Source organism: Salinicola endophyticus (assembly GCF_040536835.1).
GTDB lineage: Bacteria > Pseudomonadota > Gammaproteobacteria > Pseudomonadales > Halomonadaceae > Salinicola > Salinicola endophyticus_A.
Genome location: NZ_CP159578.1, coordinates 4032643 through 4090313, shown reverse-complemented (window position 1 = coordinate 4090313; position 57671 = coordinate 4032643). Strand labels below are relative to the sequence as shown.

Below are 57671 nucleotides of genomic sequence, written 5' to 3'. Positions count from 1 at the left end.
TACGCGATCCTCAGGCTGCTCGGCAAGGAGCGTGAGGATTGGGCCATGGCGATCACCGGCTATATCGTCTCGATCCCGATCTTCTGCGACTCCGCCTACGTGATTCTCAACCCGCTGGTGCGGGCGCTGGCGCGCAATAGCGGGCGTTCGGTCCTCACGCTGGGGATCGCGCTCGCCTCGGGGCTGGCGGTGACCCACAGCGCGGTGCCGCCGACCCCGGGCCCGCTGGGCGTCGCCGGCATCTTTGGTGTGGATATCGGGCTGATGATCGCCTGGGGCATCGTGTTCACGGCCCCGGCGTTGATCGTGATGGTGCTCTATGCGCGCATCATGGGCCCGCGGATCGAAGCGATGATCGAGCGCGACGTGCCCGGTTCGCTCAAGCGTGACGATACCGACCCGGTCGCCACGCCGCTGGCGGAATCCGAGCTGCCGACCCTGAGTAAGGCGGTACTGCCGATCGTGCTGCCGATCGGGCTGATCTTCCTGAACACCCTGGTGACCGCGCTGACCGGCGGTGGCGATGCACCGGGTGTCTTCGTCCAGGTGGTGCAGTTCGTCGGCCATCCGGTCATCGCGGTGGGTATCGGCGTGCTGGCGGCGGTCTATGGCCTGGTGCCGAAGATGCCCAAGGATCAGGTGCTGGCGCATCTGGAAAAGGGCGTCGAGAGTGCCGGTATCATCCTGCTGGTGACCGGTGCCGGGGGCGCGCTGGGGGCGGTGCTGCGGGCCAGCGGCGCGGGTGACTACATCGGTCAGAGCATTGCCGGGCTGGCACTGCCGGCGGTGCTGATTCCGTTTCTGATCGCCACCCTGGTGCGCTTCGTGCAGGGCAGCGGCACGGTCTCGATGATCACCGGGGCGTCGATTTCGGCGCCGATCCTCTCTGCCATGCCCGACGTCAATATGGTGCTGGCGGCGCAGGCGGCGTGTCTGGGCGGGCTCTTCTTCAGCTACTTCAACGATAGCTACTTCTGGGTGGTCAACCGTCTGCTAGGGGTCAAGACCGCCAAGCACCAGTTACTGGTGCTGTCGGTACCCACCACCCTGGGTTGGGCCACCGGCCTGGTGGCGCTGTTGATCGCCAACGCCTTCATGGGGTAGTGCCCCTCGTGGTATCTGTACGTCCGGCGCCCGGGGCTCTCACCAGCCCCGGGTGCTGTCTTCTCGCCTTGGATCAGAGCATGCGCTTGAGCAGATTGTCCCTACGCACGAACTGATGCCAGCACACCGCGGCCAGGTGCAGCCCGATGACGTAGTAGAAGATCGTGCCCAGGGTCGTGTGCACTTCCTCCACGCTCTGCCCCAGCGCTGGGCTGAGAGGGAAGGGCGACGCCAGCGCCAGCGACGTGCCCGGCACGGGGATGGCGCCGTCGCTCAGCCACACGGTGAAGATGCCCAGCAGCGGCTGCGCGAACAGAAAGGCGTAGAGCGCCCAGTGGGTGACCCGCGAGAGCCGTTCGAGGTGCGGGTGCAGCGCCGGCGCGACCGGCGGCGGCGTGCGCCGCAGACGCTCCAGCAGGCGCGGTGTCGCCAGCAGCAGCACGCCGATACCGGCCCAGAAGTGGCTCTGCAGCAGCACGTCGGGAATACCGCTGCTGCGCGGAAAGAGATCCGTCGAGAGAATCAGCGCATAGGCCAGCACGACGAAGGAGGCCACGCTCCAGTGAAAGTGGCGGGCCTTGGCGGAGTAGCGCTGGGGGAGTGTCGAGTTCACGGCGGGCGATCCTTGTCATGAGCGAGTCGGCGTCGAGGTGAGCCCCCGGGGCGAGCGGCAGGTCGTGACACCGGAACAGGCTCGGGAGCCCAGACTAGCGGCAGCAGGCTTAGGTTTGGCTTAAGGTAAAAACGTCAGACTCATCGCGATGGGAGAGACATGGCCATACAGGAACCTGCGATGAACATTCCCAAGGAGCGCCACTATTCCGACCGTGTGGGCTGGCTGCGTGCAGCGGTGCTGGGGGCCAACGACGGTATTGTCTCCACCGCCAGTCTGGTGATCGGCATGGCGGCCGCCGGCAGCGGCCTGGGCGGCGTCTTGACCGCCGGTGTGGCCGGGGCGGTGGCCGGGGCGATGTCGATGGCGGCCGGTGAGTACGTCTCGGTGAGTTCGCAGAAGGATACCGAGCGTGCCGATCTGGCCCGGGAGCGGCGCGAGCTCAAGGCCAACTACGAACTCGAGGTGCGCGAGCTGGCGGAGATCTACGAAACTCGCGGGCTGTCACCGCCGCTGGCGCATGAAGTCGCCGAGACGCTGATGCAGCACGATGCGCTGGCCGCCCACGCCCGCGACGAGCTGGGCTTCAGCAGCGTCAACTCGGCGCGGCCACTGCAGGCGGCCTGGACCTCGGCGCTCTCCTTCTTCTCCGGTGCGGCGCTGCCGCTGGCCTTCACCCTGCTCGGGGCACTATCCAGTACGCGCTTGGCGATACCGCTGGTGGTGGCGCTGGGCTCGCTGCTGGCGCTGGCGCTGCTGGGGCTGGTCTCGGCGCGGATCGGCGGCTCCCGGGCGCGGGTGGCGGTGGTGCGGGTCACCTTCTGGGGGGTATTGGCGATGCTCGCCACGGCGGCAGTGGGCTGGGCCTTCGGCATCGCCGGGGGCTGAAGGGTCGGCACTTGCCAGGACGGGTGCGCTGAACTAGGTGTGAAGGAACCACTCGGCGCCAATCCGAGTGGATCTTTTTTCGTCATTTTCAGCTTGCTGATTCGATTCATCTCAGCGTGAAACTGCGCTTTTCGTCAGCCGCTCACTTACAGGGAGTTACCTCATGGTCAAGAAGACCCAGATCCACGCCCAGCAGCAGACACTGCCCGGCAAGGAGAGCCTGATGCAGCCGCCGGCGGTCTTCATCCGCGACGGCTATCGCGGCAGCGGCAAGCTCGAGGGCAAGGTGGCGCTGATCACCGGTGCCGACAGCGGGATCGGTCGTTCGGTGGCGATCCACTTCGCCCGTGAAGGCGCCGACGTGGCGGTGATGTACCTGAGCGAAGACGACGACGCCCGCGAGACCCAGCGGCTGGTCGAGGCCGAGGGCCGGCGCTGCCTGCTGATCGCCGGCGACATGCGCGATGCCGCCTTCTGCCGCGCGTCGCTGGCGCAGGTGATCGAGCACTTTGGCGGGCTCAATATCCTGGTCAACAATGCCGGTACCCAGCAGGTGAGCAACGACCTCGCCGAGCTCAGCGACACCCAGTGGGAGGAGACCTTCGCCACCAACATGCATGGCATGTTCTATCTCACCAAGGCGGCGCTGCCGCATCTGGGCGAGGACGACGCGATCATCAACACCGCGTCGGTCAACGCCTATATCGGCCCCGATTTCCTGGTCGACTACAGCGCCACCAAGGGGGCGATCATCAGCTTCACCCGCGCGCTCTCCAATCAGGTGGTCGGGCGTGGGCTGCGCGTCAACGCGGTGGCGCCGGGGCCGGTGTGGACCCCGCTGCAGCCGGCGACGCTGGGCGCGCACGACCCACAGATGCTCGAGGATTTCGGTAGCGAGACGCCGATGGGGCGTGCCGCCCAGCCCTGGGAGCTGGGGCCGTGCTATGTCTTCCTGGCCTCGCTGGATGCCTCCTTCATCAGCGGCCAGACCCTGCACCCCAATGGCGGGGTCGTGGTCAACGGCTGACAGTCGCACTCGGGCGGTGTCCCTGCGGGCCCTCGTCGACGCCGAGCGGTCACTGTCGTTATTCTCGGCGTCGAGCCAGCGCACTGACTTATCCACACCGGGTTATCGGCGCTGAGTTATCGACACTGGGTTATCGACGTAGACGGGTCCGGGCTCGACACTGGGCAGCGATACGTGAACTCGACACTCGGGCAGAGGAGGCCCGTTGCACATGCCAGAGACGCAATTTCCCGGCACTCATACCCTTGGGGCACATCCCGATCTGCCGCCGCGGCGTGGTAGCTGGCTGAATCGTCTCTCGCACTGGGCCTGGCTCGAAGCGGAAGGCCGGCGTCTACTGGCGTTCTACCGCGCCTCGCGCCATCCCCAGTGCGGTTTCGCCGCCCTGGACGACGATGGCCGCCTGCCCGAAGACGCCCATCCGGACACCATGATCACCGCGCGCATGACCCACTGCTTCGCGCTGGCGGCGATGCGTGGCGAGCCCGGGGCGGCGCCGCTGGTGGCCCACGGCGTGGCGGCCCTGCGCGGCCCGCTCAGGGATGCCGAGCACGGCGGCTGGTACGCGGCCCTACCGCGGGAAGGCGAGGAACAGACCAAGCAGGCGTACATCCACGCCTTCGTCGCCCTGGCCGCTGCCAGCGCCTGGCAGGCCGGCGATCCGGCGGCGGGCCCCCTGCTCGACGAGATCGTCGAGGTCATCGAGACGCGCTTCTGGGCCGAGGACGAGGGTCGCCTGCGCGAGGGATTCTCGCGCGACTGGCGCGACAGCGAAGCCTACCGCGGTGGCAACAGCAACATGCACGCCACCGAGGCTTTCCTGCAGCTCGCCGACGTCCTCGACGCGCCCAAATGGCGCCAGCGCGCGCTCTCCATCGTCGACAAGATCATTCATGCCCATGCCCGCCCCAACGCCTACCGCGTGGTCGAGCACTTCGACAGCGACTGGCAGGAGTGGCGCGACTACAACCAGGACACCCCCAAGGATCCGTTCCGCCCCTACGGCGCCACCCCGGGCCACGCCTTCGAGTGGGCGCGGCTGATGCTGCACCTGGAGAGCGGCCTGCTGCGTCAGGGCGAGAGCGCCCCCGGCTGGCTGCTGGAAGACGCTCGCGGGCTGTTTCGGCGGGCCACCGAGCTGGCCTGGCATGTGGATGGCGAGCCGGGGCTGATCTACACCCACGACTGGCACGACCGGCCGGTGGTTCACGAGCGCATGCACTGGACCCTGGCGGAGGCCGCCTCGACCGCGGCGGCGCTGCTCAAGCGCACTGGCGATACCGAGTACGAAACCTGGTACCGGCGCTTCTGGGATTACATCGACAGCTACCTGGTCGATCGTGAGCGTGGCAGCTGGTGGCAGGAGCTCGACCGCCACAACCGCCCCTCTAACGAGGTGTGGTCAGGCAAGCCCGATCTCTACCACGCTTATCAGGCGACGCTGCTGCCGCGCCTGCCGCTGTCGCCGACATTGGCGCGGGCGATCGCCGATGGCGCGCTGTAGCCGGGTGCAGCCGTGGCGGCGCCGATGGTCAGGGTAGAGCAGACTATGGCGACGTCTTGTCGGCCTCGATGCCAAGGGCTTGAGGCGGCATCTCGCGCGGCTGGCTCTCCTGAGCGCTCATTCGAGTTTGATTATCAAGCGCATTGATAAATAATAATCGTTTGCATATGATCCCGTGCGATCGCCGTGCCCGCGCTGCCTCGCGGAGGCCGGCGCCGACACGACAACGAGCGTCGCCGAGACGCCACGCAAGGGATCTATCATGCCAACCCCCGTTCGCCACCGGGCGTCGCCGTCGCGGCGTGCCCTGCGCATGCCGCTCGGCACGCTGCTGGGTGCCACCGCGCTGCTGCCGCTCGCTTCCGCCATGGCCCAGGACGACGAGACGACAGCGCTGCAGACATTGACCGTCTCCGCCGCGAGCCTCTATGACAATGTCGGCTACACCCGCTCCACCACCACCGCGGGCACGCGTTTCGAGACCACGCTGCGCGAGGTGCCGCAGACGGTGAGCATCATCACCCAGCAGCGAATGCAGGATCAGGGGCTATGGGATGTCGAGGATGTCCTGAGCAACGCCACGGGTATCTCGGTGAACCGCATCGACAGCAGCCGCGTCGATTTCTACGCCCGCGGTTTCCGTATCAACAGCTACCAGTACGATGGCATCCCCACGCTCAACACCGATAGCCGCTGGTACTTCGGCGAGGGTGCGCTGAACACCGCCATCTATGAGCGCATCGAGGTGGTACGCGGCGCCAACGGGCTGCTCACCGGCGCCGGCAACCCCGGGGCCTCGATCGACTTCGTGCGCAAGCATGCCGACAGCCGCGAGCCCACCGGCTCGATCAGCGCCAGCTACGGCAGTTGGGACCGCTCACGCAGCGTGGTCGATGTGACCACGCCGCTGACCCGCTCGGGCGACGTACGGGCGCGATTCGTCGGTGGCTACGAGGACGGCGACAGCTATCTAGACCGCTTCGGCGAGCGCAAGCGCTACGGCTACCTGGTCATCGATGCCGATGTCAGCGACGACACCACGCTCTCGCTGGGCTACGACACCCAGCGCGGGCGTACCTCGTCACCGACCTGGGGTGGGCTGCCGCTGTGGTACAGCGACGGCAGCGAGACGGACTACACCCGCGGCTTCAGTGTGGCGCCGGACTGGTCCTACAACGCCTGGGAGTCGAAGAAGAGCTTCGCCCAGCTCGAGCACCGCTTCGGCGGGGGCTGGACGCTGCACGCGGCGGCGACCCATGAAGAGAGCACGCTGGACTCTCGGCTCGCCTACCCCTACGGCTTTCCAGATCGGGAGACGGGGCAGGGGGTCTACTACTACACCGGCTGGAACAGCGGCGAGCGCCGGGTCGACGGCGTGGATGGCTATGTGGAGGGGCCGTTCTCGCTGTTCGGTCGCACGCACCAGCTGGTACTGGGGAGCAGCTATCACGACCAGTCCAATGACTACGAGAACACCTTCACCAACGGTTTCGCGGTCGATGACTTCGACGCCTGGAACGGCACCACGCCGGCGCAGGCGTGGCCCGACTTTGCGCCCTCCGAGCGTGCCAGCAGCCGCCAGAAGGCGCTCTACGGCGTGGCACGCTTCTCCCTGGCCGAGCCGCTGACGCTGATTCTCGGTGCGCGCTACACCGACTGGCACGGGCGCACCTGGTCGAGCACGCTGGGCAACCATGCGCAGGACGAGCGTGAGATCACCCCCTACGGCGGGCTGATCTACACCCTCGACGACACCTGGTCGGCCTATGCCAGCTATACCGAGATCTTCCAACCGCAGAGTTACCGGCTGGCGGGCGGCAACGGCTATCTCGACCCGCTGGTGGGCAAGAACTACGAGACCGGGCTGAAGGCGGCCTGGTTCGACGGCCTGCTCAACGCCTCCTTGGCGGTGTTCCGGCTCGAACAGGACAACGTGGCGGACATCGTGCTAACGCCCGGCTCGCTGGTCACCACGGCGACCCCGGTCAGCGATGTGGTCAGTGAAGGCTTCGAGATGGAGGTCAACGGCGCGGTCACCGACGATCTGGAGCTGACCGCCGGCTTCACCCACTACACCGCGACCTCGGCAGAGGGCACGTTCAATGGCGACCGGCCACGCACCCAGGCCAATCTCTTCGCCAGCTACCGGGTGCCGCAGTGGCGCCAGCTCACCCTGGGTGGCGGCTGGCGCTGGCAGAGCCGCACCTTCGCCCGCCAGGCCGGCCCCAATGGCGAGACCCGCGATTTCGAGCAGCCCAGCTACACCATCGCCGATCTCTTCGGGCGCTACCAGTTCACACCGAGCCTGGCGCTGCAGGTGAATGTGCACAACCTGTTCGACCGCAAGTACTACAGCTATTTCGATACCTACGGTGTCTATGGCGAACCGCTCAATGTGACCTCGACGTTGAGCTATACGTTCTGAACGCTGAGGGTAGATCAGCGCTCCAGACGCGCGAGCACTCGCTGGCCGCGCCGCGTGCGGCGCGCCCGGCGCATGCCGCTGGAAGCCATCTTCCAGCCCAGGATACGTGCCAGACCTACCGCGGCACCGGACGCCGCACCCCACAGCAGCGCCTCGCGCCAGCGCACATCGGGGTCGTCTGGGTTGACCGGCGGCTCGAACGCGCTGCGCCGTGCGGTATGCTTCAGCGCCTCCCGGGCGGCCACGCCCGAGGCGATCGCCATCGTGGTGCCCACCAGGGTCCATAGCGTTTGCGGTTTCATACTGGCCTCCTTGCCGGGGTTGAATCCCCAGCATGGTCGATCCCGGTGGGCCCCGCCAGCAGGGGGCGGCGTCCATCGTCAGAGGGTTTGGAAGTGAGTTCTTAGAGGATGTTTACAAATTCGGCGAGCGAAGGCGAGACAAGGCAAAATCGGTCGAAAAAGCGGAGTTTACATAGGGTAAATGAGCATTTTGAGGCCGATTTTAACGCCGTATTGCCGAGCGCAGGCATTTTGTAAACACCCTCTTAGGCCAGCGGTATCTCACCGGGATTAGCACGGCGGCGTGACCACTGCCACAGCGTCCAGTGGGCCAGCAGCGGCCAGCGCGCCTGGAACAGCTGCAGAAAACGTTGGCGCCAGAGGTTGGTCAGCGGCTTGCTCAGGCCAAAGATCTGCTCCAGCTCGGTGTCGTGGTAGCCGAGCACGAGATGGCGCACGTACTCGGGCCAGAGCTCGATGTGCTGAAGGTGGGAGAGCGGCGTCTCGGTGAGATTGTTGTAGCGCCGCTGGCAGCCGTGGCACTGGTACTCGGTGGCGCGGCGGCTGGTGATCACCTGAACCGAGGCCGAGCCGCAGTAGGGGCAGCGACGGTCACTGGTGTCGCGCAGCCCATCCAGCATCGCTTGGCACTCGGCCAGGGCCCGTGCCGCCTCTTCGGTCAGCTCGGATATCTCGGGGGACTGATGCGCCTGCCACCAGGCGTGCAGCGCGCTGTCGTAATCGGCCATGGCCTTGATAAAGGCCCGGCTCCAGGTCATCGACGCCTTGTTGCTGATCCCCAGGAAGTTGGCGATCAGCTCCTGGGAGAAACCCTGAAAGCGGTAGCTCATCCAGGGTTTCCATTTCTCCTCCGAGCGCAGCAGATGCAGCGGCGTACCGGTCAAGACGGTGAAGCGCTTGCGGCAGGTGCGGCAGGCATAGCTGTCGCGGCGCATGCCGCCACTGCCGGCGGGCGCGGCCAGATAGATCGCACGGCTTTCGCAGGCGGGGCAGGCGTGGGGGGCGCTGCCGGGGAGCGTCGCCAGATAGGCGAGAAAACTCCGCGCCGCCGGGCGTAGTGACTCCGGCAGCAGCGCCAGGGCGGGGCGCGACAGCATGAAGTCGATGGTTTCGGCGTGGCGGCGTGTCGGCGGAATCTCGAAGGTCGAAAACGGCGACGAATCGGTGGTCGACATGGGCAGTACGCGCTCCCGATGAGAATGGCGTTATCGTTATTCTTCCATACTCCTTCTTTTGTCCGAAGAGTGGGTTATTCCGCCGATTTTTCGGCCGATATCTCACGCCAGCCGTAGCATATCTCCTACAAACATTTCGCCAGTGATGCGTTATCCTGATCCTCTGAACATTGTCTCTGACCCTCGTCGACCGGCGCCGCCACCGCGATCAGGAAAACCGCATGCTCAACGATCTCCTCGACACCTTCGATATCGATCTGTCGCAGTCGCAGCGGCTGCTGACCCTCGATATCGCCGGCACCGCCCTCGTGCCCCATCGGCTGGTGGGCGAAGAGCGCGTCAGCGCCCCCTTTACCTACACCCTCGACTGCATCTCCCAGCAGGGCGATATCGAGCTCAAGACGCTGATGGCGCAGCCGGCGCGGCTCTCGATCCTGCAGGCCGACGGCAGCTACCGCCCGTTGCACGGGCTGGTCTCCGAGGCCGCGCTGCTGGGCGAAGATGGCGGTGTCACCTACTACCAGCTCACCCTGGTACCGTGGCTCGCCATGCTCGGCCTGGGCCGCGACAGCCGCATCTTCCAGGATCGTAGCGTCGTCGATGTGCTCACCGCCGTGTTCGACGACTACGAGCTGGCCCAGGGGCGCTACCGCTTCGACCTGCGCCGCGACTACCCGGCCAGAAGCTACTGCGTGCAGTATCGCGAGAGCGATCTGAACTTCGTCAGTCGTCTCTTGGAGGAGGAAGGGTTATGGTACTACTTCGAATATTCGGGGCAGGAACAGGACGCGGATAACGCCTCCTCTGAAGCCTCCGGGTCGGGCTTCGACGGGCATCGGCTGGTGATCACCGACGATGTCGATACCACCCAACCGGTCAGCCCCCAGGCGATCCGCTTCCACCGCCAGGCGGCCACCGAGCGCGAGGACGCCCTGACCCAGTGGGGCGGCGTGCGTACCCAGCAGCCCACCCGGGTCAGCGTGGGCACCTTCGACTACAAGCAGCCCTCGCTGACCAAGCGCACCGGGCTCGACACCCTCAGCGACCAGGGCAACCTGCCGCCAACCGAACTCTACGACTACGCCGGCGAGTACTACTACCACGGCCATGAGCGCGGTGAACGGCTGACCGAGAACCGCCTGGAAGCCCATGAGTCCCGCGCCAAGCGCTTCCGCGGCAGCGGCGGTGCGCGTCAGCTCCAGGCCGGGCGCTGGTTCGAACTCACCCAGCACCCGCTGCACGACAGCGGCGGCGAGCCAGAGCGCCAGTTCCTGCTGCTGGGCGTCACCGTCCACGCCGAGAACGCGCTGCCGGTCTCGGCCCAGCTCCAGGCGCTGCCGGGCAGCCTGCAGCCCCAGCTCGACGCCGCCAAGAAGGCGCACGGGCTGGAAGACGAAGGCGATAGCGACCGTCTCTCCGACTACATGAGTGGCGGCACCGGCCACTTTCTGGTCGACCTCGAAGCCCAGCGCCTCAGCCAACCCTACCGCCATCCGCTGACCCACCGCCGCCCGGTGATCGGCGGGCCGCAGACCGCCACCGTGGTCGGCCCGGCCAATGAAGAGATCCACACCGACCATCTCAACCGCGTGCGCGTCCAGTTCCACTGGGACCGCCAGGGGCAGAACGATGAAAGCAGCAGCGTCTGGCTGCGGGTCTCCCAGCCCAACGCCGGCGCCGGCTGGGGCGGGGTGTTCGTGCCGCGTATCGGCCAGGAAGTGCTGGTCGACTTCCTCGAAGGCGACGCCGACCGCCCGCTGATCACCGGCCGGGTCTACAACGGCGAGCAGACGCCGGACTGGCACAGCCACGGCCTGCTCTCGGGCTTCAAGAGCAAGACCTACCGCGGCAGCAAGTACAACGAGCTGGTGTTCGACGATGCCACCGACCAGGAGCGGGTGCGCCTCAACTCCGAAGCGGAGAAGAGCCAGCTCAACCTCGGCTACCTGATCCACCAGACCGGCAACACCCGTGGCGCCTTCCGCGGCACCGGGTTCGAGCTGCGTACCGATGCCTATGGCGCCATCCGCGCCAATCAGGGGCTCTACCTCACCAGCTGGGGCCAGCTCGGCGCCAGCGGTGACCAGCTCGATTTGACGCCGGCCAAACAGCAGCTCGACAGCGCCTACCAGCTCAGCGACAGCCTCAGCCAGAGTGCCCAGGATCACAACGCCGACGCCCTCGACGCCCGCGAGCAGCTCAAGCAGGCGGGCGAGGACGCCGACGACACCTACGGCAACAGCGAACAGCTCGCGGATGCCAAGCAGGACAACGCCCGTGGCGCCACTGACAGTGGCGGCCGCGGCGAAGCGGCACGCATGAAAGCGCCCTGGCTGCATATGGCCTCGCCCGCCGGCATCACCCTGAGCACGCCGGAATCGACCCACCTGGCCCAGGGCCGCTCGCTGAGCGTCTCCAGCGGCGAGGACGTCAACGTGGCCACCGGCAAGAGCCTGGTCGCCTCGATCTCCGAGAAGCTCTCGCTGTTCGTCTACCGCGCCGGTATGAAGCTGTTCGCCGCCCGCGGCAAGGTCGAGGTGCAGGCGCAGAGCGACGAGATGGCGCTGACCGCCGAGAAGGACGTCAAGATCACCTCCACCGAAGGGCGGGTCGAGATCAACGCCGCCAACGGCATCCTGCTGAACAGTGGTGGCGGCTATATCCGCATCGAAGGCGGCAATATCGATGTTCATGGCCCCGGCAAGATCGATATCAAGGGGGCCCAGCACGTCTTCGGTGGGCCCGCGAGCCTGGACGCGGCCATGCCCGAGTTGCCGGAGGGATCAGACTGCGCGACGAAGCACCAGGGTGCCGCGAACCGTGGTTCATCGCTGGTGGATGGCTGAGGTGCTGTGATGACGGCTTGGTTGCTGCACGATCACTTGAACGGGCCACTGGCGCTCGGTGACGACTGCGAGCCTATCGGTGCCTTGTTGCCACGGCGCAGGCCGGACCTGCATGGGCTGACGCCGCATCTTTATCGTATCGACAAGGCCTCGTTGGAGACGCTCAGAGCGCAGGCGCAAAACGTCTCGCGGCGTGGCATGCCGCCGACAGTCTGCGCGCTGCTGTGGGCCGACGTCGAAGCAGACGTGCTCAGAGACCAGTTGAGCCGGTACTGCCTTGCGGCTACGCCCGCATCGCGCTGGATGTATTGCCGCTACTTCGACCCGCGCGTCATGACGCATCTCCGCTGGATTCTTGCTCAGGATCAGCTGCACTCCCTGTTGGGCAGAATCTCACGTTGGGCGTTTCTGGATGCGTCGTCGCAGTGGGTCGAGATCGACAATGAGCCGCGCGCGCCTCACTGGCTGCGGCTGACACTCGACGACACCCAGACGCGCCGCTTGAACGAGCTGCCCACCCTGCGCGCCTGCCTGCAACAGTGGCGCGCTCACGACCCCCAGGCACCACGCGACGACCGCGACGCCGGTAAACGGGTTGCCGCCTGTCTGGACCATGGGCAAGCGCTAGGGCTGCGTGATCTGCAAGATCGCGTCGCGCTGGCGCTGCATGAGTTGTTGATCCACCCCGACATCATCCGGCACCCCGATATCGCAAACGCCATTGCCTTGGCGAGTGGTGGTGCAGCCTATCGACACGTGACCGGCAATTGGCCTCAGGCCCGCTGGGAAACCATTCAGGAACAACTGACCAACCGGGAAACGACGTAGCATGAGTGCGATTCCAGACATCAACGAAGCGGTTGCGACGGCGGTCGCCAATACGTCCGGTGGAAACACCGATACCTCTGCCGAGACCGGCGGTTGCAGCGACTGCCAGATGTGCCAGAAGTCCCCAGGTCTGGTGATTCTGCCGGTGCGTTATTCGGCGATCGCAGAGAGCCATGCCCATAGCATCAGCGGCCTCGCACCCATCACCAGTGGCGGCAATTTCGGCGAGGGCGTTCTGGATAAAGCCATGCAGCGTGCGACCTATATTCTACGCAGCATGCGCGCTGGCTATTTCTACATGCACTTCCCCAGTGGCGATGCCGATGGCGTGATATGGCGCAAATATCGCGTCACCAGCGATAGCAACTTCATGCCGATACCGCTCGACGGCCATCTGACGCCCAATATGGAAGCAAATAAGGCGTGCCGACGTTCCAGCGACTGGCAGATGGCGCGCTGCGTGACCATCAGCCAGCCAGAAAAGGTCACCCAGGCCTGGTTGGCATTTTCGGATACCGACTGGGACGCAACCGTGCGCGATCGCATCGCCCGTGACCCCGCGACCCGCATGCAGCCGCTCAACCCGTCTCTGTGTATCTCCCCCGCCGCTGGCCAGCCACACACCGCGCCGCTGTCGGCGGTGAGTGACTGGGTGAGCGAATATCGGCACAACGCTTGGCAGAGCTTTCATAGCACCGTGGCCGATGAGGATGATCCGCAAAACACCGCTGAGTTTGAATCCGTCTATCCGTTCCACTGGCGCGCCATCGAAGCCGACGACCTGGTCGAGACAGCCGAGCGTAAATCGCAGGGCCGCGCCATTATCTTCGCGACGCACGACCCGCGGGGTATCACCGTCGAGCTCAATGCCGAACAGATTCAGGCGGTGTCAGCGTCGCTGCAGCGTTTCAGTTGGCGGCTATCATCCTGGGCGGGGATACAAACTATACGCGAGTCGGTGGGGAACCAGGCCGAAAAGCGCCAACGGCAATCCGTGCTGCTGCGTGATCCAGAAATGCTGGAATACAATGAGCTACAGCTGCAGCAAATCAACGCGCGGATCGAAATGGTAGGCCCGAGTGAGCATCAGCTGCGATTCAGAGATGAATTACAAGAAGAAAACGACATTATTGCAGCCAGGATAGCGCACAAGGAGGCCACCTCGGAGCGACTGACCGATGAGAGTATCAAGGAGGTCCGGCAGGCTGCCTGGAAGGAAACCCGGGAAGGGCAGAAGTTCCTGGCGCGGACTGACAAGCAAATCGAAGACGACTATCAAAGTGTCAAGGAAACTCTCAAAGCCGATTCCGAGTCGATAGACATACCGCTCTCTCAAGATCACGCGACCTGGCTGGACTCTCCCGATCTGAAAAGGATCTTCTCCTCGGATTATCGGACGGACGAACTCGATTCCGGGGTGAACTATGTCAACCACTTCGTCGACTGCATCGACGATGCCGCTGATCGGGAGGAGTGTGCCGAAATACTGAGGACATGGGCGAGTGCGGGTAACCCCACCGACCCTGAAAACCCGTTGCTACGGAGCCTCGGGCATAACCAGGATGACCACCTGGCGGAGATCGATAGCGCGCCGCCCCTGACCGTACAAAGCGCTGTAACGATTCTCGACAAATTCAACGCCGCATGGCAGAAAAGCGCCAAAGCGATGCTGAACCCGGAAACGAGCGAAACCGCGGGGCGCAACGCCTTCACCAGGCTGATCTATCATTCCGGGGCGCCGGTTGCCAAGTTACTCTCCCAGGGTGTCGACGGCACTGCGAAGAACCTCTATCTGATGGCATCGATGTTCTCCACCGATCAATGGATTGTGGAGCGCCCCTTGAGGGGCACGCCTACGCAGTTCGTCAATCTTCTGGCCGAGGAAATGCGCCTGGCCATCCCGGCGAACAAGCGGCCCAGCCGACTTCAGATGCAGCGTGCGCTACGAGAGATGCTAAAAAGAACAGGCCAGTACGACCAGATCGGCTCTCAGCACTTCGTCTTCGTGGATCGCGCACGCCTGGCGACAATCAGTGACGGCCAGGGGGCCGGGCGCGCGACAGCGGAGAGAATCTTGCGCTCTCGTGAACCTATCGTTCTGACCCCGCGTAACATTCGCGAAGGCATCATGCCGGGCTTCCAGCAAGCCATTAATGGCGAAGTCAGAATGAATGCGGTCTCCTTGTTCTTCTCGGGCATCTCCTGGTACTACGCGGGCAAGGCGCTGGATAATGCAAATTCATTCAGCCGACGCGAGCTGTCAGTCAAGTTCTGGACCTCGCTGGCCGGTGTCGTCGGTGGCCTGTGCGAGACAGTAGAAGCAGGTGTGAATGGGCTTGTAGCAGCAGGGCGGCAATTTTCAGGTAGAGTGATGAGTTTTTCTAGCAGCTTGGGTGTTTTGGGTAAGTTTTTAGGTGCTGGGGCGGCTTTTGTATTCGCTGCCTATGATTTTGTAAATGCTTATGATTCCTTAAGAAAAGGAAATATATGCCTTTTTGCGTTGTATGGGCTTTCAGCAGCAGGTAATGTTTTTGCGGGCTTTGCGGTGATATTTGCTGGAATGTTTTCTTTGCTCGGTGTTCTCGTGATAGTGATCATGCTTGCTATCAATGTCTTGATATCGATATGGGTGGATTCAAAGGCTCAACAGTGGCTAAGCCACTGTTTTTATGGTGTGGATGAGAGATTTTTGACTATAAAAGAGTCCCAAAAGGATCTCAAAAACGTATTTGAAGGGTAAGTTATGAAAAAGCGAAATCGGCTGTTGACGGCTCTTGGAATGATTCCGAAGTATCAGTTCGAGCTTCCAAGCGCCGGCAATGAAATTCGTCATTCCGTAACTTCGAGCGCCGCCGATGAAGCATGGCCTTCAAGAGTGACGCTAATTTACAATCAAAAACTGTTGGGAGTTGCCGATTCCGAATTCCGGAGACGCGGGCTATATACAAGCTGGTCTTTTATAGGTTGTATGATTTTTATTACTGCGTTTTTATTTTTTGGCAGTATGCCTTTTTTGTTTCCGCTTGCGCCTTATTGGATTATACCCTTTGTCGGATTAGTGGCGCTGCCATCAGCGGCTGCATTTTTATGGCTTGCTAAGCAAGAGTTAAAAGGTTATGCAGTCTATCCTGTGGTTTTTAATAGAAGCACAGGGAAGGTTTATTTTTTTAGCATTGTTAACGGCAAGCCAGTAAGTTATCCGTGGGAGAAATGTGTTTATTGTGTTGTTCCAAAGCGTAGTGGTGGGCCCGAAGGAAGCTATTACGAGCTGCGTGGATATGTGCTTAATGACTATGATGGTGTTTTAGATAGTTTCTCTATCGGTGAGGAGGCTATCAATCCTGCCCGTAGATCGAAGGAGTTCGTGGAGCGTTGGTTTGCCTGTCATTACGAGTATATTCGTATGTTTATGACAAGCGAAGATATTGGTTTTCTAGAGCCGCCAAATAGGGGGGATTATGTATCTCTCAAGCCCAGCTTCAAGCAGTCCATGAACTTGGTGCAACCCAAAGCTGAGCCAAAGTCTCTTGTGGTTAAGTTTCTTTTTGCTTTTATTGATATTGTAATATTCGTGCCTAAGGTGGTTGGTGGTGCGGGACATTATTTTTGTTGCAAGTGTTGCAAGGTGCCGCAGTGGTCTCAAGAGATTATCGATGAGTGTGGTCCGGAGATAGTTCTCTCTAATCGCTAGAGATCTCGTTTTGTAGGGCGAGCTAGCATGAGTAATATAGGATGCCGGTTCGCCTCGCTTGCTTGTTAAAAACCCTGGTGCATGCCCCACATTCAAGTGTGGGCATTTCCCACGTGCTTGGATGCCCGAGTAGTCAGTCGACGCTATGGTGAGGCATATGAAAAGGCGAATTCAGGTTTTGAAAAGCCTGGGGATGATACCTAAGTATCAACTCGAGCTCCCTGCTGACGGCAAGGAGCGTCGCTTTTCCTTGGATGAACCGGCTGCTGACGATGCTCGGCCTACGCGCCTCACGCTATTATATAGTAATGAAGTACTTGCAGTCGCCGATTCTGAGTTTGAGCGAAGAGGTATTTATCTGAGCTGGTGCGGCTTCGGTGGGTTGGTTATCTTGTTGTTTTTCTTTGCCTTGGGAGGTCTTCCCTTTTATGCACATGCGCCATATTGGTTGACGTTTGCTTTTGCTCTTGTGACATTACCTTTGGCTGCTGCATTCTGGTGGCTGGCTTGGGAAGAGATTACAGGCTATGCGATGTCTCCTGTTGTGTTTAATCGTCGCACGGGGAATGTTCACTTTTTTAGTATTCATGATGGCCAACCTGTCACCTATTCTTGGCGTCGCTGTACCTATTGTATCGTGCCAAAACGGGCAGGCGGGCCCGAGGGACGCGACTATGAGGTGCGCGGTTATGTACTGAATGAGTACGATGGTGTGATGGATAGCTTTTCTATTGGCGAAGAAATGATTAATTTAGGTCATGTTGCTGGGAGCATGACGGAGCGTTGGTTGAGCTACCAATTCGAGTATGTTCGTCAGTTTATGACCTTGCAGGATATTAGTGGCTTGGATGCACCCAAAGAAGACGACTATGTTTCCCTCAAGCCTAGTTTCAGGCAGGCAATGGAAGTTGTTGACCCTAAGGTGAAGTCAAAATCGCTAGTCATTAAGCTGTTGGCTGTGTTGATGAGTGTGGTCACCTTTATTCCCAAGGTGGTTGGTGGTGCGGGACATTACTTTTGTTGCAAGTACTGCAAAGTGCCCCAGTGGTCTCAAGAGATTATCGATGAGTGTGGTCCGGAGATAGTTCTCTCTAATCGCTAGAGGTCTCGTTTTGTAGGGCGAGCTAGCATGAGTAATATTGGATGCCGGTTCGCCTCGCTTGCTTGTTAAAAACCCTGGTGCATGCCCCACATTCAAGTGTGGGCATTTCCCACGTGCTTGGATGCCCGAGAAGTCAGTCGACGCTATGGTGAGGCATATGAAAAGGCGAATTCAGGTTTTGAAAAGCCTGGGTATGATACCTAAGTATCAATTCGAGCTCCCTGCTGACGGCAAGGAGCGTCGCTTTTCCTTGGATGAACCGGCTGCTGACGATGCTCGGCCTACGCGCCTCACGCTATTATATAGTAATAAAGTGCTTGCAGTCGCCGACTCTGAGTTTGAGCGGAGGGGGATTTATCTTGGCTGGTGTGGAGGTGGAGGGGTGGTTGTTTTGTGCCTTTTCTTTTTTTTTGCTAGCTTTCCATTTTACACCCCCATGCCTTTGTGGGTGATGCCTGTTTTTGCACTGATGGGATTGCCTTTAGCTTTTGGCTTTTTTTGGCTGGCTTGGAAAGAAGTTAAAGGCTATGCTATATCTCCTGTTACATTTAATCGTCGCACGGGAAATGTTCACTTTTTTAGCATTCATGACGGCCAACCTGTCACCTATTCTTGGCGTCGCTGTACCTATTGTATCGTGCCAAAACGGGCAGGAGGGCCCGAGGGACGCGACTATGAGGTGCGCGGTTATGTATTGAATGAGTACGATGGTGTGCTGGATAGCTTTTCTATTGGCGAAGAAATGATTAATTTAGGTCATGTTGCTGGGAGCATGACGGAGCGTTGGTTGAGCTACCAATTCGAGTATGTTCGTCAGTTTATGACCTTGCAGGATATTAGTAGCTTGGATGAGCCCAAAGAAGACGACTATGTTTCACTCAAGCCTAGTTTCAGGCAGGCAATGGAAGTTGTTGACCCTAAGGTGAAGTCAAAATCGCTAGTCATTAAGCTGTTGTCTGTTTTAATGAGTGTGGTCACCTTTATTCCCAAGGTGGTTGGTGGTGCGGGACATTACTTTTGTTGCAAATACTGCGAAGTGCCCCAGTGGTCTCAAGAAATTATCGATGAGTGTGGTCCGGAGATAGTGCTTTCTAATCGTTGAAGATCGTTTTTTCTAGTGTGGCCCGAAAAATTGGACGCTTTTGAATGGTGGTGTTTGCTATAGGGCTGTGTTCGGGTCGGGAGGTTTGGAAAGACTGTTTAAATAGGCATGGTTTTGCGTTTCAAATATTGCTGAGTTGCTTCCTGAAAAGCATCAAGGCGTTTCTTTTATGTGGTTTTTTGGTTTTTTGTCGGGCTGCGAAGGGATCAGTCTGAGACAGTGGAAGCCGTCGTAAGTGCTCTCGAGTGCGAAACTGGCAGCATCTTCTACAAGTCGGATGATGCAAAGGCTGTTCTCTGCGCGCCTTGTGTCTTAAATAAACTTTTGGTTGCGGGTCAGTGCAGGGCTGATAATATTTGCCGCTCGCCAGGGTGTGTCAGTCTTTTATTTGATGGAGAGCGCTATGAAAACGGTCTTTCTGGGGTTGGGGATTACCTTTCTTTGGTGGTTGGGTTTGATCAATGGCCTCTATATGGAGCCCGGTGAGTCCGTGCCGGATGTCTTGATCTACCTGACCGGGGCCTCTTGGCTAGTGGCTCTGTTGGGTGCGCTGATGCTGTGGAGCGGCAAGCACAAGCCAGGGTTCGTCCTCGTGATCATTGGCTCTATTTGCTTCGTCCCGCTGGGGCTGATTACCGTCTACGGGGCTCGTCGCGCCAGCAGCCGGAGTGACGATGCCTCGCTCGACAAGCGCCGCGCACTGGCTGAAGAAAACTCACGCTGAAACGCATTCGGATATCGAGGGAAGTAACGTGTCGACGATTTCACAAGGGCAGGAATTTTATGCCAAAACACAAGCGCGCCTGATGCTGGGTGTCGGTGGTGTTGCCCTGGCGCTTGGCTTGTTTATGCTGCTGAGCGTTCCCTCCGCACCCGTAGGGATCATCGGGATGGGCGGGCTTATGGTGGGCATGGGGTGCTGGTTTCATTTCTCTCCCGTTGCTCGTATCGGAGCCGACTATCTTGTATTCCAGCCGGCCCCTTTGGCGAGGGCGCGCACGATTCTCGACAGCGAAGTGGAGCGTGTCGAACGTAAGAAGAAGGTGCTCTTGGTGCATTATCGGCGGCACGACGATAAATCAGAAAAGTCTTCTCGCAAGATGGCGTTCGCCATGAACATGCTGACAGCCGAGGATCGGGAGATGTTGCTCGAGATCTTGGCGACACGTTTTGAGATCACTCAAATCTGATAAAGCAGGGCAGCTCCGCGAATCGCCCTACTATTCGCGGTACCCCCAAACGTCGGTTCACGCCCTACGACAGCGCCATCGGGGTTTACGAGGCGCTGTTCGGGCCATTCTGAGCCGATATCCCCCTCCTCGTTTTACACGCCAACCCGGCTCCCCGCGTTACGCCTTTGCCTGCTCCGCCAGCAAGGCATCGATCTCGCTACTCGCCGGGGCGGTGGCCGGGCCATGCCGGCTGACAGCGATTGCCGCGGCCGCATTGGCGCGGCGTGCGGCCTGTTCGGGCGTCTGGCCGCGGCTCAGTGCCGCCAGCAGTACGCCGGTATGGGCGTCGCCGGCACCGTTGGTGTCGACGGCGCGGGTGTCGAAGCCGGCCACATGATGCTGCTGGCCATCCGCCAGCAGATGACAGCCGCGCGGCCCATCGCGGACCACGACCAGTGGTGCCTGAGTCCGTGCGGGCAGCGCGCTCAGTGCGGCCGCTAGCGAGTCGGTGGCGGTCAGCGCCTGGGCCTCCTCGGCGTTGCAGCTGAGCAGGGTGGTGCGCCGCAGGATCTCGTCCAGCCGCTGCGGGCAGAGGTCTCCGATCATCGGGCCGGGGTCGAATGCCACCGGGAGCGATGCCGGTTGCCGGCGCAGCCAGTCGATCAGCGTGGCGGCCGCGCGCTCATGCAGCAGCGTATAGCCGCTCACCAGAACGTGATCCTGGGGCGTCGGGGCGAGCCGGTGCAGCACGTCGCGGCCGCCGATCTCCGCGCCGAGATGGGTGATGAAGGTGCGCTCCGCGGCCTGGTCCACCAGCGCCACGCAGAAGCCGGTATCGCGGGTCTCATCCACCGGGGCGAGCCAGGCGATGCGCTCACCACGCATCGCCTCACGCGCCATGTCACCGAACCGCCCTTGGCCATGGCCGCCGGCGTAGACGACGGTCATGCCGTCCCGGCTCGCGGCGGCCATGACGTTGAAACCGCCGCCGACCTCGAAGGTGGCATCCATGGCCAGGGTGTCGCCGCCGGGTGGCGGTAGCCGCTCGATCGGCATCACCAGGTCGACGATCACCTGGCCGGTATGGATCAGGCGGGCGGCGCTCACCGTGCCACCGCCAGCGACGTATGGCGGGCGCCGCCCATCAGCAGATAGCTGCCGGCGGCGACCACGAAGGTGGCGATCCAGCCCAGCCCGTTGTGCCCCAGCCAGCTGTCGGCGAGCACGCCGGTGAACCAGACATGCCCGCTGATGCCGATGCTGGTGAAGCAGAAGCCGATCACGATCGCCAGCGCCCAGCTGGTGAAGGCGCGCCACTCGACACCGCCGTGATACCAGTAGGCGCTGGTCGGGCTGACATCGAGCAGGTCCGGCCCCGAGAAGTGGTGGCGATGGATGAGATCGACCAGGAAGACGCCGACCCAGGCGGTGATGGGTACGGCCAGCAGGCTGATGAAGGAGATGAACGGACCGTAGAAGTCGCCGGCGATCAGCATGAAGTAGATGGAGCCGGCGAAGATCGCCACGATATCCACCACCACGGCGTAGACCCGCTTCACGCGCAGCCCCAGGGTGAGGGTGGTGAGCCCGGCAGAGTAGACCGAGAGATTGTTGGAGAGCAGCAGCCCGCCGAAGGCCGCTAGCAGATAGGGCACCGCCATCCAGTCGGGCAGCATGGCGCGGATCGCCGCGATGGGGTCGTTGGCCGAGGCCAGGTGACCGTCGCCGGCGGAGATCAGCCCACCCAGGGTGATCAGCAGGACCAGCGGGATACCCGCACCGGCGGCCGCGGAGAGCACCAGCGACCAGCCCTTCACTCGGCCATGCTGATAGCGCGACATATCGGCGCCAGCGTTGGCCCAGCCGATGCCGGTGCCGGCGGCGATGGTGCCGATGCCGATCAGCACGGCACTGAGCGGGGCTGCCGGGGTCGCGGCAACGGCCTGCCAGTCGATGGTCGCCATCAGAAACAGTGCGACCACGATGTTCAGCGCGCCGAAGCCCCAGGTCGCCCACTTCTGGATGACCAACAGTGTGGCGTGGCCCAGCCCCGACACCAGCAGGGTGCAGATCACGAACAGAGCGATGAACACCAGCGTCAGCAGGGGGACCGCGCCCGCGGTGGGCGCCGTGCCGAAGACGAGCGCCGAGAGTGACAGCAGCGCATAGGCCGCGGTGGTGGTGTTGACCGTCTCCCAGCCCAGGCGCGACATCAGCGAGACCAGCGTGGGGCCGACATTGCCCCGGACCCCGAAGATCGCGCGGGAGAGCGTTAGGCTGGGCGCGCGGCCACGGCGGCCGGCGATCGAGATCAGCCCGACCACGGCAAACGAACCCCCGGCACCGATCACCGCGACGATGAACGCCTGCCAGATCGCCAGCTGTTGATAGACGACCAGGGTTGCGCCCAGCGGCAGGCCGAGAATGCTGATATTGGCGGCGAACCAGACCCAGAACAGTTGCAGCGGATGGCCGTGACACTCCGCTTCCGGCGCCGGTTCGATCCCGCGTGTTTCCAGTTGTCCCGCTTTTGCGGCCGACGCATCGAGAGAGGCCATGGCGTTTATCCTGTTGGTCCAGGGGGTATCGGTCCAGGGGATGAGCACCCCTGGCTATCGATGCTCCTGGGTATGGGTGGTCCTGGAGATCAGTGGTGCTGGGTATGGCGCCGGCGCAGTGCCAGCAGCTGATCGACGAGCGGTTCCGGAGCGAAGTGACTGACGCGCGCGACCTGCGCCACCAGCGCGCCGGGCAGGCTCTCGGGGCCGTGGCAGGCGCCGAGGATGGCGCCCAGCATGGCGGCGATGGTGTCGGTGTCGCCGCCGATGCCGGCGGCCAGGGTGAGCGCTGTCAGCGGCTCGTCGCCGGCGAGTTCGGCAAGGGCGAAGGTGGCGACCACCGACTCCTGAGAGGCGACCGAGGTGCCGATCAGGTCATGGATCAGCGCGACGCCCGTCTCGTGGTCGCAGCCCCGGACCAACTGGCGTGCCCAGGCGATGCGCGCCGAGATCAGTCCGCCGGCGCTCCAGTGCCCCCGCTGTTCGCCCAGCGCGGCCAGCTCGTGACCGACACTCAGCGCCTGGTCCAGCGGCGCGCCCTCCAGGCCTGCCGAGATGGCCCCAGCGACGGCCGCCGCGCTGGCCAGGCCCAACGAGGTGTTGTGGGTCACCTGGCTGGCCTCGATCACTGCCTCGAGCAGCGTCTCGCGGGGGGCCGACGGCGTGGCGATGGCCACCGGTGTGATACGCATGGCGGCGCCGTTGGTGGTGCCGAAGCGCCCGCTCTGATCGGGACCGACGCCCTCGGCGATCATCGCCAGGGCGCGGTTGGTGGAAGGCCCCAGCAGATCCTGCGAACCCCGCGCCTTCATGTCGGCCTCCCACGCGGAGAGTGCGCGGGCGAAGGCCAGCGGCTCGATATGGCCGTGACCGCTGATCAGCAGTTCGGCCACGAGCACGGCCTGCTCGGTATCGTCGGTGATCGAGCCGGCGGGCATGTGGGGGGCGATAGGTTGATCCGCCGGCCCGTCGTGCAGGGTGTCGAGGGTGCCGAAGCGCTGGCGAATCTCGGCGCGGCTGAAGGATTGGGTCGGCATGCCCAGTGCATCGCCCAGGGCCAGGCCGTAGAAAGCGCCCAGCGCGCGACGGCGCAGGTCGGGCGCGGCAGAAGAGTCGGTCATGAATCGAAAGCCAGATGGAAGTGGAAGTGAGCCGGATCGAGCAGGCTGGTCACGTGCTCGACGAAACGATCGTGGGTATCCAGGGTCAGCCGGGTCGACTGCATGAACAGAGTGCCGGCCGGCCGCTCCAGCCGCTCGGCCTGCTGTTCGTCGAGGGCAGCCAGGCTCAGCCACTGCTCGCCGCGTGCCGCCACCAGCTCGTGGGCGGCCAGGGTGTCGGTGATGGAGTCGTTGATCAGCCCGCGCTCGGGGAGCTGGGCCAGCTGGCCGCGGGCCGGTATCAGCGAGCGCTCCAGCGAGACGATCTCGCCCTCGGCCAGACGCCGGCGGCGCACGATCTCGACGAAGCGGGTGCCGTCGACGCGCTCGGCCAGGGCCGCGTCCTCCACGCACTGTAGGCTCAACAGCTCGGTGACGATACGCACCCCGGAGCGCGCCAGCGCGCGCGCCCAGCCCTGCTGCTGGTCGAGGGCGATGCCGTCGAAGGTGACGAAGGAGCCCACGCCGCTCTGGGTGGCGATGTACTGCTGGCGCTGAAGCTCCAGCAGGGCCTGGCGCAACGTGCCGCGGCTGACGTTGAACTCGTTCGCCAACTGGTGCTCGCCGGGCAGCTGGTGGCCGGAGGACCATTCACCGCTGCGGATGCGGCGTCCCAGCTCATCGACGACGCGCTGCTTTTTATCGAATCGGACAGGTTTGCTCATGTACAGACTTGTACAGTCTGCGCGCACGCTTGGCACTTAGACCTTCGTCGGGCGGCCGCTATTGGGGCGGGCCGGCACCAGCGGCTATCTCTGCTTGCTCATCGCAAGCATGACCCTTCACTTCTCCGCGGCTCACTCGTCGATCAGCCCGCCCGCCTCGTGGAACGGGTAGGGCCCGGCGTAGTCGCCGATCACGGCGTGGTGAGTAGTCAGCACCCCGTCGCGCCACAGGTGCAGGTGATAGCCCGGCGGCTCCAGTACGAAGGCGGAGCGGCCGTCATCGCGCAGGTCCAGCGCCACCTGGTGCGCGGTGCTGGGGCAGCAACTGGCGAGAGTGCCGGCGAAGCGCTGGAAGAGGGTGCGGTGGACGTGGCCGCAGACGATGCGTTCCACGTTGGGATAGGTGCGCACCAGCGCGGCCAGCGCCTCGCGGCCGCTGAGGCCGATGGCATCCATGTGGCCGATGCCGGTATCGAATGGCGGGTGGTGCATGAAGATCAGCGTGGGGCGTTCGGGCTGCTCGGCGAGCCGATCGGCGAGCCAGTCGAGCCGCTCGGTGCAGAGCTCGCCGCGGCTCTCGCCGGGAACCAGGGTATCGAGCCCGATCAGGCGCAGCGGGAAGCCCTCGACGACGTACTGGATGAACGCCTGATTCGGGCCACCCAGGTAGTCATGGGTCGGGAAGGCCGCGCGCAGGGCCTGGCGATCGTCGTGGTTGCCGGGGATCAGATACCAGGGTATCGCCAGCGGCGCCAGCTGCTCGGCCAGGGTGGCGTACTCCTCGGGGCGGCCGAAGTCGGTGAGATCGCCGCTGATCAGGACCACGTCCGGCCGCGGCTTGAGGGCATTGAGCGCAGCCACCGCCGGGGCGAGATAGCGGTCGGTCTCGACCACCCGGTACGCCTTCTGGCCGGGGCGGCGTAGATGCAGGTCGGTGATCTGGGCGATCAGCATGGCAATGGCTCCTGGGCCGATGAAGAAGAGACGAGACTGATACCGACGCGCTCACCCGGCTGCCAGCCGGCGCTGGCCGCTGCCAGGGCGGTGAAGCGCTGGCCGTCGTCGAGGGTCAATTCGAAGCGCACGTGGCTGCCGAGGAAGAAGCGCGCCTCGATCCGCGCCTCGAGCCCGCTGCCGGGGGCGTGGAGACGAATCTCGTGGGGGCGGAAGGTGAGCGTGTCGACGCCGTGGTGGCGGTGCACTGCCTCGCCCTGCAGCCGGCAAAGGGTGCCCAGGAAGTCGGCGACGAACGGCGAGGCCGGCTGGCGGTAGAGCGTCTCCGGGGTGCCGAGCTGTTCCAGCCGGCCGGCGGACATCACCGCCACGCGGTCACCCAGCATCATCGCCTCCTCCTGATCGTGGGTGACGATCACGCAGGTGATACCCAGCCGACGCAGCAGCGCCGCGAGATCGACCCGCAGCTGCTGGCGCAGGCGCGCATCCAGCGCGGTGAGCGGCTCGTCGAGCAGCAGCACCCGGGGTTGGATGGCGATCGCCCGGGCCAGCGCCACGCGCTGGCGCTGGCCGCCGGAGAGCTGGTCGATCCGGCGTTCCGCCAGCGCTTCCAGCTCGACCAGCGCCAGCATCTCGCTGACCCGGCGTTTGCGGGTGGCGGCATCCACGCCACGGATCTTCAGGCCGTAACCGACGTTGCCCGCCACGCTCATGTTGGGGAAGAGCGCATAGCCCTGGAAGACCACGCCGACTCCGCGCGCCTCCGGCGCCACCCGGGTGACGTCCATATCGCCGAAGTCGATCCGGCCACCGTCGTCGGCCTGTTCCAGCCCGCAGATCAGGCGCAGCAGGGTGGTCTTGCCGCAGCCGGAGGGGCCGAGCAGCGCCAGGGTCTCCCCGGCCTGCACTTCCAGGTCGAGCGGTTCGAGCGCGCGGGTGCCGTCCGGCCAGGTCTTGGCGCAGCGGGTCAGGCGAATCGCCAGCGCCGTGGCGGACGGCGTCTTGGCGGCGCTGGGGTGGGGCGGTGTACCGGTCGTCACCGAGCGGGCAGATATTGCGATGTTCATGTCGAGGCTCCGAGGGCCAGGCCGCCGCTGCGGGTCGAGCGCGCGGCGAACCACTGCAGGCCGATCATCAGCGGCAGCAGCATCAGCAGGAAAACGAGGGTGTAGGCGGAGGCGACTTCGAGCCGCATCGAGGCGTAGCTGTCGGCCAGCCCCACCGGCAGGGTCTTGGTCAGCGGCGTGTGCAGCAGCCAGGTCAGGTTGAATTCGCCAATGGAGAGCGTCACCACGGTCAATGCCCCGGTGACGATGCCGCTCCTGGCGGCCGGTACCACGATATCGAAGAAGCGCTGGCGGCGGCTGGCACCGAGGGTGGCCGCGGCCTCGTCCAGGGTGCGCAGATCGGCGCCCTGCATGCCGGCCCGCGCCGCCCGCACCATGAACGGCAGGGTGAACAGCACATGGCCGATGACGATGAAGGCCACGCTGCTGCGCAGCCAGCCGACGCTGCCCCAGGAGACGATCAGCGCCAGCGCCGTGGCCAGCCCCGGCACCGCCACCGGCAGGGTCAACAGCTCCTCCAGCAGGCGCGCCAGGCGGCCGGGGTAGAGGGTCAGCACCCAGGCCGCGGGCACGCCGAGCGCCAGGGTTACGCCGAGGGTGATCAGCGCCACGGCGTAGGAGCGCCAGATCGTGTCGGCGTAGAGATCCCAGACCTGGGCGACCCACTTGAGGGTCAGGCCGCTGTCGAGTCCGACGAAGTAGTTGCGGGTCAGCCCCGCGCTGACCGAGAGCAGTACCGGGCCGATCAGAAAGGCGGTGACGGCGAGCGTCACGGCCAGGCCCAGCCGGGTATCGAAACGCGAATGCCTCATGGGTGAACTCCTGCGGCCATCTCAGCCTCCCCGCGCCGCGCGGCCGGCAACCGCATTGGCGGCGTAGAGCACCGCCCAGGTCGCCAGCCCCAGCACTACGGAGAGCGCCGCGGCGACCGGGATATTGGCGTAGTTGGTGAACTCGTCGTAGATGGTGATCGGCAGTACGTCGATCCGGGTGCCGAGGGTGAAAACCGTGCCGAAGGCGCCCATGGCGGTGGCGAAGCACATCGCCCCTGCGGCGGTGAGTGCACTGGCGAGTGCCGGTAGCTCGATGTCGACGAACCGCCGCCACGGCCGTGCCCCCAGCGTCTGCGCCGCTTCCAGCCACTGCTTGTCGATGCCCTCCACCGCCGCCATCAGCACGCCGATGGTGCGCGGCAGCAGAAAATAGAGATAACCGATGAACAGCCCTGCCATGCCGTAGGCGAGCACCGTCGGCTCGCCGGTGAGCGCCCGCGAGAGCGTGTTGAGTACGCCCTGGCGGCCCGTGGTCAGGATCACCAGAAAGCCCACCACCACGCCGGGGAAGGCGAGCGGAAACAGCAGCAGCGCCATCAGTGCCCGCCGCCCGGGGAAGTGCGGATGCCGGGCCAGAAAGCGGCTGACCGGCAGCGCGATGGCCAGGGTGGCGAGGGTCGCCCCCAGTGACAGCACCACCGTATTGGCCAGGCTCTGCCAGTAGCGCGGCTGGGTCACCACCAGCCAGTAGGCCGAGCTCTCCATGCCCTGGGGCGTTGCCGCCCCCAGCCCGGCCAGCTTGGCCATCGGCAGCAGCCAGAAGGCGATGAACAGCGTGGTGGCGGGTAGGGCGATAGGCAGCCAGGCGTGGCGCCCCACCAGCGTTGCCCGGCGACCGCCCCGCGTGGCGAGCGGGGCGGCCCGGTGCGGGGCCGCTGTCATCACTTCACCTCGTTGGCGTAGCGCTGGGAGAAGGCGCGCTGCGCCGCCGCCATTCGGGCGTAGTCGACGGTACCGGCGCGGGCGTAGTCGCTGGCCGGGAGGAACTTGCTCTGGGCTTGCTGCGAGATCGCCTCCGGGCGCACCGGGCGCAGGTAAGCGTTGGCCCAGATCGCCTGACCCTTGTCGGAGAGCACGTAGTCGAGCACCTTCCTGGCCGCCGCGGGGTTCGGGTCATTGGCCACCAGGCTCATCACGTAGGGCACGCTGACGGTGCCCTCCTGCGGGATCACGAAGCGCACGTTGGCGTGGTCCTGGTAGCGCGCACGATAGGCGTTGAAGTCGTAGTCGAGCAGGATCGGGATCTCGCCGGAGAGCACCCGGGCGTAGGCGGTCTGCTTGGGCACGATGGGGCTGTTGGCCTGCAGCTTCTGGAACCACTCGATGGCCGGGGTGAAGTCGTCGAGGGTACCGCCCAGGGCGCGGTTGACGGCGACCGCGCCGACATAGCCGACGAATGCCGAGCCGGGGTCGAGATAGCCGACCATGGTGCGGTACTCGGGCTTGAGCAGGTCGCTCCACGACTGCGGCACCGGCAAGCCGTTCAGCGCGTCGACGTTGACCATGAAGCCCAGGGTGCCGGAGTGGATCGCGAACCACTTGCCGTCCGGATCCTTGAGATCGGCGGGGATCGCGTCCCAGTGGGCCGGCTTGTAGGGCTGCACCAGACCCTGCTCGGCGGCCTGGATGCCGAAGGTGACGCCGTAGTAGACCACGTCCGCTACCGGGTTGTTCTTCTCGGCGACCAGCGAGGCCAGCGACTGGCCGGAGTTCTTGTTGTCCTGGGGGACGTGAACGCCGGTGTCGGCCGCGATGGCCTGCAACTGGGTGCCCCAGTCGGCCCACTCCGGCGGGCAGTTGTAGCAGATCGCGGTATCGTCGGCGGCGTACACCGGTAGCGAAGCCAGCGTCACGGTGGTCATGCCCAGCGCCAGACAGGCAGCGCGCAGCGTCTTGTTCAGCATCTCATCGTCCTCGAATGCCGCCGGGGCGGCGTGGTTGGAATCTCATGGCGAAAGTGAAATCTCACGGCGGGCCTGGCGCGGTGACGGTGCCGCCGTCGAGCAGCCGGTGGGGCAGGCGCTGCGAATGGCTGGGCCGCCCGGCGAGCGCCGCCAGCAGCTCGCGACAGGCGTGGCTGCCGATCTCTCTACTGGGCTGATGCACGCTGGCCAGTGACGGCACCATCAGCGCACCGAAATCCATGCCGTCGAAGCCGCACACCGAAAGGTCGTCGGGTACGCGCCGGCCGAGGGTGGCCAGCTCGGCGATCACTGCGGCGGCGAGCAGGTCGTTGGAGCAGAACAGCGCACTCGGTGGCTGCGGCGCGGCGAGCAGCTCCTTGAGTCGGCAGCGGTCGGCGGCGGTATGGCGTGACATCGACACATGGATCGGCGCGGGCAGACCCAGCGTCTCGGCGCGCGCCATCGCCCCGGTCAGGCGGTGTGCCGCGCGGTCGGAGGCGGCCAGCGGGCCGCTGATCAGGGCCAGCTGGCGGTGCCCCTGCGCGGCCAGATGAGAGACCATGTCGCCAGCGGCAGCGTGGTTGTCGACGCTGACGCAGGGGTGGTCGTCGGACTCGTTGTAAGCCAGCACGAAGGGCACCCCGCTGCTGCCGAGCTCGTCCAGCGTGGCGCTGTCCGCGGGGTCGGCCACTGTCAGGATCAACCCCTCGACACGGTGATCGAGCAGGCTGCGCGCCGCCAGGCGCTCGCGCTCGCTGTCGTAGCCGGTGGTCGCCAGCATCACGCTGTAGCCGGCATCCAGGGCGGCCGCCTCCGCGCCCTCGAAGCAGGCGGCGAACACCGGATTGGCCAGGGTCGGCAGCAGCAGGCCCAGCGTGCGCGTACTCCCCGAGCGCAGGCTGCGCCCGACCTTGTTGGGGCGGAAGCCGAGCCGCTTGGCGGTGCTCAGAATGCGCTCGCGGGTCGCAGCATTGAGCAGCTCCGGGCGGTTGAACGCTCGCGACACCGTGGCCGGCGAGACGCCGACCTGCTCGGCGACCTGGATCAGCGAAGGGCGCGAGGCCATGCGCCACCCCCCGACGAAGCTGTCTGCACGATATTCCTGAGAGGGGGCGCGGCGATCCGGCCCAAACCACAGCGTGACGACATCGACCCACCTGCCCACAGCAATGAAAACGATTGCAGCATGGGGCGACTGCATGACGCTGAGGTGACGCGGGTATGTCAGTTAGGTGAAGCGTGTCGTCGGATGACGCGGCGTCACGCCTCCAGATGGCTGCCTGGCAGACGCTCGGCGAGAAAGTCCATGAAGGCGCGGGCGCGTCGGGTCAGCGCGGCCTGCTGATAGTAGACCGCACTGATCCGCTGGGTCTGGCGTTCGGTCGCCGTTTCCAGCACCGCCACCAGCTCGCCGCGCTGACGCGGTTGCAGAGTCATGTAGTCGGCCAGGCAGACGATGCCCTCGCCGGCCAGCGCCAGGCTGAGCAGCGTACTGCCGCTGGAGGCGCTGAGCGTGGGGGTGATGAGCAGCGGCTCGCCGTGGGCATCGCGCAGCGGCCAGCGGTTGAGATGGTCGAGCTGGTTGAAGCCGAGCAGGTCGTGGTCCGCCAGGGACGCCACCTGCTGCGGGGTGCCGCGGCGTGCGAGATAGGCCGGGCTGGCGAGCAGCCGCAGCGGGCTGTGCCCCAGGGTACGCGCGTGCAGCGAGGAGTCCTCCAGATCACCGATACGAATCGCCAGGTCGACCCGCTGCTCGAGCAGATCGACGAAACGGTCGTGGGTATCCAGCGCCAGCGTGATACCCGGGTAGCGGCGGCGGAACTCGCCGATCAGCGGCACGATCACCAGCTGCATGAAGCTCGGGGCGGCGTTGACCCGCAGCCGCCCCTGGGGCTGGTCGTGGTGGCCGAGAACCGACTCCTCGGCGGCCTCCACCGCATTGAGGATACGCCGGCAGTGGTCGAGAAAGGTCTCGCCCTCCTGGGTCAGCTCCAGGCGCCGCGTGGTGCGCCGCATCAGGGTGGTATCGAGCTTGCGTTCGAGGCGGTTGAGCGCACGGCTGACCCCCGAGACGGTGATGCCGAGCCGTTCGGCGGCAGCGGTGATCGAGCCGCAGTCGACCACGGCGATGAAGGCCTGCTGTTCTTCGAAGGTACTTTTCATGATCCGTAAGCCGTCGGTAGCGGGAGGCGTGTCGGCGCGGGTTGTTGATTCTAAAGCAAGAATGAGTTGCCGGGGCACGGGTTTTTCCCGCGTGCGGTTACCCCACAATAGGCCGCATCGAAGGGTGACAGCGAACGGCGCGCAGCGCCCCAGGCGAGGTCACCACCAGCTATCGGGAGAGACATCCGGCATGAAGATACTACTGATCAACGGCGGCAAGGCCTTCGCGCATTCCCGCGGTGAACTCAACAATACCCTGCATGCGGCCGCCGTGGAGACGCTGGGCGCGCTCGGCCACGAGATCCGCGAGACGGTGATCGAGCAGGGCTACGATAGCGCGGCGGAGGTCGACAAGATTGTGTGGGCCAACGCCATCGTCTATCAGATGCCTGGCTGGTGGATGGGCGCACCCTGGAGCGTGAAGCGCTATATCGACGAGGTGTTCACCGCCGGCCACGGCTCGCTCTATGCCAGCGATGGTCGCTCGCGTCAGGACCCCAGCCGCCAGTACGGCAGCGGTGGGCTGCTCCAGGGGCGGCGCTATCTGCTCTCGCTGACCTGGAACGCCCCCCGCGAAGCCTTCGATTCGCCCGACGACTTCTTCGAGGGGCGCGGCGTCGACGGGGTCTACTTCCCGTTCCACAAGTCGCAGCAGTTCGTGGGGCTGGCGGCGCTGCCCACCTTCATCGCCAACGACGTGATCAAGGCGCCCGACGTCGAGCGCGACGTCGCCGCCTACCGTGCCCACCTGCACGAGGTGTTCGGCACGGCGCCTGTCCAGGCCGCGCCGGAGCGTGTTACCGCGCAGACGCCGGCCTAGTCCGCGTCGGCGCTGCGGGTTTCGCCCACCCCGAACCAATAGACCAGCGGCGCCAGCGCGCCGAAGGCGGCGAGGAACACGAAGCCGCCGACGTAGCCGCTGGCATCCACCACATAGCCGGCGACCAGGTTGGAGGCCGCCGCGCCGAGCGCGAACAGCGTGCCGAGTACCCCGACGATGGCGTTGTAACGCCCGCTGCCGCGGGTCAGGTCGGCGGCTACGATCAGCCACAGCACCCCGAAGATCCCCGCCCCGATGCCATCCAGCGCCTGCACCAGCAGCAGCCACACCGGGTCGTTGCTGACCCCGTAGAGCAGCCCGCGCAGCGGGAGTGCGAGCAGGCCGAGCATGAACACCGGCCGCCGCCCCCAGCGCTGAGCCCGGCGCCCCGCCCACCAGGCCACCGGAATCATCACCAGCTGCGCGATCACGATGCAGGCCGACATGTAGAGCGAGGCGGCGTCCTGATCGCCGATCGTCAGGTACTGGCCGACCAGCGGCAGCATCGCGGCATTGGCGAAGTGAAACAGCGTCAGCGCCGCGCCCAGCATCAGCAGGCGGCGGTCGCGCAGCACCTGCAGCACGCCACTGGTCTGCGGCGCTGAGTCCTTCGCCTCCTGCGCCACCGCGCCGCGGGCGGCGACATGGTCGATATCCGTCTCGCGGATCATCAGCGCGCTGAACAGGCTGCCGCAGGCGAACAGCAGCAGCGAGTAGAACAGCCACTCGACGCTCAGAAAGTGCGCCAGCAGCCCCGCCAGCAGGGCCGAGACCACGTTGCCGGCGTGGTTGAACACCTCGTTGCGGCCCTGGCGTTCGGGGAAGCGCCGGCGCCCCACCATACCCAGGGTGATCGCCGCCACCGCCGGCAGCAGCAGCGCCGCGCTGACCCCCATCAGCGCCTGCAGCAGCAGGATCGCGGGCAGATTGACGAAGGCCGGCAGCGTCATCAGCACGCTGCAGACCGCCACCACCAGGGTGGCCAACGCGGTGAGCAGGCGCTTGCGGCGGGTGATGTCCAACAGCACCCCGGCGGGGCTCTGGGCGAGCATGGTGGCGAAAGTCATCGCCGACATCGCCAGCCCGATCTGCCCCGCGCTCCAGTCGAAGCGGGTCAGTAGGTAGATCCCCAGGAAGGGCCCCACGCCATCGCGCACGTCAGCGAGGAAGAAGTTCAAACCATCCAGGCCGCGCCTGCTGCGCCGCGAGGGCGTATGGGCAGGCGCGTGTGATTCGAGAGGCGGGCTCCCGGCGGACTGTGGCGCTGGCGGCATGGGGGCTCTCGGTATCCACCGCGGGCTGCGGCGAGAGCCAGTGTAGCCGGGTTGCCGCGACACGGCCCCGCTTTGGCGGGGCCGCTGGGGTGGGACCGTCGGGGCGGAGCCGTGATCGAGGGGGCTCAGCCGCGCGCGTTGGCGGGGGTATTGCCCAGGGTGCGGTGGGCGCGTTCGAGATCCTCCGGCGCCAGCTCCCACGCCTGTGGGTCCAGATCCAGTTCCGGGTGGTCCTTGGCGTTGAAGATCGGGCGCTCGATGCCCTGGCGGCGCTGGGCGTCGAAGTCCTTGAGGATGCGCAGCCCCGACTTGAACAGCAGGATCAGCGCGACCAGGTTGGCGACCGCCAGCAGGCCCATGGTGACGTCGGCGAAGCCGAAGACCGTGCCCAGATCGGTGGTCGCGCCCCAGCACACCAGCAGCACGATGGCCACGCGGAAGGCGTTGAACAGCGTCTGGTTGCCGCGGCTGAAGTAGTTGAGGCTGTTCTCGCCCAGGTAGTAGTTGTAGAGAATGGTGCTGAAGGCGAACAGCAGCAGCGCCAGGCTGACGAAGGTGCGCCCCCACTCGCCGACATGGTCGGCCATCGACGCCTGGGTCAGCGCAATGCCCGCCACGTCGCTGGTCGAGGCCGGATCGTAGACGCCGCTGAGCAGGATCATGAACGCCGTGGCCGAGCAGATGACCACGGTGTCGATGAATACCGAGAACGCCTGCACGATGCCCTGGTTGGCCGGGTGCGGCACATAGGCCACAGCGGCCACGTTGGGGGCGCTGCCCAGGCCAGCCTCGTTGGAGAACAGGCCGCGCTTGACGCCCATCATGATCGCCGCGCCGATGCCGCCGCCGATCGCCGGTTCGAGGCCGAAGGCGCTCTTCACGATCAGCACGATCACATCGGGAATCTTCTCGATGTTGAGGCACAGCACCAGCAGCGCGATCAGCAGATAGCCGCCGGCCATGAACGGCACCAGCACCTCGGAGATACGCGCGATGCGCTTGATGCCGCCGAATATGATCAGGCCCACGACCATCGCCAGGCCCAGGCCGCTGTAGAGCACCGGCACGCCGAAGGCATCGCCGAACGACGTCGCCACGGCGTAGGACTGCAGTGCGGTGAAGGCGAAGCCGAAGGTCACCAGCAGCAGCACCGAGTAGACCAGCGCCAGCCAGCGCCAGCGCCGCCCCAGCCCGCGCGAGATGTAGTAGGCCGGGCCGCCGCGGTAGGTGCCGTCGGCCTCGGCTTCCTTGTAGGTCTGGGCCAGGGTGCACTCCAGAAAGCTGGTGGCCATGCCCATCAGGCCGACCACCCACATCCAGAATATCGCCCCCGGCCCGCCGAGGGTGATCGCCACCGCGACGCCGGCGATGTTGCCGCCGCCGACCCGCCCGGCCACCGACAGCACCAGCGCCTGGAACGAACTCAGATGGCCGTGCTTGTCGCGGCGGAAGGCCTGACTGGCGCCGAGGATGCGAAACATCTGGCCGAAATAGCGAAACTGCACGAAGCGCGAGGCGAGGGTGAAGCCGACGCCCACGACGATCAGCAGCACCAGCAGGACCTTGCCCCACAGCAGGTCGTTGAGGAAATCCAGCATGCGTTGTCTCCGCTCTTATGTTGTTGTGGATCCGGTTGTTGTGAATCCGGTTGTTGTGAATCCGGTTTTGGTGAATCCAGCCGTTGTGAATCCGGTTGTTATGCAACGAGTTGTCTTGGAACGCGTGGTCGCGGACGAGCCGTCGTCGAGCGTCTCCTCCTGAACCGCGTCGTAGATTGCGTTGTGGACGGCGTCGTGGCGCCGCCACGCATTTAATCACTCGCCGAGCGGCGGGGAATTTGACGCCCTGTTGCAGCCTGGCGCACTCTTTTGCGCACCCGGTGCACCAGAGTGCACCACCTGCGGCCGGACGAGCCTTCGCCATGCATGATGATTTCGCTGCCAACCTGCGGCTGCTGTGCAGCTACTACCGCTCGATTGCCGAGGTGTGTCGGCGGCTCGAGATCAATCGCGCCCAGTTCAATCGCTATCTCAACGGGCGCTATCGGCCCGCCGGCCACACCATGCGCCGGGTGTGCGATTTCTTCGGGGTCGAGCTCCACGAGATCGTGCTGCCCCACGCCGAGTTCCAGGCGTTGGTGCACCTGCGGCCCGGCAGGCCGGGGGAGACCGACACCGCGCTTAGCGCCCCCGCGCTGCCGGCGGCGCTGCTGGAGACGGGCCGCCAGGGCATGTCGCGCTATCTGGGCTACTACCACGAGTACTATCTGGCGATGTCGCGGCCGGGGTACGTGCTGTGCACCCTGGTGTGCCTCGAGCGCCGCGGCGACGACGTGGTCTACCAGCGCACCGAGCGCATGCCGGCCGTCGGCGGTGGGCGGCTGTGTCACAACCGCTATCGCGGCGTGGCGATGCTGCTGAGCGACCGTCTGTTTCTGGTCGACCACGAGTCGCTCAACGGCCACGAGATCACCCAGACGATCCTGTTCCCCAGCTTCAAGAGTCAGGTCTTCCGGCTCTCCGGTCTCAAGCTCGGGGTGGCGGACAGCAGCGAGCGCATGCCCTGCAGCGTGCGGGTGGTCTACGAGCGTCTCTCGGGAGCACTGACCGTGCGCCAGGCGCTGGCGGGGTGCGGCCTGTATGCGCTGGACGACCCGCGCCTCGACCCGGCGCTGGTGGCGGCGATCCGTAACGAGGTGGGGCCGGGGGAGTGGCAGTTTCGGGCGCGCTACGTTTAATAGGGTGTTTCCAAACCCCTCTGACGATGGGCGCCGGGGGCAGGGCTGCCACGCCGGCGCCGTAGCTAGGGCTTGCACGAAAAGGCGGCGAGCTCAGGCGCGATTTTCGGGGGTCAGCACCTGCGTATGCAGGGCGGTGCCGTCGCTATCCTTCAGTGTCACCGTGAGCGTTTCGCTCTCGCCGTCGAGGTCGACCTGGCCGAAGAATTGATAGCCCGCCGAGGGCGGCAGGTTCTTCTGCCCCGCCGGCGGTGCCTTCTGGAAGACCACCTTGGGGCCGAAGGTGGCGTCTAAGTCATTGGGGCCGAAGGTGCCGGCGTGGAGCGGGCCGCTGACGAACTCCCAGAACGGCTTGAACTGCTTGAAGGCCGCGCGCTCCGGCGCGTAGTGGTGGGCGGCGGTGTAGTGCACGTCGGCGGTGAACCACACCACGTTGGCGATATCGTCGTCGCGGATCGCCTTGAGCAGGCGGGCGAGCTCCAGCTCGCGCCCCAGCGGCTGGCCGGGGTCGGCGTTGGCGATCGCTTCGAAGTCGTCGCCATCCGGCACCACCAGGCCGATCGGCATGTCGGCGGCGATGATCTTCCAGGTCGCGGTGGAGCGCTTGAGCGCCTGGTGCAGCCAGCGGAACTGGTCCTCGCCGATGAAGGCGGTGGCCGGCGAGGCTTCGGCCTGGCGGTTGGCGCTGTTGGGGCCGCGATAGCTGCGCATGTCGAGCATGAACACTTCCATACCCGGGCCATAGGCGAAGCGGCGGTAGATGCGCTGCGGCGCCGCTGAAGACAGCCGCAACGGCATGTAGTCGAGAAATGCCTGACGCGAGCGGGCCGCGAGCAGGGCTACGCGCTTCTCGGTATAGCGGTCGTCGTCGAGAATCTCCTGCGGATACCAGTTGTTGATTGTCTCGTGGTCGTCCCACTGGGCCAGCATCGGCACCTCGGCGGCAAAACGGCGGAAGTTGGCGTCGAGATGGTTGTAGGCGTGCTGGCCGCGATACTCCTCGAGGGTCTCGGCCACCTTCTGCTTGGCTGGCGTGACGACGTTGCGCCAGGTGCTGCCATCGGGCAGTGCTACCTGCGATTCGAGCGGGCCGTCGGCGTAGACGCTGTCGCCGGAATGGATGAAGAAGTCCGGGCGCACCTGGCGCATCGCCTCCCAGGTGCGCATGCCGCCGCGCGATTCGTCGATCCCCCAGCCCTGACCGACCACGTCGCCGGACCACACGAAGCGCAGATCCCGCGGTGCGTTCGGCGGCAGGCGCAGGCGGCCGACCACCGGCTCGCTAACCGCCCGGGCGTCACCCAGAGCCGCGAAACGCACCCGATAGTGGACTTCCGGCATGCCGCCGAGCCCGGTGGCGTCGAGCTTGCCGATCAGCCCGCTGTCGGGCAGTACGTCGACCCAGGGAAGCTGGCGGGCGGCGCGGAAATCGGGGTTGTCGGCGACCTCGATCAGCATCCGCGCCGGGCGGTCGGCGCGGGCCCACAGCATGGCGCGGTCGGCCAGCACATCGCCGCTCATGACCCCGCCCTCTACCCTGGGGCGGCGCCCTTCGGCGAGCACGATGGCCGGCGCGCCGAGCAGGCCGGCAGTGGCAAGGCCGAGCTGGCCGCCGCGGGCCAGCAGTTCGCGACGGGTGATGGGGGGCTTGGGGGTGGTCACGGGGCATCTCCTCGGGCGGTCACGGGCGTTACGCGAGAAGCCTAGAGCGGGGAGATGACGGCGACGTGAAGCGTCGCCGCACGCGGTCGGTGAACGCAGGAGTTTTTCGCCCAAGAGCTCATATAGGGCCTACGCCAGGCCGCTCGGCTGCCGATAATCAGCAGAATGGTCGATCGATCTATGTATGGATCAACGGTTGGTCTATTCCCCCTAGGGTCACTCGAGGAGAGTCGGCATGAGTCAGGCATTACCCCAACGCGTGGCGGATATCATGATCCGCGACGTGCTTACCTTGCGTCTCGATCAGTCGCTGCACGATGGCAACGAAGCGATGCGCGAGCACAAGATTCGGCATCTGCCGGTGCTCGACGCGCAGGAGCGGCTGGTGGGAATGCTCAATCAGAAGGTGGTGCTGCGTGAGGCGCTGCAGATCACCAACGTCTATGGCTCGAACCGCCTGAGCCATCACCTGGCCCTGATCCCGGTGGAAGAGGTGCTTTCCGGCGAGGTGCTGACGCTGACGCCGGAGACGCCACTGGCCGAGGCCGGGCGTACCCTGCTCGACAATCGTCACGGCGCGATGCCGGTGGTCGATGGCGACGGGCGCCTGGTGGGGATCGTCTCGTCGGTGGACTTCGTGCACCTGGCGGTGCGCCTGCTCGAGGCCGGCCCCGCCTGAGCGTCGGCGCTTGCGCTGCGGCACCCACACTGGATAGGGTCGATCGGAGACGACCAATACGACACCAGCAGTGAGGGCCAACGGATGCGCCAGATCGGCTATGCGGAGACGCGCGGCGCGCTGGATTGGGCGGGCGCGGTCGAGGCCCTGCGCCAGGGCCATCTAGGCGCGCCGCCCCAGATCGACGACAGCTTTCTCGGCCCGGCCGAGGGCACGCTGCTCAACCGCTCCTGTTTTATTCCCGGGCTCGGCTACGGCGCCAAGGCGGTCACCGTGTTCGAGGCCAACGCCGCGCGCGGGTTGCCCACGGTGCAGGGGGCGATGCTCTACTTCGCCCCGGAGGATGGCCGGCTGCAGGCAGTGCTCGACAGCCGACTGGTCACCGAGATCAAGACCGCCAGCGACTCGGTACTCGGGGCGCTGTGCCTGGCGCGGCCGCACAGCCGCGAGCTGCTGATCTGTGGCGCCGGAGCGGTGGCGGCGAGCCTGATCGAAGCCTATAGCGCGCTGTTCCCTTCACTCGAATGCATCCGCCTGTGGAACCGTACGCCGGCCCGTGCGACGGCGCTGGCCGAACGCTATGCCGACCACCGGATACCCGTGGTGGCGGTGAGCGAGCTGGCCGAGGCCGCCGGGCAGGCGGATATCATCGCCACTGCCACGCTGGCGCGTGAGCCGTTTCTGCGCGGCGAGTGGGTGCGCCCCGGCACCCATGTCGACCTGATCGGCGCCTTCAAGGCCGATATGCGCGAGGCCGATGACACCCTGCTGACCCGCGCGCGGCTGTTCGTCGACAGCCGCGACAGCACCATGGGCCATATCGGCGAGCTGGCTATCCCGCTGGCCGCCGGCACCATCGCGGCGAGCGATGTGCTGGGCGACCTGCGCGAGCTGCTCGGCGGCGCGCCCGGGCGCCGGGACGATAGCGACATCACGCTCTACAAGAACGGCGGTGGCGCACATCTCGATCTGATGATCGCGCGCTACATCGTCGAAGCCAGCGGCGGCTAGTGCCGTTGCCGATCAGGGTGCCTCATTAGCGCCCCCGATCAACGCGCGTTGGCCGCCCGCCAGGCGTGCAGCTTGTGATAGCTCTCGAGCAGGCGCTGGTGGCGCTCGATGCCTTCGAGCGCGAGGCTGGTCGGCGTCAGCCCGGGGAAGCGCACCGAGCCTTCCACCGCGCCAATGGCATCTGCCATCTTCGCCTCGCCGAACATGCGGGTCAGGTTGTGGCGGTAGTCGTCGAGCTCGAGATCGTCTTCCAGGGCGATCTCGAGTACCGCCGACAGCGCCTGATAGAAAAGCCCGCGATCGACGGTGTTGTCGTTGAACTGCAAGAACATCTGCGCGCCGTCCAGAGCGTCTTCGAGGCGCCCCAGCGCCAGCTGGATCAGCAGCTTCAGCTCGGCGATGGTCAGCTCCGACCACACGGTGTTGTCGTCGAACTCGATCCCGATCAGGGTGACGATCTTCATCTGCTCGTCGAGCTCGCTCTCCTCCAGACGCTCGAGCAGGTCGGTCAGCTGCGCCTCATCGAGGCGGTGCAGGGCGAGGATATCCTCGCGGAAGGCCAGCGCCATGTTGGTGTTGTCCCACACCAGATCCTCGACCGGGTAGACCTCGGAGTAGCCGGGCACCAGGATGCGGCACACCGGGGCGCCGAGATCCTCGAAGGTGGCGACATAGGCTTCCAGCCCCTCGTCTTCGAGGATCGCGAACAGGCGCTCGGCCTCCTCGTCGTTGGTGCCGGAGAAGTCCCACTCGACGAAGTCGACGTCCGCCGTGGCGCTGAAGAAACGCCACGACACCACGCCGGAAGAGTCGATGAAGTGCTCGACGAAGTTGTTCGGTTCACTCACCGCCTGGGAGTTGAAGGTGGGCGGCGGCAGATCGTTCATGCCCTCGAAGCTGCGCCCCTGCAGCAGCTCGGTGAGGCTGCGTTCGATGGCGACCGACAGGCTGGGGTGCGCGCCGAAGGAGGCGAACACGCCGCCGGTGCGCGGGTTCATCAGCGTCACGCACGCCACCGGGAAGCGCCCGCCGAGGGAGGCATCCTTGACCAGCACCGGGAAGCCCTGGGCCTCCAGCGCCTGCACGCCTTCGAGAATCGTCGGGTACTGCGCCAGTACCGCCTCGGGGACGTCCGGTAGCGCGATCTCCTGCTCGATGATCTGACGCTTCACCGCCCGCTCGAAGATCTCGGAGAGACACTGCACCTGCGCTTCGGCGAGGGTGTTGCCGGCGCTCATGCCGTTGCTGAGATAGAGGTTCTCGATCAGGTTGGAGGGGAACCATACCGTCTCGCCGTCCGAGTGGCGCTTGAACGGCAGCGAGACGATGCCGCGGTCGGTGCGCCCGGAGTTGGTGTCATACAGGTGCGAGCCTCGGAGCTCGCCGTCCGGGTCGAAGATCGCGCGGCAGTGGTCGTCGAGAATCTCGCTGGGCAGCGCGTCGTCCGGCCCCGGCTGGAACCAGCGTTCGTTCGGGTAGTGGACGAACTCGCTGGCAGCGATCTCGTTGCCGAAGAACTGATCGTTGTAGAAGAAGTTGCACGACAGGCGCTCGATGAACTCGCCCAGCGCCGAGCACAGCGCGGCTTCCTTGGTCGCGCCCTTGCCGTTGGTGAAGCACATCGGTGAGGCGGCATCGCGAATGTGCAGCGACCAGACGTGGGGCACGATATTGCGCCAGGAGGCGATCTCGATCTTCATGCCGAGGCGCTCGAGGATGCCCGTCATGTTGGCGATGGTCTGCTCCAGCGGCAGGTCCTTGCCTTCGATCCAGGTCGCCTGGCTCTCGCCGTCCTTGTCGAGCGAGCCACCCATCAGCAGCGCCTGGGCGTTCTCGTCGATGTTCTCCACCGCCTCGATCTGGAACTCGGGGTTGTTCTGGATCACCCGCTTGACCGAGCAGCGCTCGATCGATCGCAGAATGCCGGTGCGGTCCTTGTCGGAGATGTCCGCCGGTAGTTCGATCTGGATACGGAAGATCTGGTTGTAGCGATTCTCCGGGTCGACGATGTTGTTCTGCGACAGCCGGATGTTCTCGGTGGGGATCTCGCGGGCGTTGCAGTAGACCCGCACGAAATAGGCCGCGCAGAGCACCGTGGAGGCGAGGAAGTAGTCGAACGGCCCCGGCGCCGAGCCGTCGCCCTTGTAGCGGATCGGCTGGTCGGTGATCACCGTGAAGTCGTCGAACTTGGCTTCCTGGCGCAGGTTGTCGAGATAGTTGACCTTGATTTCCATGGAGAGAGACCGCGTTGGTAAGTGGCTGACCTCCGTGGCTGACGGGAGGTGGATGGCGGCCATTATCCGGATTCGAGGGCACTTCGTCTTGGGGGACTGGGAAGCGGGCTGGGCACGTTTGCGGCCGAGACGACAAGGCCCGAGTCCCCTGGCTCGGAGAACTCGGGCCTTGTCTTTGGCGAAACGACCTGGACAAGCCGTCTCGTTGGGCGGGCGAGCGCCTAAGAGGCGACCTGGAACGCCATGGTCGCCTGCACCGCTCGCTTCCAGCCGTCGTAGAGCGCATCGCGACGATCCTGGCGCATGCCCGGCTCGAAGCGGCGTTCGATCGCCCACTGCTCGGAGATCTGCTCGCGGGACTCCCAGAAGCCGAGGGCCAGCCCGGCGAGATAGGCCGCGCCGAGTGCGGTGGTCTCGCTGATCTCGCTGCGCAGCACGTCGACTCCCAGGATATCGGCCTGGAACTGGGCCAGGAAGTTGTTGGCGATGGCACCGCCGTCGGCGCGCAGCTCGGTCAGATCGATACCCGCGTCGGCCTGCATCGCCGTGAGCACGTCGGCGGTCTGGTAGGCCATCGATTCGAGCGCGGCGCGGATGAACTGCTCCTTGCTGGTACCGCGCGACAGCCCGAACATGGCGCCACGCACATTGGAGTTCCAGTAGGGCGCGCCGAGGCCGGTGAAGGCGGGCACCAGGTAGACGCCCTCGCTGTCGCCGGCACGTTCGGCGTAGGCTTCGGAGTCGGAGGCCTTGCCCAGCATGCGCAGCCCGTCGCGCAGCCACTGCACCACCGAACCGGCGACGAAGATGGCACCCTCCAGCGCGTACTCGACCTCGCCGTCGATCTCCCAGGCAATGGTGGTGAGCAGGCCGTTGTCCGAGATCGTCGCCTCGGTGCCGGTATTCATCAGCGTGAAGCAGCCGGTGCCGTAGGTGTTCTTGGCCATGCCGGGCTTGAAGCACGCCTGGCCGAACAGCGCCGCCTGCTGGTCGCCGGCGATGCCCGCGATCGGCAGCTTGGTGCCGAACAGGAACTTGGGCAGCATGTAGCCGTAGATCTCGCTGGAGGATTTGACCTCGGGCAGCATCGATTCCGGCACGCCGAGCATCTCCAGCAGTTCCGGGTCCCAGCGGCGCTCGCGGATATTGAACATCAGCGTGCGCGAGGCGTTGGTCACGTCGGTGACATGCTCGGCACCGCCGGTCAGGTTCCAGATCAGCCAGGAGTCCATGGTGCCGAACAGCAGGTCGCCTTTCTCGGCCTTCTCCCGGACGCCGTCGACGTTATCCAGGATCCACTTGATCTTGGTGCCCGAGAAGTAGGCATCGATCACCAGGCCGGTCTTGTCACGAACCTTGTCGGCATGCCCCGCTTCGCGCAGCTCGTCGCAGATCTCGGCCGAGTGACGCGACTGCCAGACGATCGCGTTGTAGACCGGCTGGCCGGTGTGCTTGTCCCAGATCACCGTGGTCTCGCGCTGGTTGGTGATGCCGATGCCGGCGATCTCCTCGACATTGACCTGGGAGTTGTTGATCACCTCGGTCAGGGTGGTCAGCACGCTGGTCATGATGTCGCGCGGGTTGTGCTCGACCCAGCCCGGCCGCGGGAAGATCTGCTCGAACTCGCGCTGGGCCATGCCGGCGATCTTGCCCTTATGATCGAACAGCATGGCCCGCGAACTGGTGGTGCCCTGGTCGATGGCGAGGATGTATTTCTTCTTGTCACTCATGGGAGAACGCTCCTTCCGAATGGTGTGTCTTTGTAGAGCCGACTGCAGCTCAATAGACCGTTGCGACGAGGGCAGCCAGGCTGCTGCCGATGATCGGGCCGACGAAGGGCACCCACGCGTAGCCCCAGTCGTTGGCTCCCTTGTGTTGAATGGGCAGCATGGCGTGCGCCAGCCGCGGCCCCATATCGCGGGCGGGGTTGATCGCATAGCCCGTGGGCCCGCCCAGCGAGGCGCCGATCGCGACCACCAGCAGTGCCACGGCCAAGGGGCCGAGCCCGTTGGGCGTATGGCCGAACATGATGACGACGAACACCAGCACGAAGGTGCCGATGGCTTCGCTCACGCAGTTCCAGAAGCGCGAGCGGATCGTGGGGATGGTCGAAAAAGTGGCCAGAATGGTGGTGGCGTCCTCGGTGTCGTCGTACTGCTTCTTGTAGCAGAGGTAACAGAGCATCGCACCCAGCCAGGCGCCTACGAACTCGCCGGTGAAATAGGCCAGGGTATTGTCCAGGGTGATGGGAATGCCCTTGGCGTACTCGGTGGCCGGGCCCAGCCACAGCGCGAGGGTGATCGCCGGGTTGAGATGAGCGCCGGTATCGAACGCGATCCACACGCCGCAATAGACCGCGAGCCCCCAGCCGAAAAAGATCAAGAGTGGGCCACCGTTGTGACCACCGGTCTTCTTGAGCAGCACGTTGGCGACCACGCCGCAGCCGAGCAGCGTCATGCAGGCCGTACCGGCAATCTCGTGCAGCACTATCTTTCCTAAGACTCCCATATTGACTCCCGTGATATTCGTCTAGCGGTGGTGAGCTCCGAAAGAACCTGAACGGCGGTGACGGGTTGATCGTGAAGCCGATGGCCGGAGCATGATTGGGTGAACGCTTACGCTTTTTTCTCCTCCATATTGGCAGCGGATGCTGCGAGATAATCGGCGAGTCGGCGCTGCTCGCGGTCATCGAGACGCAGGACGAGCTTGGTGCGGCGCCAGAGGATGTCTTCTGCGGTGCGCGCCCATTCGTGTGCGCGCAGGTAGTCGATCTCGGCGGCGTAGAGATCGGCGCCGAAGTGTTCGCCGAGATCGGCCAGCCCCTCGGCCTGGCCCAGGATCGTCAGCGCCCGAGTGCCGTAGTTGAACACCAGGCGCGTGGCCATCGGCGATGGCACGAAGGGGTAGCGGCTCTGCAGCGATGCGACCAGCTGCTGCGGATCGGCGTCATCGCCGCCGGGCAGCGGATGGCCGCTGTGGGTCCAGGCCTTCTCGCGGTGGCCGAGCGCCGGCGCCAGCTGGTCGACGGCATCCTCGGCGAGCCGGCGATAGGTCGTCAGCTTGCCGCCGAAGATATTGAGCAGCGGTGCGCCGCCGCGCGTATCGAGCTGGATGCGGTAGTCGCGGGTGATCTCGCTGGCGTTGTCTTCGTGATCGTCGAGCAGCGGGCGCACGCCGGAGTAGCTCCAGACCACGTCGTCAGGGCCGATCGGGCGCTCGAAGTAGCGGTTGATGGCCTCGCAGAGGTAGGCGATTTCGTCGGCGTCGATCGCCACCTTGCCCGGCGCGCCCTGATGTTCGACATCGGTCGTGCCGATCAGGGTGAAGTCGCGCTCATAGGGGATGGCGAAGACGATGCGGCCATCCGGCTGCTGGAAGATATAGGCGTAGTCGTGCGCGAACAGACGCTCGACCACGATATGGCTGCCCTTGATCAGGCGCAGCGCATAGGAGTGGTTCTGTGAGGCGATATCGTCCAGGAAGCGCACCGCCCAGGGCCCCGCCGCATTGACCAGCCCCCGCGCGTGAACCTCGCTGGTCTCGCCCTCGGCGGTCTTGAGCGTCACCTGCCAGCCATCGGCGCTGCGTGTCGCCGTCTCGGCCCGGGTGCGGGTCATGATGCGCGCCCCGCGGCTGGCCGCATCCATGCAGTTGAGAACCACCAGCCGGGCATCCTGGACCCAGGCATCCGAATAGACGAAGCCTTTGGTGAACTCCGCTTTCAGCGGTGCGCCGGCCGGATGGTCTGAGAACTTGACCCCGTGGGAGTTCGCCAGGGTCTGTTTGCCGCCGAGGTGGTCATACAGGAACAGGCCGGTGCGGATCATCCACGCCGGACGCAGATGCTTCTGGTGGGGAAGCACGAAGCGCATCGGCCAGATGATATGGGGCGCCATCTTGAGCAGGACTTCCCGCTCGGAGAGCGCCTTGGCCACGAGCTTGAATTCGTACTGCTCCAGATAGCGCAGGCCGCCATGGATCAGCTTGGTGGAAGCCGAGGAGGTATGGCTGGCGAGATCGTCGGCCTCGACCAGCAGTACCGACAGCCCCCGGCCCGCCGCGTCGCGGGCAATGCCGGCGCCGTTGATGCCGCCGCCGATGACAATCAGGTCGTAAGTGTCGCTACTCATGTTCGAGTTCGCTCTCTGATGTTTCGTTTGAGGGCATTATTGCGCGAAAACGAACATCATGGATGTGCGACAAAGGTCTTAGGATTATGTGAATGGACTGGTGTTATATCGGTAAATTTATGAAAACAGGGGGTTATGAAGGGTTTTGTTGGAGAGGGAGTTGTTTTCGATGGTGAAAACAAGCAGTGGTCAATGCAACGTCTTCTTCGCATCACAACATCGTCGCATTACAAGGTCTTCGTACCACAGCACCGACGTGTCCGCGCCCGCCATCCTGGCGCTTACGGATCGACGCCGCCGAGCGCGTTCAGCGCCGCCAGCGGTGTCACCCGGGGTGGTTCGTCCGCCGGCCACTCTACGTGGGCATGGATGGCGTAGACCTCGCGCAGCCGGGCGGCGGTGAGCACCTCCCGCGGTGAGCCGGTGGCGCACACCCGGCCGCCGGCCCCCAGCATCCATAGCTGGTCGGCGAAGCGCGCGGCGAGGCTGAGGTCGTGGATGGCGATGATCACAGCGATGTGCTGCTCGCGGGCGGTAGCCTGCAGCCACGCCAGCACCTGCAACTGGTGGTGCAGGTCGAGAGCGCTGGTTGGTTCGTCGAGCATCAGCACCTGCGGTTCGCGCACGATCGCCTGGGCGATCGCCACGCGCTGGCGCTGGCCGCCGGAGAGCTGGCCCAGATCGCGCTCGGCCAGCGGCGTCAGCGCCAGGGTGTGCAACAGGCGTTCGACCCGCGCCAGGTCGTCGCGACCGCATGCCGGATGGGTGGTGCGCCGCGCCAGCAGCACCGCCTCGAACACGCTCAGCGCGGCCCGGGTGGTGCTCTCCTGGGGCAGATAGTAGACCCGGCGCGCGCGCTCGGCGTGGGCGAGCCCGGCCAGATCCTGCGCCGCGAGATGCACCTGGCCGTGGTAGCGCACCAGCCCGGCGATCGCCTTGAGCAGGGTCGACTTGCCGGCGCCGTTGGGGCCGATCAGCGCGGTCACCTCGCCCGGGGCGGCGCGCAGCCCGGTGACCCCCTGCAGCACCGGCGTGCGCCCCAGTGTCACCGACAGAGACTCGATCGTCAGCGTCATCCCCACACCTCGCGCCGGCTCTTGATGATCAGCGAGACGAAGAACGGCAGCCCGATCAGCGCAGTGAGAATGCCGATCGGCAGCAGTACCCCGGGGATCAGGGTCTTGGAGGCGATCGATGTCAGCGACATCAGTAGCGCCCCCACCAGCGCCGAAAGCGGCAGGAAGACGCGCTGATCCTCACCCACCAGCAGCCGCGCGATATGCGGCCCGACCAGCCCGATGAAGCCGATGGTGCCGACGAAGGCGACCGCGGTGGCGGCGAGCAGCGAACAGCACAGCAGCATCAGCAGCCGCAGCCTGGCGACATCGATGCCCATGGCGCGGGCCTGCAGCTCGCCCATGCGCAGCGCGGTCAGGCGCCAGCCGGCGATGAAGAAGACCGGCAGCGTGAGTGCCAGCGCGGCGGCAATGATGCCCACCTTGGGCCAACTGGTGCGTGACAGCGAGCCCAGCGACCAGAACACCAGCTGCTGCAGCGACTGCGCCGAGGCGACGTACTGCAGGATGCCGAGCAGGGCGTTGAAGAAGAACATCAGCGCAATGCCCATCAGCACCATGGTCTGCACGCTGACCCCGCGCAGCCGGCTGACCAGCCAGATCAGCAGTGATGCGAGCATCGCCATGACGAAGGCGTTGAGCGTGGTCAGCAGCGCCTCGCCGCCGGGCAGCACACCGACGCCGAGCACGATCGCCAGCGCCGCGCCGAAGCTGGCGGCGGCGGAGATCCCGAGGGTGAAGGGGTCGGCCAGGGGGTTGTCGAGGATGGTCTGCATCTCGGCCCCGGCACTGGCCAGGGCCAGACCCACCACCACGGCCATCAGCGCCACCGGTAGGCGGATCTCCCACACCACGATCGCCAGCGTGGTCGGCGCGCTGTCGGGGGAGACGATCGCCGCCACCACCGCCGGCAGCGGATAGTGTCCGGGGCCGATGGCGACATCGGCGAGCAGCGACACGCAGGTGAGCACGGCGGTCACCGCGATCAGCACATAGTGGCGTCGGCGCCGGGCAAGGTAGCGATCGGCGCTGCTGGAAGAGGCGACAGCGGCGGTGGTCATGACGGGTAGCGGCAGGGCATGGAGGGAGAATCCGCGGGCGAACAAAAATGATTCTCGATCATAACACCGCCCGTCATGCTGTACAGGCACCCACGACGGGTGCCGTCAGTCCGCATGATCGGCGCGGCCATTATCCTCCTCCGGTGCGCCAACGCCCATGTCGGGCTAGGAAATCGGTCTCAGAACCAAGTCTCGGCCTGCACGCCGAAGCTCCATTGACCGCCGCTGTAACCCTGTTCGCCGAACGCGTCGTCGCTGGCAAAGTCGTTGAGCTCGTGATCCCACGCGGTGTAGGAGGCGAACAGGCGCAGCTCGGGGCGCTGGAAGAAGCCACCCACCGCCGGCTTGAAGGTCGGGGCGATGGTCAGCTTGCCGAAGTCGCCCTGGACCTGACGCCGCCCCTTGTAGCCCTGGGGGTCGAGGTCCATGGTCTGGAAGCTGGCCTCGTACTGCATCTCGAAGTTCTCGGTGATCTCGTTGGCCAGGCGCGCGTTGAGTGTGGCCCAGAAGTAGTCGTCGCCGCGGACGAAGCGGTCATGGCTGACCTCGGTCAAAAGCGACGGTGCGATACGCCAGTAGGGGGCCAGGTAGGTGGTGCCGTAGACCGCCAGGCGGGTGGCGCTGGCATCGTCGAGCAGCTCGCCGTTGGCGCCGATCTGCTTGACTTCGGCACCCAGGCCTTCGCCATGCAGCAGCGCGGCCATGAAGGTGCCTTCGCCGAGGCCGAAGAAGCTGTCGCCGCGGTAGGCCAGCATGCCATGAACCCCGCTGTCCGCGGCCCGGCCGTTCCCGGGGACCACGCGCTGGTCGTTGTCGTTGGCGGAGAGGGCGCTGAGCATGACCTGCCAGGGGCCGATGTAGTTGTTGGCGGTCAGTATCAGGCTGTCGGTATCGGCGCTGAGTTGGGTGTTCTCCGGGTTGACGCTGAAGTTGTCGAAACTGCGCCCGTAGAGGCTGAAGTTGCCTCGCCAGTCGTCGCCCAGCGCGACGTCGTAGACCCCACCGCCGACGCCGGCCAGCTTGACCACGTCGCTGTCGATCCAGTGGACGTCGAAGTTGTTGCGGTCGAGACGCTTGCCGGCCCACAGCGTGGCGTTCTCGAACGCGGTGCCGCGGAAACTGGGCAGCTCGGAGAGTTCGACGAACACCTGGCGCACATTGAGGCTGGACTCGGCGGCGGTCCAGTCGTTGCTGGTGGTGACCGAATCAGCCAGGGCGAACTGGAAGCGCTGCTTGGCGCCGTTATCGTAGGTCGTGAGATGGTTGAAGCGGGCGTGGACGTAGGTGTCGGGCTCGTTGCCGAGCCGGCCCACGGCACCGCCGACGGAGCCTGCCGGCGTAACATAGGGGCCACCGGGGAGGCTCTTGCCCTGGTCGCCGAGCAGCAGCCCCGAACGCGCGTAGACACTGAACTCGAAGTCGTCCGGTCGGGCCGATCTCTCTTCCAGCGCGGCCAGGCGTGCCTCGATCTCGGCGCTCGACCCCTTGCCTGTGTGGGCCGTGGCCTGCGCAGGGGCTTCGCGTCCGGTCTGGCGGGGCGTCGCGGACGATGGCGTGGTCTCGGGCGTGCGCTCGGCAGTGAGCCGTGCCACCTGCGCTTCGGCCTGCTGGGCGCGTTCTTCGGCGGCGGTCACGCGCGCTTCGAGTGCCGCCAGGCGCGCGGCCAGCTCGGCCTCGTCAGCTTGCGCCGGCGCGACACCGCCCAGCGCCAGTGCCATGGGCAGTGAAGTGATGAGTGGCCAAGAAGTGATGAGTGGCCAAGTAGTCTTTGTCGTTGTCATGTCTTGAACCCTTTTTATTGCTGGCGTTATGGGGTTTGTCAGGACGAGCGTGCCCGTGAGCGCCTGCGGCGCTCTTGGGAACACGCTCTCCGAGGAGGGGGCGGGCTAGTCGGCGAGTCGTTCGCGCTGGCCCGCCAGCGTGAAAGCGTCGGGGTCGATGAGGCGCCCCTCGGCTTCCACCCGGCCGTCATCGTGGAAACGCACACGGCCGTAGTCCGGGTCATGGATGACCCAGACATCGCGCTCGCGCTCGGGGATGAGCTGATAGCGCGAGAGAAAGTTCCCGGCTGGGGTGTGCCGTCCCAGGCGCAGGACCCACCAGCTCTGGCGTCCGGGAACGCGCAGCTCGTGATGGGCCGAGGCGCCGCGTGTCATCAGCTCGGGTGTGTCGCTGGTGGTCAGCGCGAGGACGCCATCGCCCGAGCGGGCCACGGCGCCACGCGCGTTGAGCCGCCATTCGTCGAACGCGGGGGTGGGGAACCAGCAGTGGGTGAAATCGGGCTGGGTGTCGTCGCCGTCGAACATCACCAACGCCAACTGGCGGTACTGCTGGACGCGGGGAATGCTGGCCGAGCCGCCCCAGAACGAGGGCCGGCCGAAACCCGCCTGGACCCGCTCGCCGGGATGATTGATCCAGAGCTGGGCGTGCGGCTCGTGGCCGATCCGCCCCTGCAGCAGGGTTTCCTGATAGCCCCATTCGTACCAGCGATAGCGCACCGTGCTGCCCATGGCGGTGTCGCGGGTCTTGTAGTGGTAGAGCCGGGCGAAACCGTGCTCGCCCTGACGATAGACCCACTCCTGGCCCTCGTCGGCCTGCCAGCAGGCGCGCGGCGCAAGCGTCTCGGGCAAGCACAGGCCGTGATCGCGCAGACACAGCGCCAGCTGCGCCAGGCAGTGAACGTGGGCGCCGAAACCGCCTTTACGCCACAGCAGACGCGCCAGGCCGGTCAGTTCCAGGGTGTCGGCAACACACAGCGAGTGCTGGTAGCTGCGCCCCTGGGCGCCGGTGAGAACCCCCTGATGCGCCGAGTTGGCGACGATCGTGACCAGCCGCTCGATCGCACGCGCCGCGCGCTGGCGTAGCTCGGCGTCGGGGCCGAGGGCGTGAATCGCGGTGAATCCCTTGAGGTCGATCGGGAAATAGGGCGCGGAGTTGAATTCGGCCATCTCCGCGCGCTCGAAGTGATCGAACCACGCCATCAGCCGCTGCCGACCTGTCTCGCGCTGCTCGGTACCGGTGCGTCCCGAGCGCCGGAAGCGCGCTTGCGGGTGCAGATGGCCGGCCAGGTAGCAGGCGGTATGGAAGAGCAGGGCGTGGTTCTCGGAGAAGTACCACTGCACGTCGTTGCCCGGCTCGTCCATCCAGTAGCGGTAGTCGAGGATGGCGGCATCGAGGCGTGCCACCAACGCCGGCGACAGCCGGTGCCCATGCTGGATGCGCGCCCACAGCAGCGGCACCAGCGAGAAGTCGGCACAGTCGTAGCACTGCTCGATGGCGGGCAGCTCTGCTTCGATGATGCGCTCGGCAGTGGCGCGCATCTCCTCGCTGCCGGCATCGAGACAGGCCAGGGCACGCTCGGTGTCCGACTCGGCGTTGGCGGCGATCCAGGCCAGCGTCTCGTCGATGCGCTCGCTCAGCGTCTCGGCGGGCGCGCCCAGCGCGGTGCGCTGGGTGATCTCCGCTCCCAGTCGCAGCTCGGTGACGAAGCCTTCGTAGTCGAACGCGATATCGAAATAGCGGTAGTCGGCGGGCAGTTCACGGGAGTCGCACAGACGTACTCGCTGCGCCCCGGCGGGGATCTCGAGCGTCATCCGGCGCTTGCCGTGGGACATGAAATGCCCGGCGATCTCCACGCTGGCCGTCACGGGCCGCGTGAACGGCTGAGGGCAGACCAGTTCGACCGCCTCGCCGTCGTAGACGGCACGGTCTAGGTGCATGGCGCTGAGTGCGCTCTCTACCTCGCGCACCGTCTCGGGGGCGGCGGTGAAGGGGTAGCCGGCGCGGGCATCGGGCCCGTCTAGCCACACCAGCGAGAGACGAATCACCGCATCGCGTTCGCACAGGTCCTCGAACTGGAAAACGATGTCGTTATCGCCCGCTTGCAATTCGGCTTCGAATTCTGTCTCGGCCATGGCGTTGCGGGTCGCCGGCGACAGCCAACCGGCGCTGTCGCCGTTGACGTAGAGCTGCACCGCGCCGCAGATCCCCGCGCGCAGGCGCGCCTTGCCGGCCTGCTGGGCGCGAATCGTGGTACGTGCCCAGCCCTGGATGCGCGTGGCGCGGAACCAGAAGCCCGAGAGGTCCAGCCACGGTGAGCCCATCGGCAGCACGTTGCGTGCCGCCCGCCAGTCGGGCAGCGTCTGTGGGTCGAGCGGTCGGTCACGTCGCTCGGCGATATAGGCGGTCCGGCAGGGGTAGGTGTGCGGAATCCAGTTCTTCTCCTTGGTCAGGAAGAAGGTGGAATCCATCTCACCCTCCATGGTCGTGTCGGGCACGTCGTAGGCCTCTTCTACCAGCGGCAGTACCTGCCAGTAGGTCAACGGCTCTCCAGTTCGCAGGGTCATCAGCGCAGGCTCTCGATGGCAACGGGGTCGACGTCTTCATAGGCTTGGTTCTCGCCGGTCATGCCCCAGACGAAAGCGTAAGGGCCGGTACCGGCGCCCATGTGGATCGACCACGCCGGCGACAGCACCACGTCGCCGTTGGCCACCACCAGGTGCCGGGTATTGTCGGGGCGCCCCATGAAGTGCATCACGCGATCCTCGTCGGCCAGGTCGAAATAGCAGTAGGCCTCCATGCGGCGCTCGTGCAGGTGCGGCGGCATGGTGTTCCACAGCGAGCCGGGGGCCGGATCGGTGATGCCCATCAGCAGCAGGCAGGAGGGCGCCACCTTGGGGTGTACGTACATGGCCAGCGAGCGCGCGTTGCTCTTGGCTGCATCGCCCAGGGTGATCACCTTCGCTTCGGATTGCGGAATCAGCCGATGCGCAATGTCCGCGCCGGCGGGCACCGAGTTCATGTAGAACCGTGCGGGCTTGCCGGCGTCGTCGCTGCCCAGTTCGATGGACTTCGCCCCGCGGCCGACGTAGAGCACGTCGCGGTTGCCCAGCGCGTAGCGCTCGCCGTCGATCGCGACCCAGCCCGGCCGGCCCAGGTTGGCAATCCCCATCTCGCGCGCGTCGAAGAAGTGCGGCGTGCCGACATCGCCGCCGTCACCGAAGTGCAGCGGGCTCTCCAGCGGCACGGCACCGCCGACGATCATGCGATCCAGATGGGTATAGGCGAAGGTGATCTCACCGGCCTTGAACAGGCCCTCGACCATGAAGGTCTCGCGCAGGGCCTGGGTGTTCATGGTGTCGATCTGGTCGGGTCCGGCGCCGTAGCGTTTGATCATGCTCATGGATGCTCTCCGAGTGAGTGGAAGTGAAAAAGACAATCAACGTGCCAGCCAGCCACCATCCACATTCAGCAGTGCGCCATGGATGTAGTCGGCAGCCGGTGAGGCGAGAAACACCGCGCTATCGGCGATGTCGTCTGGTTCCCCCCAGCGTCCGGCTGGGATACGGGCGAGGATCGCGGCCGAGCGCTCGGGGTCGTCACGCAGCGCTTCGGTGTTGTTGGTGGCGATGTAGCCCGGCGCGATGGCGTTGACGTTGATGCCCCGGGCCGCCCATTCGTTGGCCAGCAGCTTGGTCAAGCCCGCCACGCCGTGCTTGGACGCGGTATAGGAGGGCACGCGAATGCCGCCCTGAAAGCTGAGCAGGGAGGCGATATTGACGATCTTGCCGTGGTCGCCGCGGGCGAGGATGGCCTTGGCGAAGGCCTGGGAGGTGAAGAAAAGCGCCTTGAGATTGACGTCGATCACCGCGTCCCAGTCCGCTTCGGTGAAGTCGACGGCGTCGGCACGCCGGATGGTACCGGCATTGTTGACCAGCACGTCGAATTTGGTCTCGGTGAACAGCTCGGTGGCAGCCATGGGGTCGGCGAAATCCAGTGTCAGCGCGCTGGCGCTACCGCCGCGCGCGGTAATCGCCTCGACCGTCTCCTGCGTCGAGCGTCGCCCCGCGCAGACCACGCTGGCGCCGGCTTCGGCCATGGCGATGGCGATGGCCCGGCCGATGCCGGTATTGGCGCCGGTGATCAAGGCGTTGCGCCCCGCGAGTGAAAAGCGTGACATAGCGTTCTCTCCGTATCGGTCGATGAGGCTGACTCAGCCCCGTCCGGGGTCTGGGTTGGAATGGTTAAGCGCGACTCGCCGGCTACATGAGGCCGAACAGGCGTGGCAGCCCCAGTGATAGCCAGGGCACGTAGGTGACCAGCGCCAGAGCCAGTACCAGCGCCAGGAAGAAGGGCAGAATCGGGCGGATGACCTGGTCGATGCGCAGGCCCGATACCGAGCAGCCCACGAACAGTACGCTGCCGACCGGCGGAGTGATGGAGCCGACCCCGAGATTGAAGATCAGCATGATGCCGAACTGCACCGGGTCCATGCCCATCTGCTGGGCGATGGGCAGAAAGATCGGCGTGAAGATCAGGACCGCCGGGGTCAGATCGATGAAGAAGCCGATGACCAGCAGGCACAGATTCATGATCAGGAAGACCGCGATCAGGTTGTCGACGCTCAGCACCGCCTCGGCGATCAGGTCGGGGATGCCGGCGATCGTCATCACGTAGGACATCACCCCGGAGGCGGCGATCAGAAACAGGATCGACGCTGTCAGCACCGCTGAACGCTTGAGAATCTGTAGATATTCGCGCGGCGTGGCCATGCGGTAGATCAGTGACAGCACCAGGGCGTAGAGCACCGCGACCGCCGCCGCCTCGGTGGCGGTGAAGACGCCCAGTACGATACCGCCGATCACCACCACGACCAGGCACAGCGCCGGCAGGGCACGCAGTACGATGCGCAGGGCTTCGTCCGGCGTGGCGTTCAGGCTGCTGCGATAGCCGCGGCGTCTGGCGATCACACCCGCGACCAGCATCACGGTCAGGCCCATGAGCAGCCCCGGCAGGTAGCCGGCAACGAACAGCGCCGAGATCGAGGTGCCGCCGGAGACCAGCGAGAACAGGATCAGCGGCCCGCTGGGCGGAATCAGGATACCGGTGGGGGCGGAGGCGATATTGACCGCCGCGCTGTAGCTGGGGGCATAGCCCGCCTGCCGCTGCAGCGGACCCATGGTGCCGCCGACGGCCGCGGCGGCGGCGATCGATGAGCCCGAGATGGCGCCGAAGAGCATGTTGGCGATCACGTTGGTATGCGCCAGCGCACCGGGTAAACGGCCGCCGATAAGGCGCGCCAGGTCGATCAGGCGAATGGCGATGCCGCCCTTGTTCATGATGTCCCCGGCGAGAATGAAAAAGGGGATCGCCAGCAGGGTGAAGCTGTCGAGGCCTGAGAACATCTTCTGGGTCGACACGAACAGCATGGTGTCCGCCGGCAGATACGCCACGCCCACCAGCATCGACGCCACGATGATCGACAGCGAAATCGGCGTGCCGATGGCCAGCAGCAGAGCGAACAGCCCGAACAGGACCCAGGTGGCGTGCAGCGGATCGGCCATGAAATCCAGATAGAACGTCATGTCACGCCTCCCCGTCGCCAGCGGCGCCATACGGGAGAGGCAGGCGGTTGCCCAAGACCAGCCAGAGATTGGCGAGCTGGAGTGCGATGATGAGTACGGCTGATAGCGGCAGAATCAAGTACACGTAGCCCATCGGAATCTGAAGAATGGGAGAGACCTGGTCCAGGTTGGAAAGACTGGTCTGCCAGCCGGCGAGCAGCAGTACGATCACGGCGAAGCCGAGCACGATCAGCGAATTGATCAGGTAAAGCACTCTGGCGAAAGCGTGGGAAAGTCGCGCGGGGATCAGGTCCAGAGAGAGGTGTTGATGGGTGCTGAAACAGTAAGCGGAGCCGATCAATGCCATCCAGATCATCAAGAAACGCAGTGTCTCTTCGGTGTAGATGGCCGGTACGCCGAGCAAATAGCGGGTAATGACCTGCCACAGCATCAGACACACCATGATGACCAGCATTGTCGAAATCGAAAACAGTAGTGCTCTTTCCAGCCAGCGTTTTAACGACAGCATGATAAAGCTCCATCGGAGGTTTTCGCCGTCAGGGACGTTTATTGTCGAGTGGTACGAAACCGTGGCGATGACAAAGCGTGAATGACGCCATTTTTGTTTGCAATATGAAAAAAAATTTCATTATTTATACAATGGTCATAGCGTGACGGCGAACAGGGAGAGAGGCGATGAAGAACAAGGGGAGACGGCTGACGCTCGCCGACGTGGCAGCCCACTGCCAGGTATCCATCAGCACCGCTTCGCGCGCCATTTCGGGAACACCCGGCGTGCGTGCCGATCTGCGCGAACGCATTCTGGCCACCGCGCGTGAGCTCAACTATCAGCAGCCGAGCACCCTGGCCGGCCAGCGCATCGTCGTGCTGGCGAGCGCGCGCTCGGTGGTGGATTACCAGCGCAATCAGTTCACCACCCACGTGCTCTACGGCATCCAGGCCCAGGCGCGGCTGCTCGATCTGACCCTCGAGATGCAGAGTGCGCCCGACCGCGACAGCGAGCTGGCGCTGCTCGAGGCGGCTGCCGCGTCGCCGGAAGTGGCCGGCATGCTGTTCCTGGCGGTGGACGACGAGGTGGTGCTGGCCCAGGCGCGGACGCTGGGCAAGCCCATCGTGCTGGTCAACGGCGACGACCCCTTGATGCGCCTCTCCAGCGTGGCACCTCACAACCGCTCGGCGGCGGCAGCGGCGACCCAGTATCTGGTCGAGCTGGGGCATCGCCGCATTCTGTTCTGTACCAATCCCGGACGCCGCACCATCGCGCGTCGCCGCGAGGGGTGGCTAGATTCGCTGCCGGAAGAGGTTGCCGCCGCCCACGCCGAGCTCATCGTCGAGGTCGATGAGTGGACACCCGAGGCGGCGCGTGCCGGTATCGCCGCCAGGCTGGCGCGGGGTGACGATTTCAGCGCGGTGCTGTGCGCCGGCGACAGCCTGGCGATCGGTGTCGTGATGGAACTTCGTTCGCAAGGGCTGCGTGTCCCGCAGGATGTCTCCGTGGTGGGCATCGACGGGCTGCCCCAGGGCGAGTTCCTGACGCCTGCGCTCACCTCCATGCATGTGCCCATGCGCGATATTGGCCGGGCGGCGGTCAATCTCATGCGGGAGCACGTGCTCGATGAGAGTTACACCGCGCGCCGCGTCGAGTTGGGGTGCGTCCTCGTCGAACGCGCGTCGTCGGGGGCGTTTTCGGGCTCCCGTGGGCCAGCGTAGCGGGCGGCGATGGCAGAGCATCGCGTCGAAATCGTTGGGACCAAAGTGCAAGATATGAAATTTTTTTTCATATAGATATTGGTTTTCATCGAGGGATAGACTCTTTCTGGTCTGCGGTGGATAGCCTCGATAACGCCAAAACATCCTCCGCATGAATACTGCCAGGAGGATGTCATGCATCACTTTCTCAAGTGGATTGTTGCTCTATCTGTTGTCTTGTTCGGTAGCGTGAGTGCCGATGCCAGCGTTCGCATGAGACTGGCCAATACCCTGTCTCAGGACCATCCCAGCAGCGTGGTCTTACAGCAGTTCGCCGATGAAATACGTGACAAGACGGACGGCGAGGTATCGATCAAACTGTTCGTCAATGGCGTGCTGGGTTCCGAACGAGAAGCGCTCGAACAGTTGCAGAATGGCGCCGTGGATATCACCCGGGTCAGCGCCGCCAGTCTGGAGAACTTCGACCCCCTGTTTCGGGTCTTTTCCCTGCCCTACATCTTCAAGGACGAGCAGGATTTCTACGCCAAAATGCGGGGAAATGCCGTCGCTTCGGTGTATCAGGCGACCCGCAGTAAGGGCTTTCAGGGGCTGACCTTTTTCGATAGCGGTGCGCGTTCCTTCTACACCGTTCCCAGGCCGATCGAGTCTCCCAAGGACCTGCAGGGGCTGAAGCTGCGGGTGATCAACTCCAACACCTCCATCCGCATGGTCGAACTGATGGGCGGCATTCCCACACCGCTGCCCTACGGCGAGGTTTACACCGCACTGCAGTCGGGGGTCATCGATGGGGCCGAGAACAACCCCACCGCGCTGACCATCGGCAAGCATGG

Annotated in this window: 48 protein-coding genes (2 of these 48 only partly in view); 19 read left to right on the top strand and 29 right to left on the bottom strand. The window is 65.0% G+C overall.

Features of this window, described 5'->3' with window-relative positions; translation table 11 throughout:
- Nucleotides 1-1104 carry the 3' portion of a gluconate:H+ symporter gene (locus tag ABV408_RS18435; protein ID WP_353980330.1) on the top strand. 282 nt of this gene lie to the left of the window's left edge, so 1104 of the gene's 1386 nt are visible here — the last part of the coding sequence; the start codon falls outside the window, past its left edge; it ends in the stop codon at nucleotides 1102-1104.
- Between the two features lie 73 nt (nucleotides 1105-1177).
- On the opposite strand, the gene ABV408_RS18430 is transcribed toward ABV408_RS18435, so the two are convergent.
- Nucleotides 1178-1717 (bottom strand): cytochrome b, encoded by a 540-nt coding sequence (locus ABV408_RS18430; RefSeq protein WP_353980329.1) that lies wholly within the window; start codon nucleotides 1715-1717, stop codon nucleotides 1178-1180.
- 180 nt (nucleotides 1718-1897) lie between these two features.
- Here ABV408_RS18430 and ABV408_RS18425 point away from each other — a divergent pair, with 180 nt between their 5' ends.
- The 4 genes from ABV408_RS18425 (at nucleotide 1898) to fhuE (ending at nucleotide 7561) form a co-directional block, all read left to right on the top strand.
- Nucleotides 1898-2605 (top strand): VIT family protein, encoded by a 708-nt coding sequence (locus ABV408_RS18425; protein ID WP_353980328.1) that lies wholly within the window; start codon nucleotides 1898-1900, stop codon nucleotides 2603-2605.
- A gap of 163 nt (nucleotides 2606-2768) precedes the next feature.
- Complete coding sequence (locus tag ABV408_RS18420) at nucleotides 2769-3632, top strand: SDR family oxidoreductase (RefSeq protein ID WP_353980327.1); 864 nt, start codon at nucleotides 2769-2771, stop codon at nucleotides 3630-3632.
- A 211-nt stretch (nucleotides 3633-3843) separates the two neighbouring features.
- Nucleotides 3844-5136, top strand: a complete 1293-nt coding sequence (locus ABV408_RS18415) for an AGE family epimerase/isomerase (RefSeq protein ID WP_353980326.1) — start codon at nucleotides 3844-3846, stop codon at nucleotides 5134-5136.
- Between the two features lie 262 nt (nucleotides 5137-5398).
- Nucleotides 5399-7561, top strand: a complete 2163-nt coding sequence (gene fhuE, locus ABV408_RS18410; protein ID WP_353980325.1) for a ferric-rhodotorulic acid/ferric-coprogen receptor FhuE — start codon at nucleotides 5399-5401, stop codon at nucleotides 7559-7561.
- A gap of 14 nt (nucleotides 7562-7575) precedes the next feature.
- Here the strand turns inward: fhuE and ABV408_RS18405 are convergent, their stop codons facing one another.
- The gene (locus ABV408_RS18405) at nucleotides 7576-7863 is read right to left on the bottom strand and encodes a DUF4235 domain-containing protein (protein WP_051895593.1); all 288 of its coding nucleotides are present in this window, start codon (nucleotides 7861-7863) and stop codon (nucleotides 7576-7578) included.
- Between the two features lie 245 nt (nucleotides 7864-8108).
- Nucleotides 8109-9038, bottom strand: coding sequence for a hypothetical protein (locus ABV408_RS18400; RefSeq protein ID WP_353980324.1), 930 nt, complete (start codon nucleotides 9036-9038; stop codon nucleotides 8109-8111).
- Between the two features lie 221 nt (nucleotides 9039-9259).
- Between ABV408_RS18400 and ABV408_RS18395 the strand changes: the two genes are divergently transcribed.
- From ABV408_RS18395 to ABV408_RS18360, 8 genes are all read left to right on the top strand, one after another.
- The gene (locus tag ABV408_RS18395; protein WP_353980323.1) at nucleotides 9260-11884 is read left to right on the top strand and encodes a type VI secretion system tip protein TssI/VgrG; all 2625 of its coding nucleotides are present in this window, start codon (nucleotides 9260-9262) and stop codon (nucleotides 11882-11884) included.
- A 9-nt stretch (nucleotides 11885-11893) separates the two neighbouring features.
- Nucleotides 11894-12712 carry a DUF4123 domain-containing protein gene (locus ABV408_RS18390; RefSeq protein WP_353980322.1) on the top strand — a complete coding sequence of 273 codons (819 nt, stop codon included), beginning with the start codon at nucleotides 11894-11896 and terminating at the stop codon, nucleotides 12710-12712.
- A gap of 1 nt (nucleotide 12713) precedes the next feature.
- The gene (locus tag ABV408_RS18385) at nucleotides 12714-15452 is read left to right on the top strand and encodes a T6SS effector BTH_I2691 family protein (protein ID WP_353980321.1); all 2739 of its coding nucleotides are present in this window, start codon (nucleotides 12714-12716) and stop codon (nucleotides 15450-15452) included.
- Nucleotides 15453-15455: 3 nt separating this feature from the next.
- The gene (locus ABV408_RS18380; RefSeq protein ID WP_353980320.1) at nucleotides 15456-16403 is read left to right on the top strand and encodes a DUF6708 domain-containing protein; all 948 of its coding nucleotides are present in this window, start codon (nucleotides 15456-15458) and stop codon (nucleotides 16401-16403) included.
- A gap of 157 nt (nucleotides 16404-16560) precedes the next feature.
- Entirely contained in the window at nucleotides 16561-17505 is a 945-nt protein-coding gene (locus tag ABV408_RS18375; protein WP_353980319.1) for a DUF6708 domain-containing protein, read from the top strand.
- 157 nt (nucleotides 17506-17662) lie between these two features.
- Entirely contained in the window at nucleotides 17663-18607 is a 945-nt protein-coding gene (locus ABV408_RS18370) for a DUF6708 domain-containing protein (RefSeq protein ID WP_353980318.1), read from the top strand.
- Nucleotides 18608-19010: 403 nt separating this feature from the next.
- Nucleotides 19011-19331 (top strand): hypothetical protein, encoded by a 321-nt coding sequence (locus ABV408_RS18365; protein ID WP_035472745.1) that lies wholly within the window; start codon nucleotides 19011-19013, stop codon nucleotides 19329-19331.
- On the top strand, nucleotides 19282-19797 hold the full coding sequence (locus tag ABV408_RS18360) for a hypothetical protein (RefSeq protein WP_353980317.1): 516 nt from the start codon (nucleotides 19282-19284) through the stop codon (nucleotides 19795-19797). Before ABV408_RS18365 ends, ABV408_RS18360 begins: the two co-directional genes overlap by 50 nt.
- A 159-nt stretch (nucleotides 19798-19956) precedes the next feature.
- On the opposite strand, the gene ABV408_RS18355 is transcribed toward ABV408_RS18360, so the two are convergent.
- From ABV408_RS18355 to ABV408_RS18305, 11 genes are all read right to left on the bottom strand, one after another.
- The gene (locus tag ABV408_RS18355) at nucleotides 19957-20886 is read right to left on the bottom strand and encodes a PfkB family carbohydrate kinase (RefSeq protein WP_353980316.1); all 930 of its coding nucleotides are present in this window, start codon (nucleotides 20884-20886) and stop codon (nucleotides 19957-19959) included.
- Complete coding sequence (locus tag ABV408_RS18350; protein ID WP_353980315.1) at nucleotides 20883-22337, bottom strand: cytosine permease; 1455 nt, start codon at nucleotides 22335-22337, stop codon at nucleotides 20883-20885. Before ABV408_RS18350 ends, ABV408_RS18355 begins: the two co-directional genes overlap by 4 nt.
- A gap of 89 nt (nucleotides 22338-22426) precedes the next feature.
- Entirely contained in the window at nucleotides 22427-23458 is a 1032-nt protein-coding gene (locus ABV408_RS18345) for an ADP-ribosylglycohydrolase family protein (protein WP_353980314.1), read from the bottom strand.
- Nucleotides 23455-24162: a GntR family transcriptional regulator gene (locus ABV408_RS18340; protein WP_353980313.1), complete on the bottom strand. Its 708-nt coding sequence runs from the start codon at nucleotides 24160-24162 to the stop codon at nucleotides 23455-23457. Before ABV408_RS18340 ends, ABV408_RS18345 begins: the two co-directional genes overlap by 4 nt.
- Before the next feature lie 132 nt (nucleotides 24163-24294).
- Nucleotides 24295-25116 (bottom strand): phosphodiesterase, encoded by an 822-nt coding sequence (locus ABV408_RS18335; protein WP_353980312.1) that lies wholly within the window; start codon nucleotides 25114-25116, stop codon nucleotides 24295-24297.
- A complete protein-coding gene (locus ABV408_RS18330) occupies nucleotides 25110-26183 on the bottom strand; it encodes an ABC transporter ATP-binding protein (RefSeq protein WP_353980311.1) in 1074 nt (357 codons plus the stop codon). Before ABV408_RS18330 ends, ABV408_RS18335 begins: the two co-directional genes overlap by 7 nt.
- Nucleotides 26180-26995 (bottom strand): ABC transporter permease subunit, encoded by an 816-nt coding sequence (locus tag ABV408_RS18325; RefSeq protein ID WP_353980310.1) that lies wholly within the window; start codon nucleotides 26993-26995, stop codon nucleotides 26180-26182. The genes ABV408_RS18330 and ABV408_RS18325 overlap by 4 nt, the downstream gene beginning before the upstream one ends.
- A 21-nt stretch (nucleotides 26996-27016) precedes the next feature.
- Nucleotides 27017-27898: an ABC transporter permease gene (locus ABV408_RS18320; protein WP_353980309.1), complete on the bottom strand. Its 882-nt coding sequence runs from the start codon at nucleotides 27896-27898 to the stop codon at nucleotides 27017-27019.
- Entirely contained in the window at nucleotides 27898-28920 is a 1023-nt protein-coding gene (locus ABV408_RS18315) for an ABC transporter substrate-binding protein (RefSeq protein WP_353980308.1), read from the bottom strand. The genes ABV408_RS18320 and ABV408_RS18315 overlap by 1 nt, the downstream gene beginning before the upstream one ends.
- 61 nt (nucleotides 28921-28981) lie before the next feature.
- On the bottom strand, nucleotides 28982-29986 hold the full coding sequence (locus ABV408_RS18310) for a LacI family DNA-binding transcriptional regulator (protein WP_353980307.1): 1005 nt from the start codon (nucleotides 29984-29986) through the stop codon (nucleotides 28982-28984).
- A 194-nt stretch (nucleotides 29987-30180) separates the two neighbouring features.
- Entirely contained in the window at nucleotides 30181-31083 is a 903-nt protein-coding gene (locus tag ABV408_RS18305) for a LysR substrate-binding domain-containing protein (protein ID WP_353980306.1), read from the bottom strand.
- A 190-nt stretch (nucleotides 31084-31273) separates the two neighbouring features.
- Here ABV408_RS18305 and ABV408_RS18300 point away from each other — a divergent pair, with 190 nt between their 5' ends.
- Nucleotides 31274-31903 carry an NAD(P)H-dependent oxidoreductase gene (locus ABV408_RS18300; protein ID WP_353980305.1) on the top strand — a complete coding sequence of 210 codons (630 nt, stop codon included), beginning with the start codon at nucleotides 31274-31276 and terminating at the stop codon, nucleotides 31901-31903.
- Here ABV408_RS18300 and ABV408_RS18295 read toward each other — a convergent pair.
- Both ABV408_RS18295 and ABV408_RS18290 read right to left on the bottom strand, forming a co-directional pair.
- The gene (locus ABV408_RS18295; protein WP_353980304.1) at nucleotides 31900-33081 is read right to left on the bottom strand and encodes an MFS transporter; all 1182 of its coding nucleotides are present in this window, start codon (nucleotides 33079-33081) and stop codon (nucleotides 31900-31902) included. The genes ABV408_RS18300 and ABV408_RS18295 overlap by 4 nt on opposite strands.
- A 221-nt stretch (nucleotides 33082-33302) precedes the next feature.
- Nucleotides 33303-34775, bottom strand: coding sequence for an alanine/glycine:cation symporter family protein (locus ABV408_RS18290; RefSeq protein ID WP_353980303.1), 1473 nt, complete (start codon nucleotides 34773-34775; stop codon nucleotides 33303-33305).
- A gap of 323 nt (nucleotides 34776-35098) precedes the next feature.
- On the opposite strand from ABV408_RS18290, the gene ABV408_RS18285 reads away from it, so the two are divergent.
- Complete coding sequence (locus ABV408_RS18285; protein WP_353980302.1) at nucleotides 35099-35914, top strand: helix-turn-helix transcriptional regulator; 816 nt, start codon at nucleotides 35099-35101, stop codon at nucleotides 35912-35914.
- A gap of 93 nt (nucleotides 35915-36007) precedes the next feature.
- Here the strand turns inward: ABV408_RS18285 and ABV408_RS18280 are convergent, their stop codons facing one another.
- Entirely contained in the window at nucleotides 36008-37576 is a 1569-nt protein-coding gene (locus ABV408_RS18280; protein WP_353980301.1) for an alkaline phosphatase D family protein, read from the bottom strand.
- A 235-nt stretch (nucleotides 37577-37811) separates the two neighbouring features.
- On the opposite strand from ABV408_RS18280, the gene ABV408_RS18275 reads away from it, so the two are divergent.
- Nucleotides 37812-38255: a CBS domain-containing protein gene (locus tag ABV408_RS18275; protein WP_353980300.1), complete on the top strand. Its 444-nt coding sequence runs from the start codon at nucleotides 37812-37814 to the stop codon at nucleotides 38253-38255.
- An 84-nt stretch (nucleotides 38256-38339) separates the two neighbouring features.
- Complete coding sequence (locus tag ABV408_RS18270) at nucleotides 38340-39266, top strand: ornithine cyclodeaminase family protein (protein WP_353980299.1); 927 nt, start codon at nucleotides 38340-38342, stop codon at nucleotides 39264-39266.
- Between the two features lie 38 nt (nucleotides 39267-39304).
- On the opposite strand, the gene ABV408_RS18265 is transcribed toward ABV408_RS18270, so the two are convergent.
- The 12 genes from ABV408_RS18265 to ABV408_RS18210 all read right to left on the bottom strand — a co-directional run bounded on the left by ABV408_RS18265 (nucleotide 39305) and on the right by ABV408_RS18210 (nucleotide 55639).
- A complete protein-coding gene (locus tag ABV408_RS18265) occupies nucleotides 39305-41500 on the bottom strand; it encodes an OsmC domain/YcaO domain-containing protein (protein WP_353980298.1) in 2196 nt (731 codons plus the stop codon).
- 221 nt (nucleotides 41501-41721) lie between these two features.
- Nucleotides 41722-43230, bottom strand: coding sequence for a glycerol kinase GlpK (gene glpK / locus ABV408_RS18260; RefSeq protein WP_353980297.1), 1509 nt, complete (start codon nucleotides 43228-43230; stop codon nucleotides 41722-41724).
- A gap of 49 nt (nucleotides 43231-43279) precedes the next feature.
- Entirely contained in the window at nucleotides 43280-43987 is a 708-nt protein-coding gene (locus ABV408_RS18255; RefSeq protein ID WP_353980296.1) for an MIP/aquaporin family protein, read from the bottom strand.
- 128 nt (nucleotides 43988-44115) lie between these two features.
- Nucleotides 44116-45630 carry a glycerol-3-phosphate dehydrogenase gene (gene glpD / locus ABV408_RS18250; RefSeq protein ID WP_353980295.1) on the bottom strand — a complete coding sequence of 505 codons (1515 nt, stop codon included), beginning with the start codon at nucleotides 45628-45630 and terminating at the stop codon, nucleotides 44116-44118.
- Nucleotides 45631-45911: 281 nt separating this feature from the next.
- Nucleotides 45912-46706 carry an ABC transporter ATP-binding protein gene (locus tag ABV408_RS18245; protein WP_353980294.1) on the bottom strand — a complete coding sequence of 265 codons (795 nt, stop codon included), beginning with the start codon at nucleotides 46704-46706 and terminating at the stop codon, nucleotides 45912-45914.
- On the bottom strand, nucleotides 46703-47767 hold the full coding sequence (locus ABV408_RS18240) for an iron ABC transporter permease (protein WP_353980293.1): 1065 nt from the start codon (nucleotides 47765-47767) through the stop codon (nucleotides 46703-46705). Before ABV408_RS18240 ends, ABV408_RS18245 begins: the two co-directional genes overlap by 4 nt.
- A gap of 179 nt (nucleotides 47768-47946) precedes the next feature.
- Nucleotides 47947-49485, bottom strand: coding sequence for a carbohydrate porin (locus tag ABV408_RS18235; protein ID WP_353980292.1), 1539 nt, complete (start codon nucleotides 49483-49485; stop codon nucleotides 47947-47949).
- A 168-nt stretch (nucleotides 49486-49653) separates the two neighbouring features.
- The gene (locus tag ABV408_RS18230) at nucleotides 49654-52113 is read right to left on the bottom strand and encodes a hypothetical protein (RefSeq protein WP_353980291.1); all 2460 of its coding nucleotides are present in this window, start codon (nucleotides 52111-52113) and stop codon (nucleotides 49654-49656) included.
- Nucleotides 52113-52949: a 5-dehydro-4-deoxy-D-glucuronate isomerase gene (gene kduI, locus ABV408_RS18225; RefSeq protein ID WP_353980290.1), complete on the bottom strand. Its 837-nt coding sequence runs from the start codon at nucleotides 52947-52949 to the stop codon at nucleotides 52113-52115. Before kduI ends, ABV408_RS18230 begins: the two co-directional genes overlap by 1 nt.
- A gap of 36 nt (nucleotides 52950-52985) precedes the next feature.
- Nucleotides 52986-53726 carry a 2-dehydro-3-deoxy-D-gluconate 5-dehydrogenase KduD gene (gene kduD / locus ABV408_RS18220; RefSeq protein WP_353980289.1) on the bottom strand — a complete coding sequence of 247 codons (741 nt, stop codon included), beginning with the start codon at nucleotides 53724-53726 and terminating at the stop codon, nucleotides 52986-52988.
- Nucleotides 53727-53808: 82 nt separating this feature from the next.
- Nucleotides 53809-55131 carry a TRAP transporter large permease gene (locus tag ABV408_RS18215; protein WP_405049920.1) on the bottom strand — a complete coding sequence of 441 codons (1323 nt, stop codon included), beginning with the start codon at nucleotides 55129-55131 and terminating at the stop codon, nucleotides 53809-53811.
- 1 nt (nucleotide 55132) lies between these two features.
- Nucleotides 55133-55639: a TRAP transporter small permease gene (locus ABV408_RS18210; RefSeq protein ID WP_353980288.1), complete on the bottom strand. Its 507-nt coding sequence runs from the start codon at nucleotides 55637-55639 to the stop codon at nucleotides 55133-55135.
- Between the two features lie 167 nt (nucleotides 55640-55806).
- On the opposite strand from ABV408_RS18210, the gene ABV408_RS18205 reads away from it, so the two are divergent.
- Both ABV408_RS18205 and ABV408_RS18200 read left to right on the top strand, forming a co-directional pair.
- A complete protein-coding gene (locus tag ABV408_RS18205) occupies nucleotides 55807-56841 on the top strand; it encodes a LacI family DNA-binding transcriptional regulator (RefSeq protein WP_353980287.1) in 1035 nt (344 codons plus the stop codon).
- Between the two features lie 174 nt (nucleotides 56842-57015).
- Nucleotides 57016-57671 carry the 5' portion of a TRAP transporter substrate-binding protein gene (locus ABV408_RS18200; protein ID WP_353980286.1) on the top strand. It continues 316 nt past the right edge of the window, so only the first 656 of its 972 coding nucleotides appear in the window; the start codon lies at nucleotides 57016-57018; its stop codon lies off the right edge, out of view.

Bases quoted from the DNA above. Each gene is read 5' to 3' on its own strand.
- ABV408_RS18340 (WP_353980313.1), bottom strand. From the start codon at position 24,162: ATGAGCAAACCTGTCCGATTCGATAAAAAGCAGCGCGTCGTCGATGAG.
- ABV408_RS18210 (WP_353980288.1), bottom strand. From the start codon at position 55,639: ATGCTGTCGTTAAAACGCTGGCTGGAAAGAGCACTACTGTTTTCGATT.
- ABV408_RS18375 (WP_353980319.1), top strand. From the start codon at position 16,561: ATGAAAAGGCGAATTCAGGTTTTGAAAAGCCTGGGGATGATACCTAAG.
- ABV408_RS18305 (WP_353980306.1), bottom strand. From the start codon at position 31,083: ATGAAAAGTACCTTCGAAGAACAGCAGGCCTTCATCGCCGTGGTCGAC.
- ABV408_RS18405 (WP_051895593.1), bottom strand. From the start codon at position 7,863: ATGAAACCGCAAACGCTATGGACCCTGGTGGGCACCACGATGGCGATC.
- ABV408_RS18330 (WP_353980311.1), bottom strand. From the start codon at position 26,183: ATGAACATCGCAATATCTGCCCGCTCGGTGACGACCGGTACACCGCCC.
- ABV408_RS18385 (WP_353980321.1), top strand. From the start codon at position 12,714: ATGAGTGCGATTCCAGACATCAACGAAGCGGTTGCGACGGCGGTCGCC.
- ABV408_RS18315 (WP_353980308.1), bottom strand. From the start codon at position 28,920: ATGCTGAACAAGACGCTGCGCGCTGCCTGTCTGGCGCTGGGCATGACC.
- ABV408_RS18300 (WP_353980305.1), top strand. From the start codon at position 31,274: ATGAAGATACTACTGATCAACGGCGGCAAGGCCTTCGCGCATTCCCGC.
- ABV408_RS18390 (WP_353980322.1), top strand. From the start codon at position 11,894: ATGACGGCTTGGTTGCTGCACGATCACTTGAACGGGCCACTGGCGCTC.
- ABV408_RS18350 (WP_353980315.1), bottom strand. From the start codon at position 22,337: ATGGCCTCTCTCGATGCGTCGGCCGCAAAAGCGGGACAACTGGAAACA.
- ABV408_RS18235 (WP_353980292.1), bottom strand. From the start codon at position 49,485: ATGGCACTGGCGCTGGGCGGTGTCGCGCCGGCGCAAGCTGACGAGGCC.
- ABV408_RS18415 (WP_353980326.1), top strand. From the start codon at position 3,844: ATGCCAGAGACGCAATTTCCCGGCACTCATACCCTTGGGGCACATCCC.
- ABV408_RS18215 (WP_405049920.1), bottom strand. From the start codon at position 55,131: ATGACGTTCTATCTGGATTTCATGGCCGATCCGCTGCACGCCACCTGG.
- fhuE (WP_353980325.1), top strand. From the start codon at position 5,399: ATGCCAACCCCCGTTCGCCACCGGGCGTCGCCGTCGCGGCGTGCCCTG.
- ABV408_RS18365 (WP_035472745.1), top strand. From the start codon at position 19,011: ATGAAAACGGTCTTTCTGGGGTTGGGGATTACCTTTCTTTGGTGGTTG.
- kduI (WP_353980290.1), bottom strand. From the start codon at position 52,949: ATGAGCATGATCAAACGCTACGGCGCCGGACCCGACCAGATCGACACC.
- ABV408_RS18270 (WP_353980299.1), top strand. From the start codon at position 38,340: ATGCGCCAGATCGGCTATGCGGAGACGCGCGGCGCGCTGGATTGGGCG.
- ABV408_RS18425 (WP_353980328.1), top strand. From the start codon at position 1,898: ATGAACATTCCCAAGGAGCGCCACTATTCCGACCGTGTGGGCTGGCTG.
- ABV408_RS18345 (WP_353980314.1), bottom strand. From the start codon at position 23,458: ATGACCGACTCTTCTGCCGCGCCCGACCTGCGCCGTCGCGCGCTGGGC.
- ABV408_RS18420 (WP_353980327.1), top strand. From the start codon at position 2,769: ATGGTCAAGAAGACCCAGATCCACGCCCAGCAGCAGACACTGCCCGGC.
- ABV408_RS18290 (WP_353980303.1), bottom strand. From the start codon at position 34,775: ATGCTGGATTTCCTCAACGACCTGCTGTGGGGCAAGGTCCTGCTGGTG.
- ABV408_RS18230 (WP_353980291.1), bottom strand. From the start codon at position 52,113: ATGACCCTGCGAACTGGAGAGCCGTTGACCTACTGGCAGGTACTGCCG.
- glpK (WP_353980297.1), bottom strand. From the start codon at position 43,230: ATGAGTGACAAGAAGAAATACATCCTCGCCATCGACCAGGGCACCACC.
- ABV408_RS18395 (WP_353980323.1), top strand. From the start codon at position 9,260: ATGCTCAACGATCTCCTCGACACCTTCGATATCGATCTGTCGCAGTCG.
- ABV408_RS18265 (WP_353980298.1), bottom strand. From the start codon at position 41,500: ATGGAAATCAAGGTCAACTATCTCGACAACCTGCGCCAGGAAGCCAAG.
- ABV408_RS18370 (WP_353980318.1), top strand. From the start codon at position 17,663: ATGAAAAGGCGAATTCAGGTTTTGAAAAGCCTGGGTATGATACCTAAG.
- ABV408_RS18285 (WP_353980302.1), top strand. From the start codon at position 35,099: ATGCATGATGATTTCGCTGCCAACCTGCGGCTGCTGTGCAGCTACTAC.
- ABV408_RS18240 (WP_353980293.1), bottom strand. From the start codon at position 47,767: ATGACCACCGCCGCTGTCGCCTCTTCCAGCAGCGCCGATCGCTACCTT.
- ABV408_RS18400 (WP_353980324.1), bottom strand. From the start codon at position 9,038: ATGTCGACCACCGATTCGTCGCCGTTTTCGACCTTCGAGATTCCGCCG.
- kduD (WP_353980289.1), bottom strand. From the start codon at position 53,726: ATGTCACGCTTTTCACTCGCGGGGCGCAACGCCTTGATCACCGGCGCC.
- ABV408_RS18360 (WP_353980317.1), top strand. From the start codon at position 19,282: ATGCCTCGCTCGACAAGCGCCGCGCACTGGCTGAAGAAAACTCACGCT.
- ABV408_RS18380 (WP_353980320.1), top strand. From the start codon at position 15,456: ATGAAAAAGCGAAATCGGCTGTTGACGGCTCTTGGAATGATTCCGAAG.
- ABV408_RS18275 (WP_353980300.1), top strand. From the start codon at position 37,812: ATGAGTCAGGCATTACCCCAACGCGTGGCGGATATCATGATCCGCGAC.
- ABV408_RS18245 (WP_353980294.1), bottom strand. From the start codon at position 46,706: ATGACGCTGACGATCGAGTCTCTGTCGGTGACACTGGGGCGCACGCCG.
- ABV408_RS18325 (WP_353980310.1), bottom strand. From the start codon at position 26,995: ATGAGGCATTCGCGTTTCGATACCCGGCTGGGCCTGGCCGTGACGCTC.
- ABV408_RS18310 (WP_353980307.1), bottom strand. From the start codon at position 29,986: ATGGCCTCGCGCCCTTCGCTGATCCAGGTCGCCGAGCAGGTCGGCGTC.
- ABV408_RS18320 (WP_353980309.1), bottom strand. From the start codon at position 27,898: ATGACAGCGGCCCCGCACCGGGCCGCCCCGCTCGCCACGCGGGGCGGT.
- glpD (WP_353980295.1), bottom strand. From the start codon at position 45,630: ATGAGTAGCGACACTTACGACCTGATTGTCATCGGCGGCGGCATCAAC.
- ABV408_RS18335 (WP_353980312.1), bottom strand. From the start codon at position 25,116: ATGCTGATCGCCCAGATCACCGACCTGCATCTACGCCGCCCCGGCCAG.
- ABV408_RS18205 (WP_353980287.1), top strand. From the start codon at position 55,807: ATGAAGAACAAGGGGAGACGGCTGACGCTCGCCGACGTGGCAGCCCAC.